55 protein-coding genes and 1 tRNA gene (1 of these 56 cut by a window edge) are annotated in these 56173 nt (G+C 68.8%); 41 read left to right on the forward strand and 15 right to left on the reverse strand.

Annotation, left to right across the window (positions count from 1 at the left end):
- The 3 genes from LRA98_RS07110 to dnaA form a co-directional block, all read right to left on the reverse strand.
- Nucleotides 1-423 (reverse strand): AAA family ATPase (locus tag LRA98_RS07110; protein WP_238640828.1); only part of this gene is annotated, 423 nt, incomplete at its 3' end.
- Between the two features lie 5 nt (nt 424-428).
- Entirely contained in the window at nt 429-1529 is a 1101-nt protein-coding gene (dnaN, locus tag LRA98_RS07115) for a DNA polymerase III subunit beta (RefSeq protein WP_238633368.1), read from the reverse strand.
- Between the two features lie 220 nt (nt 1530-1749).
- A complete protein-coding gene (gene dnaA / locus LRA98_RS07120; protein ID WP_201170217.1) occupies nt 1750-3099 on the reverse strand; it encodes a chromosomal replication initiator protein DnaA in 1350 nt (449 codons plus the stop codon).
- Between the two features lie 226 nt (nt 3100-3325).
- Here dnaA and rpmH point away from each other — a divergent pair, with 226 nt between their 5' ends.
- The 23 genes from rpmH (at nt 3326) to uvrD (ending at nt 25819) form a co-directional block, all read left to right on the forward strand.
- A complete protein-coding gene (gene rpmH, locus LRA98_RS07125) occupies nt 3326-3466 on the forward strand; it encodes a 50S ribosomal protein L34 (RefSeq protein WP_011814026.1) in 141 nt (46 codons plus the stop codon).
- Between the two features lie 19 nt (nt 3467-3485).
- Nucleotides 3486-3854, forward strand: a complete 369-nt coding sequence (rnpA, locus tag LRA98_RS07130; protein WP_201170220.1) for a ribonuclease P protein component — start codon at nt 3486-3488, stop codon at nt 3852-3854.
- Nucleotides 3839-4072 carry a membrane protein insertion efficiency factor YidD gene (gene yidD / locus LRA98_RS07135; protein WP_238633370.1) on the forward strand — a complete coding sequence of 78 codons (234 nt, stop codon included), beginning with the start codon at nt 3839-3841 and terminating at the stop codon, nt 4070-4072. The genes rnpA and yidD overlap by 16 nt, the downstream gene beginning before the upstream one ends.
- Before the next feature lie 6 nt (nt 4073-4078).
- A complete protein-coding gene (yidC, locus tag LRA98_RS07140; RefSeq protein WP_201242134.1) occupies nt 4079-5731 on the forward strand; it encodes a membrane protein insertase YidC in 1653 nt (550 codons plus the stop codon).
- Nucleotides 5689-7098, forward strand: coding sequence for a tRNA uridine-5-carboxymethylaminomethyl(34) synthesis GTPase MnmE (gene mnmE, locus LRA98_RS07145; protein WP_274519888.1), 1410 nt, complete (start codon nt 5689-5691; stop codon nt 7096-7098). The genes yidC and mnmE overlap by 43 nt, the downstream gene beginning before the upstream one ends.
- 112 nt (nt 7099-7210) lie before the next feature.
- Nucleotides 7211-9112, forward strand: a complete 1902-nt coding sequence (gene mnmG / locus LRA98_RS07150) for a tRNA uridine-5-carboxymethylaminomethyl(34) synthesis enzyme MnmG (RefSeq protein ID WP_238633372.1) — start codon at nt 7211-7213, stop codon at nt 9110-9112.
- Complete coding sequence (gene rsmG, locus LRA98_RS07155; protein WP_201242131.1) at nt 9102-9731, forward strand: 16S rRNA (guanine(527)-N(7))-methyltransferase RsmG; 630 nt, start codon at nt 9102-9104, stop codon at nt 9729-9731. Before mnmG ends, rsmG begins: the two co-directional genes overlap by 11 nt.
- 38 nt (nt 9732-9769) lie before the next feature.
- On the forward strand, nt 9770-10564 hold the full coding sequence (locus LRA98_RS07160) for a ParA family protein (protein ID WP_201170236.1): 795 nt from the start codon (nt 9770-9772) through the stop codon (nt 10562-10564).
- 38 nt (nt 10565-10602) lie between these two features.
- On the forward strand, nt 10603-11496 hold the full coding sequence (locus LRA98_RS07165) for a ParB/RepB/Spo0J family partition protein (protein ID WP_201170239.1): 894 nt from the start codon (nt 10603-10605) through the stop codon (nt 11494-11496).
- Between the two features lie 76 nt (nt 11497-11572).
- Nucleotides 11573-11995: an ATP synthase subunit I gene (locus tag LRA98_RS07170; protein ID WP_201170242.1), complete on the forward strand. Its 423-nt coding sequence runs from the start codon at nt 11573-11575 to the stop codon at nt 11993-11995.
- Between the two features lie 39 nt (nt 11996-12034).
- Nucleotides 12035-12835 carry a F0F1 ATP synthase subunit A gene (gene atpB, locus LRA98_RS07175; RefSeq protein ID WP_201170245.1) on the forward strand — a complete coding sequence of 267 codons (801 nt, stop codon included), beginning with the start codon at nt 12035-12037 and terminating at the stop codon, nt 12833-12835.
- 40 nt (nt 12836-12875) lie between these two features.
- Entirely contained in the window at nt 12876-13163 is a 288-nt protein-coding gene (atpE, locus tag LRA98_RS07180; RefSeq protein WP_011815220.1) for a F0F1 ATP synthase subunit C, read from the forward strand.
- Nucleotides 13164-13210: 47 nt separating this feature from the next.
- Nucleotides 13211-13681 carry a F0F1 ATP synthase subunit B gene (locus LRA98_RS07185; protein ID WP_201170247.1) on the forward strand — a complete coding sequence of 157 codons (471 nt, stop codon included), beginning with the start codon at nt 13211-13213 and terminating at the stop codon, nt 13679-13681.
- A 9-nt stretch (nt 13682-13690) separates the two neighbouring features.
- Nucleotides 13691-14227 (forward strand): F0F1 ATP synthase subunit delta, encoded by a 537-nt coding sequence (locus LRA98_RS07190; protein ID WP_201170249.1) that lies wholly within the window; start codon nt 13691-13693, stop codon nt 14225-14227.
- A 12-nt stretch (nt 14228-14239) separates the two neighbouring features.
- The gene (atpA, locus tag LRA98_RS07195) at nt 14240-15781 is read left to right on the forward strand and encodes a F0F1 ATP synthase subunit alpha (RefSeq protein WP_238633373.1); all 1542 of its coding nucleotides are present in this window, start codon (nt 14240-14242) and stop codon (nt 15779-15781) included.
- Nucleotides 15782-15844: 63 nt separating this feature from the next.
- The gene (gene atpG / locus LRA98_RS07200) at nt 15845-16714 is read left to right on the forward strand and encodes a F0F1 ATP synthase subunit gamma (protein WP_011815216.1); all 870 of its coding nucleotides are present in this window, start codon (nt 15845-15847) and stop codon (nt 16712-16714) included.
- Between the two features lie 64 nt (nt 16715-16778).
- Nucleotides 16779-18155: a F0F1 ATP synthase subunit beta gene (gene atpD / locus LRA98_RS07205; protein ID WP_238633374.1), complete on the forward strand. Its 1377-nt coding sequence runs from the start codon at nt 16779-16781 to the stop codon at nt 18153-18155.
- A 12-nt stretch (nt 18156-18167) separates the two neighbouring features.
- Complete coding sequence (locus LRA98_RS07210; protein ID WP_238633375.1) at nt 18168-18593, forward strand: F0F1 ATP synthase subunit epsilon; 426 nt, start codon at nt 18168-18170, stop codon at nt 18591-18593.
- Nucleotides 18594-18613: 20 nt separating this feature from the next.
- Complete coding sequence (glmU, locus tag LRA98_RS07215; protein WP_238633376.1) at nt 18614-20035, forward strand: bifunctional UDP-N-acetylglucosamine diphosphorylase/glucosamine-1-phosphate N-acetyltransferase GlmU; 1422 nt, start codon at nt 18614-18616, stop codon at nt 20033-20035.
- Nucleotides 20036-20044: 9 nt separating this feature from the next.
- Nucleotides 20045-20872, forward strand: coding sequence for a universal stress protein (locus tag LRA98_RS07220; RefSeq protein WP_238633377.1), 828 nt, complete (start codon nt 20045-20047; stop codon nt 20870-20872).
- A 1-nt stretch (nt 20873) separates the two neighbouring features.
- A complete protein-coding gene (glmS, locus tag LRA98_RS07225) occupies nt 20874-22706 on the forward strand; it encodes a glutamine--fructose-6-phosphate transaminase (isomerizing) (protein WP_238633378.1) in 1833 nt (610 codons plus the stop codon).
- 13 nt (nt 22707-22719) lie between these two features.
- Entirely contained in the window at nt 22720-23646 is a 927-nt protein-coding gene (locus tag LRA98_RS07230) for a LysR substrate-binding domain-containing protein (RefSeq protein ID WP_201170264.1), read from the forward strand.
- Between the two features lies 1 nt (nt 23647).
- Nucleotides 23648-25819, forward strand: coding sequence for a DNA helicase II (uvrD, locus tag LRA98_RS07235; protein WP_238633379.1), 2172 nt, complete (start codon nt 23648-23650; stop codon nt 25817-25819).
- Here uvrD and LRA98_RS07240 read toward each other — a convergent pair.
- Nucleotides 25809-26174, reverse strand: coding sequence for a DUF2782 domain-containing protein (locus LRA98_RS07240; protein ID WP_238633380.1), 366 nt, complete (start codon nt 26172-26174; stop codon nt 25809-25811). The genes uvrD and LRA98_RS07240 overlap by 11 nt on opposite strands.
- A 13-nt stretch (nt 26175-26187) precedes the next feature.
- Nucleotides 26188-26913 (reverse strand): TIGR00730 family Rossman fold protein, encoded by a 726-nt coding sequence (locus LRA98_RS07245; protein ID WP_201170269.1) that lies wholly within the window; start codon nt 26911-26913, stop codon nt 26188-26190.
- Nucleotides 26914-27003: 90 nt separating this feature from the next.
- Here LRA98_RS07245 and polA point away from each other — a divergent pair, with 90 nt between their 5' ends.
- The 8 genes from polA to LRA98_RS07285 all read left to right on the forward strand — a co-directional run bounded on the left by polA (nt 27004) and on the right by LRA98_RS07285 (nt 38628).
- Nucleotides 27004-29718, forward strand: a complete 2715-nt coding sequence (gene polA, locus LRA98_RS07250) for a DNA polymerase I (RefSeq protein WP_238633381.1) — start codon at nt 27004-27006, stop codon at nt 29716-29718.
- A 150-nt stretch (nt 29719-29868) separates the two neighbouring features.
- Nucleotides 29869-31281, forward strand: a complete 1413-nt coding sequence (locus tag LRA98_RS07255; protein ID WP_238633382.1) for a cytochrome ubiquinol oxidase subunit I — start codon at nt 29869-29871, stop codon at nt 31279-31281.
- Between the two features lie 9 nt (nt 31282-31290).
- Complete coding sequence (locus tag LRA98_RS07260) at nt 31291-32286, forward strand: cytochrome d ubiquinol oxidase subunit II (protein WP_238633383.1); 996 nt, start codon at nt 31291-31293, stop codon at nt 32284-32286.
- A 3-nt stretch (nt 32287-32289) separates the two neighbouring features.
- Nucleotides 32290-34035 carry a thiol reductant ABC exporter subunit CydD gene (gene cydD / locus LRA98_RS07265; RefSeq protein ID WP_238633384.1) on the forward strand — a complete coding sequence of 582 codons (1746 nt, stop codon included), beginning with the start codon at nt 32290-32292 and terminating at the stop codon, nt 34033-34035.
- On the forward strand, nt 34028-35695 hold the full coding sequence (gene cydC / locus LRA98_RS07270) for a thiol reductant ABC exporter subunit CydC (protein WP_238633385.1): 1668 nt from the start codon (nt 34028-34030) through the stop codon (nt 35693-35695). The genes cydD and cydC overlap by 8 nt, the downstream gene beginning before the upstream one ends.
- A gap of 78 nt (nt 35696-35773) precedes the next feature.
- A complete protein-coding gene (gene argS, locus LRA98_RS07275; protein ID WP_238633386.1) occupies nt 35774-37528 on the forward strand; it encodes an arginine--tRNA ligase in 1755 nt (584 codons plus the stop codon).
- 117 nt (nt 37529-37645) lie between these two features.
- Entirely contained in the window at nt 37646-38179 is a 534-nt protein-coding gene (locus LRA98_RS07280; RefSeq protein WP_238633387.1) for an SPOR domain-containing protein, read from the forward strand.
- Nucleotides 38180-38280: 101 nt separating this feature from the next.
- The gene (locus LRA98_RS07285; RefSeq protein WP_201170283.1) at nt 38281-38628 is read left to right on the forward strand and encodes a hypothetical protein; all 348 of its coding nucleotides are present in this window, start codon (nt 38281-38283) and stop codon (nt 38626-38628) included.
- Between the two features lie 47 nt (nt 38629-38675).
- Here the strand turns inward: LRA98_RS07285 and LRA98_RS07290 are convergent, their stop codons facing one another.
- Complete coding sequence (locus tag LRA98_RS07290; protein ID WP_238633388.1) at nt 38676-39545, reverse strand: NAD(P)-dependent oxidoreductase; 870 nt, start codon at nt 39543-39545, stop codon at nt 38676-38678.
- Nucleotides 39546-39583: 38 nt separating this feature from the next.
- Nucleotides 39584-41464: a biosynthetic arginine decarboxylase gene (gene speA, locus LRA98_RS07295; RefSeq protein ID WP_238633389.1), complete on the reverse strand. Its 1881-nt coding sequence runs from the start codon at nt 41462-41464 to the stop codon at nt 39584-39586.
- A 121-nt stretch (nt 41465-41585) separates the two neighbouring features.
- Here speA and speE point away from each other — a divergent pair, with 121 nt between their 5' ends.
- Entirely contained in the window at nt 41586-42422 is an 837-nt protein-coding gene (gene speE / locus LRA98_RS07300) for a polyamine aminopropyltransferase (RefSeq protein ID WP_238633390.1), read from the forward strand.
- A gap of 38 nt (nt 42423-42460) precedes the next feature.
- On the opposite strand, the gene LRA98_RS07305 is transcribed toward speE, so the two are convergent.
- The 5 genes from LRA98_RS07305 to LRA98_RS07325 all read right to left on the reverse strand — a co-directional run bounded on the left by LRA98_RS07305 (nt 42461) and on the right by LRA98_RS07325 (nt 46406).
- Nucleotides 42461-43258 carry an ABC transporter permease gene (locus LRA98_RS07305; protein WP_201170290.1) on the reverse strand — a complete coding sequence of 266 codons (798 nt, stop codon included), beginning with the start codon at nt 43256-43258 and terminating at the stop codon, nt 42461-42463.
- Nucleotides 43255-43860, reverse strand: coding sequence for an ABC transporter ATP-binding protein (locus LRA98_RS07310; RefSeq protein ID WP_274519889.1), 606 nt, complete (start codon nt 43858-43860; stop codon nt 43255-43257). Before LRA98_RS07310 ends, LRA98_RS07305 begins: the two co-directional genes overlap by 4 nt.
- Nucleotides 43861-43869: 9 nt before the next feature.
- Complete coding sequence (locus tag LRA98_RS07315) at nt 43870-44643, reverse strand: hypothetical protein (RefSeq protein ID WP_238633391.1); 774 nt, start codon at nt 44641-44643, stop codon at nt 43870-43872.
- A 143-nt stretch (nt 44644-44786) separates the two neighbouring features.
- Entirely contained in the window at nt 44787-46031 is a 1245-nt protein-coding gene (locus tag LRA98_RS07320) for an ammonium transporter (RefSeq protein WP_201170296.1), read from the reverse strand.
- Nucleotides 46032-46067: 36 nt separating this feature from the next.
- Entirely contained in the window at nt 46068-46406 is a 339-nt protein-coding gene (locus LRA98_RS07325) for a P-II family nitrogen regulator (protein WP_201170298.1), read from the reverse strand.
- 224 nt (nt 46407-46630) lie between these two features.
- On the opposite strand from LRA98_RS07325, the gene ubiK reads away from it, so the two are divergent.
- Both ubiK and LRA98_RS07335 read left to right on the forward strand, forming a co-directional pair.
- On the forward strand, nt 46631-46912 hold the full coding sequence (ubiK, locus tag LRA98_RS07330) for a ubiquinone biosynthesis accessory factor UbiK (protein ID WP_201170300.1): 282 nt from the start codon (nt 46631-46633) through the stop codon (nt 46910-46912).
- A gap of 60 nt (nt 46913-46972) precedes the next feature.
- Nucleotides 46973-48484, forward strand: a complete 1512-nt coding sequence (locus tag LRA98_RS07335) for a YifB family Mg chelatase-like AAA ATPase (protein ID WP_238633392.1) — start codon at nt 46973-46975, stop codon at nt 48482-48484.
- Nucleotides 48485-48531: 47 nt separating this feature from the next.
- Here LRA98_RS07335 and LRA98_RS07340 read toward each other — a convergent pair whose 3' ends face one another.
- Nucleotides 48532-49233, reverse strand: a complete 702-nt coding sequence (locus LRA98_RS07340) for a TorF family putative porin (RefSeq protein ID WP_201173571.1) — start codon at nt 49231-49233, stop codon at nt 48532-48534.
- Nucleotides 49234-49512: 279 nt separating this feature from the next.
- On the opposite strand from LRA98_RS07340, the gene LRA98_RS07345 reads away from it, so the two are divergent.
- On the forward strand, nt 49513-49899 hold the full coding sequence (locus tag LRA98_RS07345; RefSeq protein ID WP_201173568.1) for a SirB2 family protein: 387 nt from the start codon (nt 49513-49515) through the stop codon (nt 49897-49899).
- Between the two features lie 55 nt (nt 49900-49954).
- Nucleotides 49955-50413 (forward strand): RrF2 family transcriptional regulator, encoded by a 459-nt coding sequence (locus LRA98_RS07350; RefSeq protein ID WP_201173565.1) that lies wholly within the window; start codon nt 49955-49957, stop codon nt 50411-50413.
- A 40-nt stretch (nt 50414-50453) separates the two neighbouring features.
- Here the strand turns inward: LRA98_RS07350 and LRA98_RS07355 are convergent.
- A tRNA-Gly gene (locus tag LRA98_RS07355) sits at nt 50454-50527 on the reverse strand.
- A gap of 100 nt (nt 50528-50627) precedes the next feature.
- On the opposite strand from LRA98_RS07355, the gene thiS reads away from it, so the two are divergent.
- The 3 genes from thiS to trmB are packed head-to-tail and all read left to right on the forward strand — an operon-like array spanning nt 50628 to nt 52348.
- The gene (thiS, locus tag LRA98_RS07360; protein WP_238633424.1) at nt 50628-50831 is read left to right on the forward strand and encodes a sulfur carrier protein ThiS; all 204 of its coding nucleotides are present in this window, start codon (nt 50628-50630) and stop codon (nt 50829-50831) included.
- A gap of 36 nt (nt 50832-50867) precedes the next feature.
- Nucleotides 50868-51656: a thiazole synthase gene (locus tag LRA98_RS07365; protein ID WP_238633393.1), complete on the forward strand. Its 789-nt coding sequence runs from the start codon at nt 50868-50870 to the stop codon at nt 51654-51656.
- Nucleotides 51653-52348, forward strand: coding sequence for a tRNA (guanosine(46)-N7)-methyltransferase TrmB (gene trmB, locus LRA98_RS07370; RefSeq protein ID WP_238633394.1), 696 nt, complete (start codon nt 51653-51655; stop codon nt 52346-52348). Before LRA98_RS07365 ends, trmB begins: the two co-directional genes overlap by 4 nt.
- Before the next feature lie 18 nt (nt 52349-52366).
- On the opposite strand, the gene LRA98_RS07375 is transcribed toward trmB, so the two are convergent.
- A complete protein-coding gene (locus tag LRA98_RS07375; protein WP_238633395.1) occupies nt 52367-54427 on the reverse strand; it encodes a M3 family metallopeptidase in 2061 nt (686 codons plus the stop codon).
- Between the two features lie 114 nt (nt 54428-54541).
- Here LRA98_RS07375 and gorA point away from each other — a divergent pair, with 114 nt between their 5' ends.
- Together gorA and LRA98_RS07385 are read left to right on the forward strand one after the other, a co-directional pair.
- A complete protein-coding gene (gene gorA / locus LRA98_RS07380; protein WP_238633396.1) occupies nt 54542-55906 on the forward strand; it encodes a glutathione-disulfide reductase in 1365 nt (454 codons plus the stop codon).
- Between the two features lie 16 nt (nt 55907-55922).
- Nucleotides 55923-56173, forward strand: the 5' portion of a protein-coding gene (locus LRA98_RS07385) for a gamma carbonic anhydrase family protein (protein ID WP_201242679.1). 280 nt of this gene lie beyond the right edge of the window; only the first 251 of its 531 coding nucleotides appear in the window; it begins with the start codon at nt 55923-55925; its stop codon lies beyond the right edge, outside the window.

Here is a 56173-nt window from a genome sequence, read left to right on the forward strand (position 1 = left end):
GCGGTAGCCGGGCTCCAGGTGGAAGGTGCCCCAGTCGAGGAACTGGCGGCGGACCCGGGGTCCATCGAGCAGCAGGCGCTGGTGCTCGGTGTTGATCAGCTGCACCGGTAGGCGGGCTGCCAGCGCCGACCGGGTGCTGGCGTCGGCGCCGTTGAGACGCAGCCGGGTATGGCCGGGGGAGCGGGCCACCCCCAGGCGATCCTGGCCGCGGCCGGCGATGACCCGCGCCTCGTCCGCCCCCCAGCGGATCAACCGATCGCTCTGCCGGGTGCGGAAGGAACGAACCCGCGAGAGGAAGTAGATGGCCTCAAGCAGGCTGGTCTTTCCCGCGCCGTTGGGCCCGGTCACCACGTTGACGTGAGGGTGGGGCCGCAGCTGGGTCTCATCCAGATTGCGGAAGCCGTGGACCTCCAGGCGTTCCATTCAGCTCAGAGCCGCATCGGCATCACGACGTAGCGGGCGTTGTCCAGGCCCTCCCCGCGGATCAAGCCGCTGCTGCTGGCATCGGTCAGGGTGACCTGCACGCGTTCGGTGTCCAGGGCGCCGAGGGCGTCGAGGAGGTAGTTCGCGTTGAAACCGAGCTCCACGGCGTCACCGCCATAGTCGACGCTGACTTCCTCCTCGGCCTCTTCCTGTTCGGGATTGTGCGAACCGATGCGAAGGGTGTCGCCCTCCACCGCAAAGCGGATGCCCCGGTATTTCTCGTTGGAGAGGATGGCGACGCGGGTCAGGGCCTGACGCAGGTATTGGCGGTCGATCAGCACGTGCTTGTCGCCGTCCTGGGGGATCACCCGATTGTAGTCGGGGAAGACACCATCGATGAGCTTGGAGGTGAAGCGCACCGATTGGAGGGTGACGCGAACGTGGTTGGTGCCGAATTCCAGGGTGGCGGATTCATCAGCGTCATCGAGCAGGCGCAAGAGCTCCTGGACACCTTTGCGCGGCACGATGACCTGCCGAGGTTGGGAGACGCTCACCGGGCTGTCGCTCTCGGCCAGGGCGAGGCGGTGACCGTCGGTGGCCACCGCACGCGCGCCGCTGCCGGTGAGCTCGAGGAGCAGACCGTTGAGGTAGTAGCGGACGTCGTGCTGCGCCATGGAGAAATGGGTGCGCTCGATCAGTTTGCGCAGCTCCGTGCGTGGTATATCGACGGACTCGGTTTGGCCGATGGACTCTACCTCGGGGAATTCGTCGGCCGGCAGGGTGGCGAGGGAAAAACGGCTGCTGGCGGCACGAAGCGTAGCGCGATCCTGGTTCGTTTCGATGCTGATCGAGGCACCTTCCGGAAGATTACGGCATATATCCAGCCATTTCCGCGCAGGAAGAGTAATGACACCCTCGTCTTGGGTATGAGCCTCGAGGTAGGCGACGAGTTCCACCTCGAGGTCGGTGGCGGTCAGCTGGACCTGTTCCGGGCGTGCTTCGACCCGGATATTGCCGAGAACGGGCAGGGTCTGGCGGCGCTCGACGACCCCGACGATGGACTGGAGAGCGGCGAGCAGGGGTTCGCGTTGGACCTCGAAGCGCATGTTCGTCCTCGTTGGCTGTAATGACTGCTTAGGAAAAGAGAAAGCTTGTTGTTGTTATTGGCCCCGCGTCAACCTGTGGAAAGCGTTGATAAGGCACTGTCTGGGAAGGAACAAAGAGTTCACAACAAGTACCGGTGCCAGTGGTGTGCCACGTGTGGAAAACCTGGGGAGGAAAATGAGGCGGGAAAGCCTCCACGGGTTTTCCACAGCTTGCGCCCGGTTAAGTGCTCAGGGTTCTCAACAGGTTGTCGTAGTCCTCGGCGAGGCGTGCATCGTCCTCGATCAGCGATTTGATGTTGCGGCAGGCGTGGAGGACGGTGCTGTGGTCGCGACCGCCGAAGGCGTCGCCGATCTCGGGCAGTGAGTGGGAAGTCAGTTCCTTAGCCAGGACCATGGCCATGTGGCGGGGCCGCGTGATGGACCGGCTGCGACGCTTGGAGAGCAGATCGCCGACGCGGATCTTGTAGTAGGCCGCCACGGTCTTCTGGATGTTGTCGATGGTTACTAGCTTGTCCTGGAGCGCGAGGAGGTCGCGCAGGGCCTCCTTGGCGAAGTCGACATCGATGGCGCGGCCGGTGAACTGCGCATTGGCGGTGATGCGGCGCAGGGCGCCCTCAAGCTCGCGGACGTTCGAGCGCAGGCGTTTGGCAACAAAGAAGGCGACCTCATCGGGGAGGTCGACGCCGTCGCGGATGGCCTTGCTTTTGAGAATAGCGACGCGGGTTTCGAGTTCGGGTGGCTCAATGGCCACCGTGAGCCCCCAACCGAAACGGGACTTCAGACGCTCTTCGAGGCCGTTGACCTCCTTCGGGTAGCGATCGCAGGTCATGATCACCTGCTGCTCACTTTCGAGCAGGGCGTTGAAGGTGTGGAAGAACTCCTCCTGTGAGCGCTCCTTGCCTGCGAAAAACTGGATGTCGTCGATGAGCAGGGCATCCAGGTTGCGATAATGGCGCTTGAACTCGTTGATCGCATTGTGCTGGAGCGCCTTGACCATCTCGGCGACGAAGCGTTCCGAGTGCAGGTAGAGGACGCGGGCCTCGGGGCGGGCCGTGCGGATGGCGTTGCCGACGGCGTGCATTAGGTGGGTCTTGCCGAGACCGACCCCGCCGTAGAGGAAGAGGGGGTTGTAGGCGCCGCCCGGGTTGTCGGCGACCTGCATGCTGGCGGCACGGGCAAGCTGGTTCGACTTGCCCTCGACGAAGGAATCGAAGGTGAAGCCGGGGTTGAGATTGGAGTCGACGGGTCGCTGTCGCGGTTCGGAGCTGCGCTGCGTGGACGCCTGCGCCGTACCGCCGGTGCTGCCCTGGCGCTGTTCTGGCGTGGGCGGGGAGCCGATCTCAAGCTCCACGCGCAGCGCTTCACCGGGACGGATCTCGGCGAGGAGTTCGCCGATGCGCGCGGAGAAGTTGTCGCGCACCCAATCGAGGACGAAGCGGTTCGGCGCATAGAGGCGCAGGGCGTCGCCCTCGAGCTGCGCCTGCAGGGGTCGAATCCAGGTGTTGAGCTGCTGCTCGGGGATCTCGCGCTCTAGCTGCTGAAGGCACGCGCTCCAGACCGAGTCGTCCATCGTGACGGCTACCTCGTTGTTCCGGGTGGTGGGCCGGGAAGGCCGGGGGTTGTGGACGACACAGTCTAAATGGGGGTCCGGAGGTTATCCACAGGTTTCCCCGGTTTTCCACAGCAACGCGGTGCGTCGCTGTAGCAATTGACAGGCCCTTGATGGCGAAGTAGATTCGCGGCTCACTGGCCGGAGGACGGCCTCCCGATCCCTTTCTATGAACGAGTCGTGAACCATGAAACGCACGTATCAGCCGAGTAATATCAAGCGTAAGCGGACCCACGGGTTCCGCGCCCGCATGGCCACCCGGGGCGGTCGCCTCGTGCTCAAGCGCCGCCGCGCCAAGGGGCGCAAGCGTCTGACCCCGACGGCCTGATCCGGGTCCCTGCTTCCTCTTGTCGGTCGACGAGAGGTTCCCGCGGGCCGCACGGCTGCTCCAGCGTGCGGAGTTCGAGGGAGTGCTCCGAACCCCGGAGTGGCGGGCGTCGAACCGCTACTTCCGCATCAGCGCGCGGCAAAATGGGTGCGGGCGCCCGCGGCTGGGGCTGGCCGTGCCCAAACGGGTACTGCGCCGGGCCACACAACGGCACCGAGTCAAGCGGATCATCCGCGAAAGTTTCCGGGTCCGGCAGGCGGCTCTGCCGGACCGCGATTTTGTGGTTGGGGTGCGCGGTGCCGTCGCCGAGGCGGACAACGCGACCCTTTTCAGCGCGCTGGAGGAACTCTGGGCGCACGCGCGGGGGCGGCCATGCGATGGCTCCTGATCGGGGTGATTCGAACCTATCAGTATGTGGTGAGCCCGTTTCTGGGGCCGCGCTGCCGTTTCCTCCCGACCTGTTCTGAATACGCCGCAGAGGCGATCTCCCGTCACGGTCCGTGGCGCGGAGGTTGGCTGGCGGCGAAGCGTCTGGGCAAATGTCACCCGTGGCATCCGGGCGGGCTCGACCCCGTACCGGAGCGCACCGACCGTACGCGAGAGTAGATCCCCATGGAGAATCAACGCCTCATCCTCCTGATCGCCCTGGCCGGGATCAGCCTGCTGTTGTACTTCGCCTGGGAGCGGGAGCAGATGGAACCCGCGGAAACAGTGGTGGAGGAACAGGAGGTCGAAGTCGACGACGAGGCACCGGATGCACCGTCCCGGGCCGAGGAGCCCGACGCCGGGGACCCGATGGCGGAAGGGGTCGTGGATCCGGACGAGGAGGATGCCAAGCGGGTGCGGGTGAGGACCGATCTGGTTGAGGCGGAGATCAGCACCCGGGGCGGTGACATTCGGCAACTGGATCTGCTCAAGCACCAGAAGGCTTCGGACGACCCGACGCCGTACCGGCTGTTGCGCGATGAGGGTGAACCGTTGTTCGTCGCTCAGGCGGGGCTCGGCGGCGATGGACCTGTACCAGGCCGAGACGCCCGCTACGAGGTGGAGCAGGAGGCGTTCGAGCTCGGCGAGGGCGAGGACACCGTCGAGGTTCCGTTGGTCTGGGAGCAAGACGGCGTCAAGGTGCGCAAGGTCTACACCTTCCGGCGGGACAGCTACCTGGTGGATGTCCGCCACGAGGTCGAGAACAACGCCGAGGCGGACTGGAGCGGGTTCCAGTTCATCCAGCTGCGTCGGCGGCCGGATCCGCCGGGCACCACGCCGTGGTACATCCACAGCTTCACCGGGGGGTCGCTGTATACGCAGGAGGATCGCTTTAGCCGGATCTCCTTCAGCGACATGGAGGACTCGGACCTGTCGCGGGACGTGCGTGACGGGTGGGCGGCCATGCTCCAGCACTACTTCCTCGGGGTGATGATCCCGGAGCGTGGCGAGACGTACCGTTACTACACGCGGGCACTCCCGCAGGAGACGTACCTGCTCGGCATGTCTTCGCCGTGGCTGCAGCTCGAGGCGGGGGAAAGCGGTCAGAAGACGAACCGGCTGTTCATCGGCCCTAAGGAGCAGGACCGGCTTACGGCGGTGGGGTCGGCGCTGGAGGTCGACGACCTGCGTCTGACCGTGGATTACGGGTTCCTGACCATCCTCGCCAACCCGCTGTTCTGGGCGTTGGATCAGATCGAAAACCTGGTCAAGAACTGGGGCGTGGCGATCCTGATCCTGACGCTGTTGATTAAGATCGCCTTCTATAAGCTCTCTGCGATCAGCTATCGCTCGATGGCGAAGATGCGCAAGGTTCAGCCGAAGATGCAACAGATCCGGGAGCGTTACTCGGATGATCGGCAGCAGATGAACCAAGCGCTGATGGAGCTCTACAAGAAGGAGAAGATCAACCCGCTGGGCGGCTGCCTGCCGATCCTGGTGCAGATCCCGGTGTTTATCGCCCTGTACTGGGTCCTGGTCGAGAGTGTCGAGCTGCGGCACGCGCCGTTCATGCTCTGGATCCAGGATCTGTCCAGCCGCGATCCCTACTTCATCCTGCCGTTGCTGATGGGCGCGAGCATGCTGGTGCAGATGAAGCTGAACCCGCCGCCGATGGATCCGATCCAGAAGCGGGTGATGCAGGTCCTGCCCTTCGTGTTCACCGGCTTCTTCATGCTGTTCCCGGCGGGACTGGTACTCTACTGGCTGACCAACAACATCCTGTCGATCGCACAGCAATGGTACATACTGCGTCAGGTGGAGAAATCCGACACAGCGTAGACGACGGCCGGCAGGCCGACACGATCTGTGCGATGGCGACCCCGCCCGGGCAGGGCGGGGTCGCTGTCGTTCGGGTATCCGGTCGGCGGGCACTGGCGGTCGCGGAAGCGGTGGCCGGTCCGCTGCCGGCGGCGCGGGAGGCGGCACTGCGGCGCTTTCGGGATGCGGCCGGGGAAGTGCTCGATCAAGGGCTGGTTCTGGTTTTCAAGGCGCCGGCGTCGTATACCGGGGAGGACGTGGTGGAGCTGCAGGGCCACGGGAGCCCTGCGGCGGTGGGAGCGATCCTCGGGGCGCTCTGCGCGGCGGGAGCGCGTCCGGCTGGGCCCGGGGAGTTCTCGGAGCGCGCCTTCCTCAATGGTCGGCTGGATCTGACGCAGGCCGAGGCGGTGGCGTCTTTGGTCGAGGCGGAGACGGACAGCGCTCGTCGGGCGGCGCTGCGCGCTCTTTCCGGCGCTTTCGGGCAGCGGGTGGATCGGCTTGGGGAGCGCATGCTCGAGCTGCGGGCGCATGTGGAAGCCTTCCTGGATTTCCCGGACGACGAGGACGTGCCGGCCGATCCGCCGGAGCTCGGCAGAGAGGTTCGGGGTTTGCTGGGGGAGCTTGAGGAGATTCGGCGGCGTGCATCGGCAGGGGTCCGACTCGGCGATGGAATGCGGGTGGTGCTCATTGGGCCGCCGAACGCTGGGAAATCGAGCTTGCTGAACGGGCTGAGCGGGGAGGAGGCGGCGATTGTCTCGGGTCGCGCGGGCACCACGCGGGATGTGGTGCGGCAGCGGGCGGTGATCGGGGCGAGGCGGGCGGAGCTGCTGGATACGGCCGGATTACGGCGTGCCGAGGAGCAGGACGAAATCGAGGCTGAAGGCGCCCGGCGTGCACGGGCGGCTGCAGCGGAGGCGGATCTGCTTTTAGTGGTTGTGGAGGCCGGTGGGGCGCTCGACGGGGAGCTGCGAGAGCGGCTGGAGGCGCAGGCGCCCGGGCCGGCGGTTGTGGTCTGGAACAAGATCGACGAGACCGGGGAGGCACCCGGGTGGGAAGAGGGTGGCGCACTCGGTGGGCACGTGTCGGTGGCGCGGGTCAGTGCGCGGACCGGGGCTGGCATGGAGGCGTTTCGCGACGGTCTGGAGTCGCTGGTGGCCGGCGAGGCTGGGGACGACGCCTGGGCGGCGCGGCAGCGTCATTTGGATGCGCTGGATCGGGCCGCCGGAGAACTCGAAGAGGCGCTGGGGGCAGCGACGCGGGGCGGTGAGGAAGAGCTGGTCGCGGAGGCCTTGCGTCGGGCGCAGAGCTCGCTGGGCGAGATTACAGGCTGCGTCAGCCACGAAGCACTACTGGATCGGATCTTCTCCGGGTTCTGCATCGGCAAGTAGTTCCACGTGGAACACTCCGGTTTTGGGGAGGGGAGCCCAGTCGGGGGGTGTGCACTGTTCCACGTGGAACATCCCCCTTGAGGGTTCTGCCCCGGCGGCCCAAAATCCCCGCATGAACACCAACCGCTACGATGTCATCGTTATAGGCGGCGGCCATGCCGGCACCGAGGCCGCCGCTGCGGCCGCCCGTCTGGGGCGTTCGACCCTGCTGATCACGCACAATCTTGAGACTATTGGTGCGCTCTCCTGCAACCCCGCCATCGGCGGGATCGGTAAGGGGCACCTGGTGCGTGAGATTGATGCCCTTGGCGGCGTCATGGGGCGCCTTGCCGACGCCTCGGCTATCCACGCGCGCGTGCTGAACCAGCGCAAGGGCCCAGCGGTTCGTGCGACCCGCATCCAAGCGGACCGACCGACGTACGCCCGTGCCGCTCGACAGGCACTCGACGTCCTTCCCAGCCTCGCGCTCTTTCAGGATGCTGCCGACGAGCTGCTGATCGAGGGTGATCGCTGTTGCGGCGTACGGACCGAAAGCGGTGCCCGCTTCCATGCCCCAGCAGTGGTCATCACGGCCGGAACCTTCCTGGCCGGACGGATCCACATCGGGGCCTCCCGCCACAGCGCGGGGCGTGCCGGCGATCCGGCGGCCGATCAGTTGGCGGCATCGTTGCGCGATCTCGGTCTGCCGGTTCAGCGGCTGAAGACCGGCACCCCGCCGCGCATCGACCGCCGCAGCGTCGCGGTTGACCGTTTAGACGCCCAACACGGGGACAACCCGCGCCCACTGTTCTCGCCGTTCTGTCCGCCGGAGCGCCCGCTCCCCGAGGCGGCTTGCCTGATCAGCTGGACGACCCCCGAGACCCACCGCATCATCCGTGATGCGCTCGACGAGTCGCCGATGTACAGCGGTGCCATCCAGTCCTCTGGGCCGCGCTACTGTCCGTCCATCGAGGACAAGGTGGTACGTTTCGCCGATCGCGATCACCATCAGGTGTTCCTCGAGCCCGAGGGGCTCCACGCCACTGAGCTCTACCCCAATGGCGTCTCCACCGGGCTGCCATTTGCCGTTCAGGAGGCCCTGATCCGCAGCATGCCGGGCCTCGAGCAGGCACAAATCACCCGCCCCGGCTACGCCATCGAGTACGACTATCTCGACCCCCGCGGACTGACCCCTTGGCTGGAAAGTGCCACCGTCGGCGGGCTCTATCTGGCTGGGCAGATCAACGGCACCACCGGCTACGAGGAGGCCGCCGCCCAGGGACTGATCGCCGGACTCAACGCAGCCCGTGTACCCGCCGGCGAGGATCCTTGGTTCCCGACGCGGGATGAGGCTTATATCGGCGTGCTGATCGACGATCTGGTCACCACCGGCGTCACCGAGCCGTACCGAATGTTCACCAGCCGTGCCGAGCACCGACTGCGTCTGCGTGATGACAACGCCGAGGACCGCTTGACGGAGATCGGCCGCGGCCTGGGCTCGGTCGGAGAGGCGCAGTGGGCCGGCTTCGCGCGCTACCGGGATGCGCTGGAGAGCGAGCGCCAGCGCCTGCAGGCGACGCGTGTTCAGCCGGGGGGGCTCTCCGCTGCGCAGGAGGAGCGTCTGGGCGCACGTCTTCGGCGCGATCAGAGCCTCTACGACCTTCTGCGCCGCCCCGAACTCTCGTACGACGATGTCCGCTTCATCGGCGCCCTGGAGACCGACCGGCCAACAGAGCGTGCCGTGCGGCAGCTGGAGATCGAGGCGCGCTACGACGGCTACGTGGAACGGCAGGACCTGGAAAACCAGCGCCACCAGCGCTATTCGAGCGTCCGTATCCCGGACGCCCTGGACTATGGGGCCATCGATGGCCTCTCGACCGAGGTGCGCGAGCGGCTGACCCGTATGCGCCCAACAACGGTGGGGCAGGCCGCACGCCTGCCCGGCGTGACCCCTGCTGCCATCTCGCTGCTGCTCATTCATCTACGCCGCCGCGGGTGGCTGCGGGCTGTCAGTGAGGATGAAGATGCCGCGTAACCACCTGAATGCGCGCCTTGAGGAGCTCGATATCGACCTCGATGGCCCTGCCCGGCAGCGCCTCGAGGCGTACCTGTCCCTGCTCATGCGCTGGAATCGCGCGTACAATCTCACCGCTGCGCGGGATACCGGGACGCTCATCGATCGCCACCTGCTCGACAGCCTGGTGGTGCGGCACCATCTCCCGCCCGGCGCCCTGGCGGATGTCGGCAGTGGCGCAGGGTTCCCCGGTCTCGCTCTGGCCCTGGTGGAGCCCGAACGGCCGGTCACCCTGATCGACAGCAACGGCAAGAAGACGCGCTTCCTCCGTCAATGCGCCACCGAACTGGGTCTGAGCCACGTCCAGGTCCGTCAGGCGCGCATGGAATCGTTCGACCAGCGCACCTTTGCGGTCGTCACCGCACGTGCCGTTGCCCCACTGGTCAGACTGATCGAGGGAACACGGTGCCTGCTCGCGCCGGGCGGGGCGTTGCTCGCCCTCAAGGGCGAGCGCATCGAGGAAGAGTTGGCCGAGCTTCCCGGCGAGGTTGCCGCGGAGCTCGAGGTTCACGAGTTGCCGGCCATCGCCGGTCAGGGGCGCGCCCGACTCGTCATCCGCCGCGCGCCCGTTCAACCCTGACCCCGGCCTGGCCGGGAGCCGAAACGCAGGAGAGTGTCATGGGTCGGATCATCGCAATCACCAATCAGAAGGGCGGCGTCGGCAAGACCACCACCTGCGTCAACCTGGCCGCCTCGCTGGCCGCCAACCGCAAGCGCGTCCTGCTCATCGACCTGGATCCGCAGGGCAACGCCACCGTCGGCTCGGGGCTGGATCGCCGCGCGATTGCCCCGACCGCCTACGAGGTCCTGGCCGAGCAGGCGGCTGTCTCCGAGGCGATCCATGCCATCGAGGGCGCCGGCTTTGACGTCCTGCCCGCGAACGGAGACCTGACCGCCGCCGAGGTCGAGTTGCTGGAGGCGGACCGGCGTGAACAGCGACTCAGTCGTCAGCTCCGCGCCGTCACCGAGGACTACGACTACATCCTCATCGACTGTCCGCCCTCGCTGAATATCCTCACCCTGAACGCCCTGGTGGCCGCTCACGGGGTTCTGATCCCGATCCAGTGCGAGTACTTCGCCCTCGAGGGATTGACTGCGCTGCTCGATACCGTCCGCGGAGTCCAGGCCAGCGCCAACCCGAGCCTCGCCATCGACGGGCTGCTGCGTACCATGTATGACGCCCGCAATAACCTGGCCAATCAGGTCGGTGAGCAGCTCGCCGCCCACTTCGAGGCGCAGCTCTATCGCACCATGATCCCGCGCAACGTGCGCCTCGCCGAAGCGCCCAGCCACGGATTACCGGCCCTTGCTTACGATCGCGCCTCGCGCGGCGCCCTGGCGTATATGGCCCTGGCCACCGAGATGGAACGCCGCCACCGCAGCGGCCAGGCGGCCACGGCCGCCTCCGCCTGATCGACTCACCGCACGCAACCCGAGGAGAGAGCAGACGTATGTCGAACAAGAAGCGTGGTCTCGGCCGCGGCCTGGATGCCCTGCTCGGTGCCGAGCCCGGTGCCGTCGCCGCCGGCCAGCCGGTGGATGGCGGCGAGCTTCATGACCTGCCCGTGGATCTGCTGGAGCGTGGCCCCCATCAGCCGCGGCGCCACTTTGACGATCAGGCCCTGCAGGAGCTGGCCGATTCCATCCGCGCCCAGGGCGTCGTCCAGCCGCTGGTGGTGCGCCCCACCGAGGCCGGCCGCTATCAGATCGTCGCAGGTGAGCGCCGCTGGCGCGCCGCTCAACGCGCCGGTATCGACCACGTGCCGGCGCTGGTCCGCGACATCCCCGACGAGGCCGCCATTGCCGTCGGTCTGATCGAGAACCTCCAGCGCGAAGACCTCAACCCGCTGGAGGCCGCCGGTGCCCTGCAGCGGCTGATCCACGAGTTCGGCCTCTCCCATCAGAAGACCGCCGAGGCGGTGGGGCGCTCCCGTACCGCGGTAACGAACCTGCTGCGGCTGCTCGAACTGAATGAGGATGTACAGCGATTGGTCAGCGAGGGCCGCCTCGAAGCCGGGCACGCCAAGGCCCTGGCCGGACTGACGGGCACCGCGCAGAGCGAGGCGGCCGCCCGCGTAGCCCGCGATCAGCTGACCGTGCGCCAGACGGAATCCCTGGTCCGCCGCTACCAGAAGGCCGCCGCGGCGCCCTCGGAGAGCGAACAGGAGCAGGGCGGTGATGCCCGGCGCCTCGACCCGGATGTCGAGCGACTGCGCGATACGCTCGCCGATCGGTTGGGGGCGCCGGTGGACATCCAGCACAGCCGCCGCCAGGGCAAGGGCCGGCTGGTCATCCGTTACAGCAGCCTCGAGGAACTCGACGGCATCCTCGGACGTATCCGTTGAGTAAGGGAGCCTGATTTGACCCCCCTGATGCCGCCGTTTAGACTCCGCCACTTATCGATGCCGTAGGGCGTAAAGCGTGGAAGTGAGCGAAGCCCTCAATCAGGATTACGAGCCACAGGGCATGTGGCGCAGCCGCCGCCCGGCGTTACGGGTGGTTATCGCTGTCCTGCTGACCCAAGCCGGCGTTGGCACCATAGCCACTGGCCTCTGGCTCCTGGACGGTGGTTGGTCGGCCATCGCCGCGGCCTGCGGTGCCGCGATCGCCATCGTCCCCTCGGCCTACTACGCGGCCCACGTCTTTTCCAAGGCGCCGGGGACGGCGCCCCGGCAAGTGCTCAGGGCTTTTTACATCGGAGAAGTCGTGAAGTTGATTCTCACGGCGGTGCTCTTTATTATCGCGCTCCGATGGTTAAGCGGGCACTTTCTGCCGCTGATAACAACGTACGCAGCCGCCCTAGGCACCTACTGGTTCTTCTTCTTGGGGGCCCTCCGTACCTAGCGCATCCGCGCGGTACCAAACCGGGGAGCAACGTTTGCCATGAGCGCCGACAGCGAGTTCGACGCGACGGACTACATCCAGCACCACCTCACCAACCTTCGCCTGGACCTGACCGAGGGTACGATCGACTCCGGGGCCACCGGCTTCTGGACGCTCCATATCGATACCCTGATCATGTCGTTCGGTCTCGGCGCGTTGTTCTGCTACGTCTTCTGGCTGGCCGCCCGCCAGGCCACGCCGGGCGTACCGGGTGGGCTGCAGAACTTCGTCGAAGCCATGATCGAGTTCATCGACAAGACGGTGAAGGAGACCTTCCACGCGAAGAGCAAGGTCATCGCGCCGCTGGCGCTGACCATCTTTTGCTGGGTCTTCCTCTCCAACCTGATGGACCTCGTGCCGATCGACATGGTGCCGAGCATCATGATGGCCGTGGGGGTGGACTACTGGAAGATCCTTCCCAGTGTCGACCTGAATTTCACCTTCGGCCTGTCCCTGAGCGTGCTGGCGCTGATCATCATCTACGGCGTGATGGGCCAGGGTGTCGGTGGCTGGCTCAAGAGCTGGGTCACCCATCCCCTGGGCCCGTGGCTGGCTCCGGCCAACCTGATCCTCAACGTCGTGGAGTTCATCGCCAAGCCGGTGTCGCTCTCCCTGCGACTGTTCGGCAACCTCTACGCCGCAGAGCTGGTCTTCATCCTGATCTCTCTGCTCCCGTGGTGGATCCAGTGGGCGCTCGGCACGCCCTGGGCGATCTTCCACATCCTGGTCGTGCCGCTGCAGGCCTTCATCTTCATGATGCTCACCGTGGTCTATCTGGCCATGGCGTATGAAGAACATTAAACTGCCCCACTTTCGATACTGAGAATCCGGGAGGAATCACATGGAACTCGCAGAGCTCATTGCTAACGTCCAGGGGCTGACCGCCCTGACCGTGGGCATCCTGATCGCCGGCGGCGCCATCGGCACCGGTATCGGCTTCGGCCTCCTCGGCGGCAAGTTCCTCGAGGGCGTCGCCCGTCAGCCCGAGATGGCCCCGATGCTGCAGGTTCGCATGTTCCTGGTCGCCGGCCTGCTCGACGCCGTCGCCATGATCGGCGTTGGTATCGCGCTGTTCTTCACCTTCGCCAACCCGTTCCTGGGTGCTGTCGAGGCCGCCGCCGGCGCGTAAACACACGCCGGCGCTTTTAAGCCGCCAGCTCGATCGGAGGTGAAACCGTGAACTTTGGTGCCACGTTCTGGGGGCCGATGATCAGCTTCGCGCTGTTCGTCTGGTTCACCATGAAATTCGTCTGGCCGCCGATCCAACAGGCGCTTGCCGACCGGCAGAAGCAGATTGCCGACGGCCTCGCCGCCGGTGAACGCGGCAAGGAGGAGCTGGAGAAGGCTCAGGCCGAGGTCGACGCCATGCTGCGGGACGCCCGCGAGCAGGCCAGCCAGATCATCAACCAGGCCAACAAGCGTCAGGCCGAGATGATCGAAGAGGCGCGGGCCGAGGCCCGCACCGAGGCCGACCGGATCCTGGCCTCCGCCCGTGAGGAGATCGATCAGGAGATCCAGCGGGCCCGCGAGGACCTGCGCAAGCAGGTCTCAACCATCGCCGTGCAGGCGAGCAGCCAGATCCTGAAGCGCGAGGTGGACGCCAAGGCGCACAAGGATCTGATCGACGATCTGGCGACGCAAATCTAGGGAGGCGCCATGGCCGAGCGCAGCACACTGGCCCGACCTTACGCGCGCGCCGTCTTCGAGCTTGCCGGTGACGACGCGACCGAGCGCGAGGCTTGGTCGCGTCGGCTTGCGGCGGTGGCCGAGGTGGTGCAGGTGCCCCAGCTCGCCTCGCTGCTCACCCACCCGCGGATCAGTGCCGAGGAACTCGCCGGCACAGTCTGCGAGGCGGCAGGCGACATCGGGCAGGCCGGGAAGAATTTCGTCCGGCTGCTGGCGAGCAACCGGCGCCTGCAGTACGCGCCGGAGGTCGCCCGGGTCTACGAGCAGCTGCGTGCCGAGGCCGAGGGCATCGTCGATGTCGAGGTGCTTTCGGCGACCCAGCTCGAGGACGCGCAGCAAGAACGCCTGGCCGAAGCGCTCCGCAAGCGCCTCGGCCGAGAGGTGCGGCTGCAGACGCGGATCGACGAGTCCCTCATCGGGGGGGCGATTATCCGCGCTGGCGACACCACCATAGACGGCTCGGTGAAGGGCAAACTGGCCCGCCTCTCGAGTGCACTGGTTCATTGACGAGGTAGGACGATGCAAGTCAATCCATCGGAGATCAGCGAGCTCATCAAGCGTCGCATTGAGAACTTCGACGCGGCGGCTGAGGCCCGCAACGAAGGCACCGTCGTCAGTGTCGGCGACGGCATCTGCCGCATCCACGGCCTCGCCGACGTCATGTTCGGCGAGATGCTGGAGTTCCCTGACGACACCTTCGGCATGGCTCTGAACCTCGAGCGGGACTCCGTCGGTGCCGTCCTCCTCGGTGACTATCAGCACATCAAGGAGGGGGCCACCGTCAAGTGCACGGGCCGCATCCTCGAGGTGCCGGTCGGTGAGGCTATGCTCGGCCGCGTGGTCGACGCCCTGGGCCGCCCCTGCGACGGCAAGGGCCCGATCAAGACCGAGACCAGCGAGCCCATCGAGAAGGTCGCTCCCGGCGTTATCACCCGTGAGGGCGTCGATCAGCCGGTGCAAACCGGCCTCAAGGCGATCGACTCCATGGTCCCGATCGGCCGGGGTCAGCGTGAGCTGATCATCGGCGACCGCCAGACCGGCAAGACCGCGGTGGCCGTCGACGCGATCATCAACCAGAAGGACAGCGGCATTAAGTGCATCTACGTCGCGGTCGGGCAGAAGAACTCGACGGTGGCCAACGTGGTGCGCAAGCTCGAGGAGCATGGCGCGATGGACAACACCATCGTCGTCAACGCCGGCGCCTCCGAGTCGGCCGCCATGCAGTACATCGCCCCCTACGCCGGCTGCGCCATGGGCGAGTACTTCCGTGACCGCGGCGAAGATGCGCTGATCATCTACGACGACCTGACTAAGCAGGCCTGGGCCTACCGCCAGGTCTCCCTGCTGCTGCGCCGGCCGCCGGGTCGTGAGGCGTACCCGGGTGACGTCTTCTACCTCCACTCCCGGCTACTCGAGCGCGCCTCGCGCATCAACGCCGAGGAAGTCGAGCGTCGCACCAATGGCGAGGTCAAGGGCCAGACGGGGTCGCTGACCGCGCTGCCCATCATCGAGACCCAAGCCGGCGACGTGTCCGCCTTCGTGCCGACGAACGTGATCTCGATCACCGACGGGCAGATCTACCTCGAGACGGACCTCTTCAACTCGGGCGTGCGGCCCGCGGTGAACGCCGGTCTGTCGGTCTCCCGCGTGGGTGGCTCGGCGCAGACGAAGATCATCAAGAAGCTCGGCGGCGGTGTCCGCCTGGCGCTGGCCCAGTACCGCGAGCTGGCGGCGTTCTCCCAGTTCGCCTCCGATCTGGACGAGACCACGCGCCAGCAGCTCGAGCGCGGCAAGCGCACCATGGAGCTGATGAAGCAGGGGCAGTACGAGCCGCAGTCGGTCGGTGAGATGGCCTTCGTGCTCTTCGCCGCCAACGAGGGTTATGTCGACGACGTCGAGAACGACCAGGTGGTTCGTTTCGAGAAGGCGCTGCTCGACTACCTGCGTGCCGAGCACGCCGAGCTGCTCCAGCGCATCACGGAGACCGGCGATTACAACGACGAGATCCACGCCGAGATGCAGAAGGCGATGGACGCGTTCAAGAAAAATCGCACGTGGTGAGCACGCGCTGCCGGGGAGCTACACGCTCCCCGGCCGGCCCCTTAACGACACATAGGTGACGGCATGGCCGGGGCGAAAGAAGTAAAGACCAAGATCAAGAGCGTTCAGAACACGCAGAAGATCACAAGCGCGATGGAGATGGTCGCCGCATCGAAGATGCGGCGTGCCCAGGAGCGTATGGAGGCGACGCGGCCGTACGCCGAAAAAATCCGGCAGGTCATCGGCCACCTCGGCCACGCCAATCCGGATTACCGCCATCCGTTTCTGGTCGAGCGCGACGAGGTCAAGCGCGTCGGCTACATCGTCGTCTCCACCGACCGCGGTCTGTGCGGGGGTCTGAACGTCAACCTGTTCAAGGCGGCGATCAACGACCTCAAGGGCTGGCAGGAGCAGGGCGTCGGCGCCCAGGTCGTGCCCATCGGCGCCAAGGGCATCGGCTTCTTCGAGCGCACCGGGGTCGAGATCCCCGCCGAGGTCCGCGACATCGGCGACCGCCCGAAGCTCGAGCAGATGATCGGGCCGATCAAGGTCCTGCTCGACGCCTACGTGGACGGCACCATCGACCGGGTGAACCTGGTGAGCAACCAGTTCGTGAACACCATGACCCAGCGGCCGCAGGTCCAGCGGCTGATCCCGGTCGAGCCGGTTCGCGAGGAGGAAATGCTCGAGAACTGGGACTACATCTATGAGCCGGACGCTGCCTCGCTGCTGGATGATGTGCTGCGCCGCTACGTCGAGTCCCAGGTCTATCAGGGCGTGGTCGAGAACATCGCCTGCGAGATGGCAGCGCGAATGATCGCGATGAAGAGCGCCTCCGACAACGCCGCGGAGATCATCGACGACCTGCAGATCACGTACAACAAGGCCCGCCAGGCGGCGATCACGCAGGAGCTGACCGAGATCGTCTCGGGCGCCGAGGCCGTTTCGGGCTAATACCGATTTCCAATATCAACGGCGGGCCTGCGCGGCCCGCGAGAAGCTATCTGAGGGGATCCGAATGAGCGCTGGAAAGATCGTTCAGGTGATTGGTGCAGTGGTCGACGTGGAATTTCCGCGTGACCAGGTGCCGCAGATCTACGACGCCCTCGTGGTCGACGAGCGGGGCCTGACCCTCGAGGTCCAGCAGCAGCTGGGCGACGGCGTCGTCCGCACGATCGCCATGGGGTCCTCCGACGGCCTGACGCGCTCGGAGAAAGTCTCGAACACCGGCGGCCCGATCTCGGTGCCGGTCGGCCAGGGGACCCTGGGGCGCATCATGGACGTCCTCGGCGAGCCGGTGGACGAGGCCGGCGACGTGAAGACCGAGGAGCGCTGGCCGATCCACCGCAACGCGCCGACCTACGAGGACCAGTCCGGCGGCCAGGAGCTGCTTGAGACCGGGATCAAGGTCATCGACCTGCTGTGCCCGTTCGCCAAGGGTGGCAAGGTCGGCCTGTTTGGCGGCGCCGGCGTCGGCAAGACGGTCAACATGATGGAGCTGATCCGCAACATCGCGGTGGAGCACTCCGGTTACTCCGTCTTTGCTGGTGTCGGCGAGCGCACCCGCGAGGGCAACGACTTCTACCACGAGATGAAGGACTCCAACGTCCTCGACAAGGTCTCGCTGGTCTACGGCCAGATGAACGAGCCGCCGGGTAACCGCCTGCGCGTCGCGCTGACCGGCCTGACCATGGCCGAGTACTTCCGCGACGAGGGGCGTGACGTGCTGATGTTCATCGACAACATCTACCGTTACACCTTGGCCGGCCAGGAGGTCTCCGCGCTGCTCGGCCGCATGCCGTCGGCAGTCGGCTACCAGCCGACGCTGGCCGAGGAGATGGGCAAGCTCCAGGAGCGCATCACCTCCACCAAGACCGGTTCCATCACATCGGTGCAGGCGGTCTATGTTCCGGCCGACGACCTCACCGACCCGGCGCCGGCGACGACCTTTGCTCACCTGGACGCGACCATCGTGCTCTCGCGCCAGATCGCCGAGCTCGGTATCTACCCGGCGGTCGATCCGCTGGACTCCACCTCGCGCCAGCTCGACCCGCTGGTCATCGGCCAGGAGCACTACGACGTCGCCCGCGGGGTCCAGGGTGTCCTGCAGCGCTACAAGGAGCTTAAGGACATCATCGCGATCCTGGGCATGGACGAGCTTTCCGAGGAGGACAAGCTCACCGTCTCCCGGGCGCGGAAGATCCAGCGCTTCCTGTCCCAGCCGTTCTTCGTCGCGGAGGTGTTTACCGGGATGCCCGGCAAGTACGTCCCGCTGAAGGACACCGTCGCGTCCTTCAAGGCGATCATCGACGGCGAGTACGACCACCTGCCCGAGCAGGCGTTCTACATGGTCGGTACCGTCGAAGAGGCCGCCGAGAAGGCCAAGAACCTGTAATCCGGGGGTGCCATGAGCACGCTCCAAGTTGACATCGTAAGTGCCGAAGAGCAGCTGTACGCCGGCCGGGCCACCATGGTCATCGCGCCGGCGGCCGAGGGTGACGTGGGTATCGCCCCGCGTCACGCCCCGCTGCTGACCCGGCTGCGTCCGGGTGAGCTGCGCATCACCCCGGAGGGCGACGAAGAGGAATTCTTCTTCTACGCTTCCGGGGGCCTGCTCGAGGTCCAGCCGCACAAGGTGACGGTACTCGCCGATACCGCAGTGCGTGCACGTGACATCGACGAGGCCGCGGCCCTGGAGGCCAAGCGGCGGGCCGAGGAGAAGCTCCGCGAGCAGAAGGACGAGGTGGATTACAGCTCCGTCCAGGCGGAGCTTGCCGAAGCCATGGCGCAGCTGAGAACCCTCGAGAGCCTGCGCAAGCGGGCCAAGCGCTGACGCGAACGGAGGAACCGACCATGCGGGCACCTGTTGCCGTGGTCATACTGGCTGCGGGCAAGGGGACCCGCATGCGTTCGGCCCAGCCTAAGGTGCTGCAGCCGCTGGCTGGGCGCTCCCTGCTCTCCCACGTGCTCGATACGGCCCTCGCCTTGGGGCCGGAGCAGGTGCACGTGGTCTATGGTCACGGCGGCCAGGAGGTCGCCGCGGCGCACGCCGACTATCCGGTGCACTGGGTCGAGCAGCCCGAGCAGCTTGGCACCGGCCACGCGGTCGCCTGCGCCCTACCGCAGATCCCCGATGATCATCGGGTCTTGGTCCTCTACGGCGATGTCCCGCTGGTTACCCCGGCCACCCTCGAGCCGCTGGTCGACGGACACGGCTTGGAGCTGCTGGCCGCCCGGGTGCCCGATCCCACCGGCTACGGGCGCGTGATCCGCGATGCAGCCGGGGGCGTGGTGGCGATCGTCGAGGAGAAGGACGCCGACCCGGGGCAGCGGGGCGTAGATGAAATCAATACCGGGCTTATGGCGGCTCCGGCCGCCGACCTGCGCCGCTGGATGGCGGCCCTGTCGGCGGACAACGCCCAGGGGGAGTACTACCTGACCGACGCGGTGGCCGCTGCTGTCGCGGACGGCGTCCCGGTGCTCGCCCGGTTCACTGCGGACCCCGGCGAGGCCAGCGGCATCAACGACCTTGTCCAGCTCGCGGAAGTCGAGCAGGCGTACCAGCGCCGCGAGGCCCGGCGGCTGCTGCGCGGAGGCCTGCGTCTGGTGGCCCCCGAGCGTTTCACTCTGCGCGGTCAAGTGCGTTTCGGCACCGACTGCGCCATCGAGCCCGACTGTACCCTGGAAGGCGAGGTGGCGCTCGGCGACAACGTGCACATCGCCCAGGGCACCGTGCTCCGGGACTGCGTTGTCGAGGACGGGGCGCGCCTCGGACCCTATACTGTCATCGAGCAGGCCCGGATCGGCCCCGGGTGCCGGATCGGCCCCTTCGCCCATCTCCGTCCCGGGACCGTGCTCGAGGAGGGCGCCCGGGTGGGGAATTTCGTCGAGACCAAGGCGGCTCGTCTGGGCCCCGGGGCCAAGGCCAATCACCTCACCTACGTCGGCGATGCTGAGGTCGGGGCCCGGGCCAATCTCGGCGCGGGGACCATCACGTGCAACTACGACGGTGCCCGCAAACACCGCACGCAGATTGGCGAGGACGCCTTCATCGGCTCGGGAAGCCAGCTGGTCGCCCCGGTCCAGGTGGGTGACCGGGCCACCATCGGTGCCGGAACAACGTTGACCAGCGACGCGCCGGCCGACGCCCTGACCGTCGCGCGCAGCCGCGCCCGGACCATCCCCGGCTGGCAGCATCCCGGCTTGACGGGCCGTCGCGGACCTCCCGATGATAGCGATGCCACGCCGGCGTCCGACGGTGCCAAGGAAGAGTAAGGAGCGAGCATGTTCGACCACACAGTCGTTGCGGTGCACTTCGAGTCCCCCTACCAGCCCCTGCTCGATGCCATCGGTGAGCTGCACAAGTTCGGGGCGAAGCAGTTTACGCTGGTCGATGTCCTGCGCATCGATGACCCGGACGATCTCAGCGAGAGCCATCGCGCCGAGGCCCGTCGGCGTCTGGCCCAGAAGCAGTCGGACCTCCAGGCGGCCGGCTACCAGGTCGACATCCAGCAGCCGATCGGCTTCCCCGCCCCGGAGCTCGCCAAGATCGGCCGCGGCTACGGCGCGCAGCTGATCCTGCTCGGCTCGCGCGGCGAGGGGCTGCTGCGCGAGTTCTATCACGGCTCTACGGTCCTCGAACTCGCCCGGCAGACCGCGCTGCCGGTGCTCATGGAGCGCATCGCCCCGGACCCGAATACCTTCGGCCACGGCGAGACGTTCCAGCGGCCCATGCTGGCCACCGACTTCTCCAAAAAGGCTGCCGCGGCCCAGTCCCTGGCGCTGGATATCGGCGAGCATACCGGTGCGCTCACCGTGCTGCACGTCACCGACGAGGACACCCGGACCGAGGGCCAGGAGCGCCTGCAGCACTTTGCCGAGCAGGCCGAGGCGCGGGGCATCGAGGTCACGACCCGGCTGGAGACCGGGACCCCGTCGCGGGTGATCCGCAACGTCGCCGAGAAGGAGCGCAGCAGCATGGTCGTGGTGGGCAAGCGCGGTGACGGCCCCGGGCGTGACCTCGCCCTGGGCAGCACGGCGCAGCAGGTCTGCCGCAATTGCCCCTGTTCGGTGCTGCTCGTGCCCAACGAGCAGGGCATCTGGATTCGCTGATATGTGCGGAATCGTCGGTGCCTGCGCGCAGCGAGACGTGGCCCCGGTCCTGCTGGAAGGCCTGAGGCGTCTGGAGTACCGGGGGTACGACTCCGCCGGAATGGCTGTTATCGATCCCGACGGCCGTCTGTCGCGGACCCGGGTCGCCGGCCGGGTCGATGACCTGGCCAGCGCACTCGAGCCCCGGCTGCCGGCCGGCGGCACCGGCATCGCCCACACGCGCTGGGCCACCCACGGGGTCCCCAACGACATCAACGCCCACCCGCACACCGCCGCCGGCGAGGTGGCCCTGGTCCACAACGGCATCATCGAGAATCACGAGCGGCTGCGCGAACAGCTGCTCGCCGCTGGTTACGAGTTTCAGTCGGAGACCGATACCGAGGTCGCGGTCACCCTTTTCGCCGACCGCCACACCCGCGGCGGCGTCGATCTGCTCGAGGCGGTACGGGGCGGGCTGCCGGAGCTCGAGGGCGCCTACGCCTTCGCTGTGGTCTCCGCCCGCGAGCCGGGACGGATGATCGCCTGCCGGCGCGGTAGCCCCCTGGTGATTGGTGTGGGTATCGGCGAGCACTTCGTCGCCTCGGACGTGGCGGCGCTGCTGCCGGTAACCCGTCAGTTCATCTTCCTCGAGGACGGCGATCTCGCCGACCTCTCGCGGGACGGTGTCACCATCTACGACGCCGAGGGGCGACCGGCCGAGCGACCGGTGCGCACCTCCGAGCTCAGTGCCGAGTCGGTGGAGCGGGGCGGCTACCGTCACTTCATGCTCAAGGAGATCCACGAGCAGCCGGCGGCGGTGGCCGAGACCCTGGAAGGCCGCCACGCGGACGGCCGCGTCCTCGAGGCGGCGTTCGGCCCCGGCGCCGAACAGCTCCTCGACCAGGCCGAGCGTCTGCAGATCGTCGCCTGCGGCACCTCGTACCACGCCGGGCTGATCGCCCGGTTCTGGGCCGAGACCTACGCTGGGCTGCCCTGCGATGTCGAGGTGGCCAGCGAATTCCGATATCGGGCCCACGCCGTCCCGCCGGGCACGTTGGTGGTGGTGATCTCTCAGTCCGGCGAGACCGCCGACGTACTCGCCGCGCTGCGCGAGTCGCGCCGGCTGGGTTACGGCGGGGTGATGGCCATCTGCAACGTCCCCGAGAGCTCGCTGGTGCGCGAGGCCGACCTGACCCTGCTGACCCGGGCCGGGCCCGAGATCGGCGTCGCCTCGACCAAGGCCTTCACCACCCAGCTGACCGCCCTGTTGCTGCTGGTCGGCGCCTTTGCCCGCCGCCGCGGCCGCCCGCAGGCCGAGCAGGAGCTGGTCCGGGCCGCGGTGCAGCTGCCCGGCGCCCTGGAGCGCGCCGTGGCCATCGAGCCCCAGGTGGCCGAGCTGGCCGAGCAGTTCGTCGACCGTGCCCACGCCCTCTTCCTGGGCCGTGGCGCCCACTACCCGGTGGCGCTGGAGGGCTCGCTCAAGCTTAAGGAGATCTCCTATATCCACGCCGAGGCGTACCCCGCCGGCGAACTCAAGCACGGCCCCCTGGCCCTGGTCGACGACGGCATGCCCGTGGTGGCGGTCGCCCCTCGGGACGACCTGCTCGACAAACTGCACTCGAACCTCCAGGAGGTTCGCGCCCGTGGCGGGCGTCTGTTCGTCTTCGCCGACGACGCCGCCGCCCTGCGCTCCGCGCGTGGTTTCCACGTCCTCCCAGTGCCTGCCGGCCCAGAGGCCATCTCGCCGGTGATCCACACTGTCCCGCTGCAGTTGCTCGCCTACCACGTGGCGGTCCTGCGGGGCACCGACGTGGACAAGCCGCGCAACCTGGCCAAGTCGGTCACCGTCGAATGACAGGACCCGTTGTATGAACCTGCGCGACCTCCGCTATCTGGTCGCCGTGGCCGAGCACCGGCATTTTGGGCGAGCGGCGCGTGCCTGCTACGTCAGCCAGCCGACGCTCTCCACGCAGCTCAAGAAGCTCGAGGAGTACCTGGAAGTCCAGCTGGTCGAGCGCAATCGCCGGCGGGTGCTGCTCACGCCGCTGGGTGAGCGGCTGGCGGAGCGGGCCCGCGGGATCCTCAGCGCCGTCGACGACATGGTCGAGGTGGCCCGTGCCCAGGCCGAGCCGATGACCGGTGATGTCCGCCTGGGGGTGATCCCCACCGTCGGACCGTACCTGCTGCCCCACGTCATCCCGGATCTGGCGCAGACCTTTCCCCGCCTGCGCCTGCACCTGCGCGAGGACCTGACGCAGCGGCTGCTCGATCAGCTGCGTGCCGGCAGCCTCGACGGTGCCATCCTTGCATCGCCGATCGGCGGTGACGACCTGGTCTCGGCGCCACTGTGTCACGAGCCGTTCTACCTAGCCGTTCCCCGTGGCCACGCGCTGGACCATCCGGAACCGGTCCACACCAGCGATCTGCAGCAGACCGAGCTGATGCTCCTGGAGGAGGGGCACTGCCTGCGCGAACAGGCCCTGGAGCTGTGCCGGCGCAACGACGTCGGTGAGGCGGCGGCTTTCCGTGCCACCAGCCTCGAGACCCTGCGCCAGATGGTGGCCGCCGGGGTCGGGGTCACCCTGCTGCCGGCCCTGGCGGCGGGCGCCTCCCGCCACGGGCCGGACCGCGGCGCCATTAGCCTCCGGCCATTCGCTGAGCCTGTACCCAGCCGCGACCTGGCTCTCTACTGGCGGGCCGGGACCGCCCGAGAACCCACTTTCCGGGAGCTGGTCGAACGCATGTGCACCGCCCCTGTCCTTCAGGATCCTACCGAGACCCTGCCTGCTGCCTGATATGCCGATCGATGGCCTGACCACAGACCTCAATGACGCCCAGCGCGAGGCCGTCTGCCTGCCCCCGGGACGAGCCCTGGTGCTCGCCGGCGCCGGCAGCGGCAAGACACGCGTGCTCACCCGGCGCGCCGCCTACCTCGTGCAGGCCGAGGGCGCCTCGCCGTTCTCGATCCTGGCGGTCACGTTCACCAACAAGGCCGCCGGCGAGATGCGCGGCCGCATCGGCGAGCTGCTGGGTATCGCCACCGCCGGCATGTGGGTGGGCACCTTTCACGGCATCGCTCACCGGCTGCTGCGCCAGCACACCCAGCGTGCGGGGTTGCCCGAGGGCTTCCAGATCCTCGACGCCGACGATCAGCTACGGGTGGTCAAACGGGTCCTGCGCGCCCGCGGCACCGACGACTCCCGTTTTCCGCCCCGCCAGGTGCGGGGCTTTATCAGCGGCCGCAAGGAGGAGGGCGAGCGTCCCGCCGACGTGACCGAGGCCGCCGGCGACTATCAGCAAGAGCTGCTGGCGATCTATCACGACTACGAGCAAGCGTGCCGGCGGGGCGGGTTGGTGGACTTCTCCGAGCTGCTACTGCGCGCCTACGAACTGTTGCGCGACGACCCCGAACTGCTCGGTCACTACCAACGTCGTTTCGAGCATATCCTCGTCGATGAGTTCCAGGACACCAACGCCCTGCAATACCGGTGGCTGAAGCTGCTCGCCGGCGCCCGGGCCGAGCTGTTCGTCGTCGGCGATGACGACCAGTCCATCTACGGCTGGCGGGGCGCGCGGGTGGAAAACATCGAGCACTTCCGGCGCGAGATGGGGGATGTTCGGGTCGTGCGCCTGGAGCAGAACTACCGCTCCACCGGCACCATTCTGGACGCGGCCAACCGCCTGATCGAGCACAATGCCGGCCGGCTCGGCAAGCAGTTGTGGACCGACGGGGGCAGCGGCGAGCCCATCACCCTGTACGCCGCCTTCAACGAGATCGACGAGGCGCGTTGGGTGGTGGACCGGATCCGCCAGCTTATCGAAGAGGGCGGTCACGGCCACGCCGACTTCGCCATCCTCTACCGCTCCAACGCCCAGTCCCGCGCCCTGGAGCACGAGCTGCACGCCGCTCGTCTGCCGTTTCGCGTCTACGGTGGGTTGCGCTTTTTCGAGCGCGCTGAGGTCAAGGACGCCCTGGCCTATCTGCGTCTGGTGGCCAATCGCCACGATGACGCCAGCTTCGAGCGTGTGGTGAACACCCCACCCCGGGGCATCGGTGCCAAGACCGTCGACGCTGTCCGCTATGCCGCCCGGGAGGGCGATGTCTCGATGTGGCGCGCCGCCCGCGAGCTGGCGGGCGGGCGGGCCCTGGCGGCCCGGGCGCGCAACGCCCTGTCCGAGTTCCTGGCGTTCATCGATACCCTGGATCAGGAACTCGCCCACCGGCCGGTGCACGAGCAGGTGGAGCAGGCCATCACTCGCGCCGAGCTGCGCCGCTACCACGAACGCGACGAGGCCCGCCTGGAGAACCTCGACGAGCTGGTGACCGCGGCGCGCACCTTCGCCCAGCGCGATGACCAAGAGGAGGACCAGGACCCGCTGGCGGCCTTCCTGAGCCACGCCGCCCTGGAGGCGGGCGAGGGGCAGGCCGACGACTGGGAGCACTCCGTGCAGCTGATGACCCTGCACTCGGCCAAGGGGCTGGAGTTCCCCGTGGTCTTCCTGGTGGGCCTGGAGGAAGGGCTGTTCCCGCACCGCATGTCCGTCGAGGAGCCCGGCCGGCTTGAGGAGGAGCGCCGGCTGTGCTATGTGGGCATGACCCGGGCCCGCCAGCGGTTGATCCTGACCCACGCCGAGAAGCGTCGCCTGCACGGGGTTGACCAGCTGGCCCGGCCGTCGCGCTTTCTCACTGAGCTGCCCGGAGAGGGTCTGGAGGAGGTGCGCCCGCGCATGTCGGTGCGCCGGGGGCCGCCGCCGGCCACCGCCCCAAGCGGGCCCTCGCTCCCGGGGGACGAACCGCCGGCGGGGTTGAGCTTGGGCAGCCGGGTGCGTCACCCGCGCTTTGGCGACGGCATCCTGCTCCAGTGCGAGGGCAGTGGCCCGAATGCCCGCCTGCAGGTCCGTTTCGACGAGGCCGGCACCAAGTGGTTGATCGCCGACCGGGCCGGCCTGGAGCCGGCTACCAGCTGAACAGCCGCCACAGCGGCGTGCGCGGTGGCTCGAGCGGGTCGTGCTCACCGCCGCTGCCGTCAAGTACGCCGTCTCCGGTGGTGTCGTAGAGCAGGTAAGGTGGGCCGACCGCCGGTTGGATGCGTACCGCGTAAATCTGCCCCGCGATGCGGTACTCCTCGATGACCGCCCAGTCGCGCTCGACGATGGTCACCGTCGGCTCGAGATCCGGTTCGTCGCGGATCAGCCCCTCGGGTGGGGGAGGCGGGGTCACCGTGATCCGTTCATCGGCCTCGAAGCCGCCGGCGGTGGCGGCCACCAGCATCCCCGCCAGGACCAGCCCCCCGGCACCCCGCGCACCCCGACTGCTGCTCATGGCCACCCTTCCTCTAGAGATCGAGCAGAATCTCCCGCTCCTCGCGGGAGGGCTGGAAGCCGCGGTCTTCGTAGTGGTCGAAGATGGCCGTGACCACCTCCTCCGGTGTATCCACGACCTTGAACAGGTGCATGTCCTCGGCGTCGATGGCCTCCTCGGCCACCAGTCGCTCCTGGAACCACTCCACCAGCTTCTCCCAGAAGGGGCTGTGCACCAGGATGATGGGGATGCGCGGCGTCTTCCCGGTCTGCACCAGGGTCAGGATCTCGGCCAGCTCGTCCAGCGTCCCGAACCCGCCGGGCAACACCACGTAGGCCGAGGCGTACTTGACGAACATCACCTTGCGCGAGAAGAAGTGCCGGAAGTGCAGGGCGATGTCCTGGTAGGCGTTGGCCTCTTGTTCCTTGGGCAGCTGGATGTTGAGCCCCACACTCGGCGACTTGCCGGCCTGGGCGCCCTTATTGGCCGCCTCCATGATGCCCCCGCCACCGCCGCTGACCACCGAAAAGCCGGCGTCGGAGACCTCGCGGGCAACGCGCTCGGCCAACTGGTAGTAAGGGTGGTCCGGGGCGACGCGGGCCGAGCCGAAGATGCTCACCGAGGGCTTGATCGACGAAAGCCGCTCGAAGCCCTCCACGAACTCGGCCATGATCTGGAAGATCTTCCAGGACTCGCGGGTCAGCGTGGCGCCGTTGAGCGGGATCCGCTCCTGGTGCGCGAAGGGGTTCTTGGGGTCCATAAGGCTCCGTGGCTGGGCTGTTGATCGTCTCCGGGACTGCAACGTTTATCATAGCCGCGTAGTCTGCCAACAGTCACAGAGAGCGATTGCATGACACAACCGGACGACCGCCTGGTCCTGGTGGACGGTTCCTCCTACCTCTACCGCGCCTTCCACGCCCTGCCGGCGCTGACCAACGCCGACGGCGAGCCCACCGGGGCGCTCTACGGCGTGGTCAACATGCTCCACAAGCTGCTTGCCGACGAGCCCGAGGCGCGCTTCGCCGTGGTCTTCGATGCCCCGGGGCGGACCTTCCGCGACGAGCTTTTCGAGCAGTACAAGGCGCACCGTCCGCCCATGCCCGACGAGCTGCGCGCCCAGCGCGAGCCGCTCAAGCAGATCATTGCCGCGCTCGGCGTGCCGGTGCTCGAGGTCGACGGGGTGGAGGCGGATGATGTCATCGGCACCCTGGCCGCTCGGGCCCCGGGGCCGGTGATCATCTCCACCACCGACAAGGACATGGCGCAACTGGTGGATGAGCGCGTCACTCTGCTCAACACCATGAGTGGTACCCGGCTCGATCCGCAGGGTGTGCGCGAAAAGTTCGGCGTGCCGCCGGAGGCGATCCGCGACTACCTCGCCCTGGTCGGCGATACCTCCGACAACATCCCCGGCGTCCCCAAGGTCGGACCGAAGACAGCGGCCAAGTGGCTCAACGCCTACGGCAACTTGCAGGCGCTGCGCGAGAACGCCGACGAGATCCGCGGCAAGGTCGGGGAAAGCCTGCGCGCCCACCTGGAGACGCTGCCCCTGTCCGTGGATCTGGCCACCATCCGCTGTGACCTGAACCTCGACGTCGCCCCCGAGGACCTGACGCGACGCCCCCCGGATCGCGAGACCCTTGCCGCGCTTTACCAGCGTTACGGGATGCGCCGCTTCCTCGCCGAGCTGAAGGCCGGCGATGCCGCCGCCGCGGCCGATGGCAATGGCGCCAGCCTCCCCCCGGACGCCCCGGAGACGGACTACCAGATCATCCTCGACGAGGACGGTCTCAACGCCTGGCTCGAGTGCCTGCGCGGGGCCGAGGCCTTCTCCCTCGACCTGGAGACGGACAGCCTGAACTACATGGACGCGGCGATCGTCGGTGTCTCGGTGGCCGTCGAGCCGGGTCAGGCCGCCTACCTGCCCGTCGCCCACTGTGGCCCCGGCGCCCCCGAGCAGCTCGACCGCCAACGGGTCCTGGAGGCCCTGCGGCCCCTGCTCGAGGCCGAAGAGCCGCGGAAGATCGGTCAGAACCTTAAGTACGACATGAGCGTCCTGGCACGCTACAGCATCGAGCTGCGCGGTGTGGCCTACGACAGCATGCTCGAGTCGTACGTCCTCGACTCCACCGCCACCCGCCACGACATGGACTCGCTGGCCAGCAAGTACCTGGGTGTTGAGGTCACCAGCTACGAACAGCTCTGCGGCAAAGGGGCCCGGCAGGTGCCGTTTGCCGAGATCGACGTCGAGCGCGCCGGCCACTACGCCGCCGAGGACGCCGACATCGCCCTGCGTCTGCACCGGCTGCTCTATCCCCGCCTGCAGGCGGAAACGGGTCTGCTCAGCGTGTTCAGCGAGCTGGAGATGCCCCTGCTGCCGGTGCTCTCGCGCATGGAACGCCACGGCGTGCGCGTTGACCGCGGGCTGCTCGAGCGCCAGAGCGAGGAGCTGGCCGCGCGCATGGCCGAGGTGGAGCAGCGTGCCCACGAGGAGGCCGGCGAGGCCTTCAACCTCGGCTCGCCGAAGCAGATCCAGGAGATCTTCTTCGAGCGCATGGGGCTGCCGGTGATCCAGCGCACGCCCAAGGGGCAGCCGTCCACCGCGGAATCGGTGCTCGAGGAGCTGAGCTTGCAGGGCCATGAGCTGCCGCGGCTGATCCTCGAACACCGCGGGCTGTCCAAGCTCAAGTCCACCTACACCGACAAGCTCCCCCAGCTCATCCACCCGCAGACCGGCCGGGTGCACACCTCTTACCACCAGGCCGTGGCCGCCACCGGGCGGCTCTCCTCCTCGGACCCCAATCTGCAGAACATCCCCGTGCGCACGCCCGAGGGGCGGCGCATCCGCAAGGCCTTTGTGGCCAGCCCGGGGCACCGGCTGATCACCGCCGACTACTCCCAGGTGGAGTTGCGCATCATGGCCCACCTCTCCGCCGATACCGGGCTGCGGGGGGCCTTCGAGCAGGGCGAGGACATCCACCGGGCCACCGCTGCCGAGGTCTTCGCCACCGCCGAGGCCAACGACGAGCAGCGCCGCGCCGCCAAGGCGATCAACTTCGGGCTGATCTACGGTATGTCCGCTTGGGGGCTGGGCCGTCAGCTGGGCATCCCCCGCGATGAGGCGCAGACCTACATCGACCGCTATTTCGAGCGTTACCCGGGGGTGCGCACCTTCATGGACCGCGCCCGTGAGCAGGCGCGCGAGCAGGGCTTCGTCGAGACCGTCTTCGGTCGCCGCCTGCACGTGCCTGAGATTCACAGCCGGAACCGACAGCGCCGCGAGTACGCCGAGCGCACCGCTATCAACGCTCCCATGCAGGGCACCGCCGCGGACGTCATCAAGCGGGCCATGATCGATGTCGATGCCCTGCTCGCCGAACGCTTCCCCGAGGCCCGGCTGGTCATGCAGGTGCACGACGAGCTGGTGCTGGAGGTGCCGGCTGGGCAGGAGACGACCATCGGCGACGAGGTGCGCCGGCTGATGACGGCGGCCGATGGCGGCATGCTGTCCGTGCCCTTGGAAGTCGAGGTCGGTGTTGGCGATGATTGGGAGCAGGCGCATTGAGGGCCGACCGGCGCCGCTGCATCGGCCCAAGGACGGGTGGTTATTTAGAAATCTTTTAGTTAAGGTTCCGTTGATTCAAGCGCCCAATCGGCGCTGCCGGCACCGCGCGGCGGTGTCGGATACAGCTGTCAGGCAGGAGGTGCCGCAACGATGGAAGCCCTCGACCCGCTGCTCTTATCGCGGATGCAATTCGCCTTCGTGGTTTCGTTCCACGCCCTGTTCCCGGTGTTCACCATCGGCCTCGCGGCCTACATCGCCGTCCTCGAGGCGCTGTGGTATCGCACCGACAGCCCGGTCTACCGACGGCTGTCCGAGTTCTGGATCAAGATCTTTGCCGTGGTCTTCGGCATGGGCGTGGTCTCCGGCGTGGTCATGTCCTTCCAGTTCGGCACCAACTGGAGCGAGTTCTCCTTTGCCACGGCCAACTTCCTCGGGCCGATCCTCTCCTACGAGGTGCTGACCGCCTTCTTCCTCGAGGCCGTGTTCCTCGGCATCCTGCTCTTCGGCCGGGATCGGGTCCCGCGGGGGACGCACCTGTTCGCGGCCTGCATGGTGGCTATCGGTACATTCATCTCCTCGTTCTGGATCCTCTCGGCGAACTCCTGGATGCACACCCCGCAGGGCTTCGAGTTCCGGGATGGCATTGTCCACGTCACCTCCTGGATCGAGGCCATCTTCAACCCGTCGCTTTGGTACCGCTTCGGGCACGTGGCCCTGGCCTCCCTGCTGACCGGCGGCTTCGTGGTCGCCGGCGTCAGCGCCTACTTCCTGCTGCGCAAACGCGCCGTGGAGATGAACCGCAAGGCGCTGAGCATGACGCTGTGGCTGCTCCTGCTGGTGGCCCCGGCACAAGTCTTCATGGGCGACCTGCACGGGTTGAACTCCTTCGAGCATCAGCCCACCAAGGTCGCCGCCATGGAAGGCGCCTGGGAGACGCAGCAGGGCGCGCCGCTCTATCTCTTCGCGATCCCCGACTCCACCGCCGAGACCAACCACCTGGCGGTGGGGATCCCGAACCTGGCCAGCTTCATCCTCACCCACCAGTGGGACGGCGAGGTGCCGGGGCTCAAGGAGGTCAGTGCCGAGGAGCGCCCCCCGGTGGGGACGGTCTTCTGGTCGTTCCGGGTCATGGTGGGTATCGGTGTGCTGATGCTGCTCGTGGTCCTGTGGGGCGCCTGGCTTCGCATGCGCGGCCGGCTCTTCGAGAGCCGACCCTTCCTGCGTACCCTGCAACTGATGATCCCGCTGCCCTTTGTCGCCGTGCTTACGGGGTGGTTCGTCACCGAGATCGGCCGTCAGCCCTGGCTGATCTACGGTCAGATGACCTTGGCCGAGGGCGTAACGCCGTCGCTGACCGGGTGGATGGCGCTGTTGACGTTGGTCGGCTACGTGGTCGTCTATGCCGTCATCTTCACCGCCGGCCTTTACTACATCACGCGCATCGTCCGCAGCGGCCCGGAAGGGGTCGGGTCCGTGGAGGAGCCGGCTCACGCCAAGCGCCCCTTCTCGGCGGCGGATATCCCGTTCGACGACGACCCGGATTTCTCCACCAGCTCGAGGTGAGGTAGCAACATGGATCTAATCGACATCACCATTATCTGGATGGGGATCATCGGCCTTGCGGTGTTCATGTACGTCCTGCTCGACGGCTTCGACCTGGGCATCGGCATCCTCTACCCGATCACACCCAGCGAGCAGATGCGCGATGAGCTGATGAACACCGTGGCTCCGGTCTGGGACGGCAACGAGACGTGGCTGATCCTCGGCGGCGCCGGCTTGCTGGCCGCCTTCCCGGCGGTCTATACCATCTATCTGCCGGCGCTCTACCTGGGCGTGTTCTTGATGCTCGCCGGGCTGATCTTCCGCGGCGTGGCCTTCGAGTTCCGCTTCAAATCCACGAGCACGCGCTGGTTCTGGAATATCGCCTTCGCCGGCGGTTCCATCGTCGCCGCTGCGGCCCAGGGCTTCGTGGTCGGGACCTACATCCAGGGCTTCGAGGTGGACGGCTTCACCTACGTCGGCGGTCCCTTCGACTGGTTGACGCCGTTCACCGTCTTCACCGCCTTGTCGTTGGTAGTGGGCTACGCCCTGCTCGGGGCGGCATGGGGCATCCTTAAGACCGAGGGCGCCACGCAGCAGTGGCTCTATCGGGTAGCGCCATGGCTGCTGGTGCTGCTCTTCCTCTGCCTGCTGGGGATCTCGGCCTGGACCCCGCTGACCTCGGAGCGCGTCCTGGAGCGCTGGCAGGAGGCGTGGACCGTCCTGTGGCCGCTGCCGCTGCTGGGCCTGGTGGCGATGGGGCTTTGCTGGCACGGCATTCGTCAGCGCCGCGAGATGCTGCCCTTTTCCGCCGGGCTGGGGCTGTTCGTGACCATCTACCTGGGCCTGGTGACCAGCAATTGGCCGTACATGGTCCCGCCGGAGATCACCTTCCGTGACGCCGCATCGGCGCCGGAAGCGCAGCTCTTCCTGTTGCTCGGCATCCTGTTCCTGCTGCCGGTGATCGTCGGCTACACCGCATGGACCTACTGGGTCTTCCGCGGCAAGGTCGGCGCTGGCTACCACTAAGTTGTGACCGAGCCGGCTCCTGACCGCGCAGCCAGTACCCGCCAGGCCGGGGGCTGGCTGCTTGCCCAGGCCCGCCTGGCCCGCGGTGCCATGGCGGCGACCGTGGCCGCGGGGCTGGCCGATACGGTGCTGGTGATCCTCCAGGCGGTGCTTATCGCCTGGGTCATCGATCAGGCTGTCATCCATGGCACGCCCCTGGCCGGGTTGTGGCCGGCGCTCGTGGCCCTGGCTGTGGTCTTTGTCCTGCGGGCCGGGGCCACCTGGGCCCGGGCCGCAGCCGGGGCCCGGGCGGCCTGGGGCATTACCGCGGCGGTGCGCCGCCGGCTCTACCGGCATGTGGCGGCCCTCGGGCCGGTGCGCCTCCAGGGCCACCACAGCGGCGCCGTGGCCAGCGCCCTGGTGGAGCAGGTCGAGGCGCTAGAGGGCTACTACGCCCATTACCTGCCGCAGATGGTTCTGGCAGTGGCGGTCCCGGTGGTCCTGATCGCCATCGTCGCCGGCGTGGATCCGCTCGCCGGCCTGCTGCTGCTCATCGCCGCGCCGCTGGTCCCGCTGTTCATGGCCCTGGTGGGGATGGGGGCTGCGCGGCTTTCCCGGCGCCAGCAGCAGAGCCTGGCGCGTATCAGCGCTCACTTCCTCGACCGTCTTCGCGGCCTGGCCACGCTGCGCATCTTCCGCGCCACCGACGCCGCCGCCGAGGCGGTGGAGGCCGCCGCAGATGAGTACCGGCGGCGCAGCATGTCGGTCCTGCGCGTGGCCTTTCTATCCTCGGCGGCGCTGGAGCTGATCGCGGCGATCTCCATCGCCCTGGTGGCCATCTACGTCGGTTTCTCCCTGCTCGGCTACCTGCACTTCGGCCCCGGCCCGGAGCTGGGGCTGTTCGCCGGGCTGTTCATCCTGCTCCTCGCCCCCGAGGTTTTCTTCCCGCTGCGCCGGCTGGCCCAGCACTACCACGACCGGGCCGCCGCCGTGGGGGCGGGGGCGGAGATCCTGCAGCTGCTCGATGAGCCGCTGCCGGCCACAGCGGCGAGCGCGGCCGGGCCGGCGACGGCGCCGGCGCGCCGCGATCCGGATACCGGCCTGCCGGTCCCGCAGCCGCTGCCGGTCGCCTTCCAGCGGGTCACGGTGACCTTCCCGGGCGGGGAGGCCGCGGCCCTCGACCGGCTCGATTTGACCGTCTCCGCGGGCGAGCGAGTGGTCATCTCCGGACCCAGCGGGGCCGGCAAGTCGACCCTGCTGAACCTGGCCGCCGGTTTCCTCCAGCCCGATAGCGGCGTGGTGACCGTCGGTGAGACGGTTCCCGCGGCCGGGGCGGTGGCCTGGGTGGGCCAGCGGCCCTGGTTGTTCCACGGCAGTGTGCGCGAGAACCTGCAGCTGGCCGATCCGGAAGCGGACGACCGGCGGCTGTGGGCCGCGCTGCGTCACGCCGACCTCGAAGGCGTCATTGCCGCCCTCCCGGAGGGGCTCGACACGCCGCTGGGCGAGGACGCCTACGGGCTCTCCGGGGGCCAGGCCAGCCGGTTGGCCCTGGCCCGGGCGCTGCTCTCCGGGGCACCGTTGCTACTCCTCGACGAACCCACCGCCGGGCTCGACCCGGACAGCCGCGAGCGGGTGCTGGCGGCGGTCGCCCGCCTGGCCGATGGCCGGCGTACGGTGCTGATGGTGGCCCACGACCGCGATACCCACGACTGGGGCGACCGACACCTGGTCATCGAGGCTGGTCGCTGCGTGGAGGATCGCCGTGCGTGAACTCAAGCCCTTCCTGCGCGACCTGCGCCGGGAGCGCGGGCGGCTGGTCCTCGGGACGCTGCTGCTGATCGTAAGCCTCGCGGCTAGCATCGGCCTGATGGGCCTGTCCGGTTGGTTCATCACCGCCACCGCCGTGGCCGGCCTGACCGGCGCCTACCTGGATATCTACCGGCCGAGTGCCGGTATCCGCTTCTTTGCCCTGGCCCGCTCCATCTCGCGCTACTTCGAGCGCCTGGTCCACCACGATGCGGTGCTGCGCACCCTGGCGCGGCTGCGTGGCTGGCTGTTCCGCACCCTGGCGCCGCTACCCCTGGCCCAAGTCGGGCGCCTGCGCCGCAGCGACCTGCTCAACCGCATGACCGCGGACGTCGAGGCCCTGGACAACCTCTACCTGCGCATTGTCGGCCCGAGCCTGGCCGCAGTGGTCACCCTCGCCGCCACGGTTACCGTGCTGGTGCTCCTGGCCGGTCCGGCCGGGTTAGCGGTGGGCGCGGTACTGCTCGCCGGCGGTCTCGTCCTGCCGTTGTGGGCCTGGCGGCGCGGCTCGCCTCACGGTGAGGCGGTGGATCGGCACCTGCCGGCCCTGCGCGGGGCCGGGGTCGACGCGGTCCAGGGTCTGGCCGAGCTGCGCGCCTGCGGTGCGGTGGCACGCCACGAGCAGCGACTGATGGCCGCCGCCGATGGCCTGGCCGCCGCCCGGTCCCGGGCGGCGCGTCTGACCGGTGCCGGCGAGGGCGCGGTGGGGCTGCTGGCCCACGGCGCGCTCCTTGCCGCGCTGGTCGCCGGCATCCCTCTCTATCACGCCGGGACCATCAGTGGTCCGCTGCTGGCGCTGGTGGCGCTGGCCGCGCTCGCGGCTGGAGAAGCGCTCACCACGCTGCCCGGAGCGTGGCAGCACCTGGGGCGGACGCGGGCTGCGGCACGGCGCCTGCTCGAGCACGCCGATGCTGCCCCCGACACGGCGGCGCCGCCGTCAGAGGGTCCGCCGCGCCAGGCCCTGGGGCTGGCGCTGGAGGGGGTTACGTTCCGCCACGAAGCGCACCTGCCGCCGGTCCTGCGGGACTGCTCGCTGGCGCTGGCACCCGGAGAGACCGTGGTGATCCACGGCCCGTCCGGTTGCGGCAAGTCGACGCTGCTCGATCTGGCGGCGGGCCTGACCCGTCCCGAGAGCGGCACGGTCACCCTCGGCGGGGTCCCGGTTGCGCAGCTGCCTGAGGCGGAGCGTTTCGCCCGCATCACCTACCTGACCCAACGCACCGAGCTGTTCGCCGACAGCGTTGCGGGCAACCTGCGCATCGCCGATCCGCACGCCGACGAGGCGCGCATGTGGCGGGCGCTGCACACCGCGGGCCTCGAGGAACGGGTGCGCGCCGCGCCGCGGGGGCTGGACGAGTGGATTGGCGAGGGCGGCGGGCGGCTCTCCGGCGGCGAGGCGCGGCGGCTGGCTCTGGCCCGTTTGGTGCTGGTAGACGCCCCGGTGGTCCTGCTCGACGAACCCTTCCGCGGCCTCGACGATGCCACCGCGACCCAGGTCGCCCGGCGTCTGGCCCCGTGGCTGGCCGAGCGGACGGCGCTGATTATCAGCCACGACCCGGAGAGCGTGCCGGCCCACGACCGCCGCGTGCCATTTCTCGAACTGGTCACACCCGGCGGTGAATAATCCGCTCCGTCGGCTTGGCATTCTGCCCGGCGCGGCGGGATAATACCGGGCTTTTCCTGACCCGAGCGGAGACCCTCCATGAAGCGACACGTGGCCAGTCTCCTGGCGCAGGCCCTGGAGGCCATGCGCGAGGCCGGCGAGCTGCCGGCGGACCTCGAGCTGCCCGAGGTGCAGGTGGAGCGCGCCCGCGACCGCGCCCACGGTGATTATGCCGCCAACACCGCCATGGTGCTGGCCAAGGCCGCGCGGCAGAAGCCGCGGGATCTGGCCGAGACCATCCGCAGCCGCCTGCCGGCCTCTCCGTCGATCGCCGGCGTGGAGGTCGCCGGCCCCGGCTTCCTGAATTTCACGCTCACGGCCGCAGCGCGCCAGGAGAGCGTCCGCGAGGTCCTGCGCCAGGGGGCCGGGTACGGCCGCACCGACGTGGGGGCGGGGCACCGGGTGCACATCGAGTTCGTCTCGGCCAACCCAACCGGCCCGCTGCACGTCGGCCACGGGCGCGGTGCCGCCTTCGGCGACGCCCTGGCCAGCGTCCTCGAGGCTGCTGGCTACGACGTCCACCGCGAGTACTACGTTAACGACGCCGGCCGACAGATGGACATCCTGGCCGCCTCGCTGTGGCTGCGCTACCTGGAGGCCGCCGGCGAGCCCGTACCCTTCCCGGCCAAGGGCTACCAGGGGGCGTACATCGTCGCCCACGCCGGCGAGCTGCTCGAGGCCGACGGTCGCGTGCACGTTCGCGGCGCCGACGAGCTGACAGCCGGGTTGCCGGCGGAGGCCGACGACCCGGAGGGCTACCTGGACGCCCTGGTCGCCCGGGCCCGCGAGCTGCTCGGCGAGACCGCGTACCGGCGCGTCCTCGACTTCGCCCTGGGGGCCATTCTGGGGGATATCCGTGCCGATCTGGACGCCTTCGGCGTTCGCTACCACCGCTACTTCTCCGAGCGCGAGCTGGTCGAGCAGGGCCGCATCGAGCACGCGCTGGCGCGGCTCGACGCCGCCGGCTTCACGTACCACGCCGACGGCGCCTTATGGTTTCAGGCCTCGGCGTTTGGCGACGACAAGGACCGGGTCCTGCGCCGGGACAACGGCCTGACCACCTACTTCGCCGCCGATGTCGCCTACCACCTGGATAAGATCGAGCGCGGTTTCGATACCCTGGTCAACGTCTGGGGGGCCGATCACCACGGCTACGTGCCCCGCGTCCAGGCCGCCCTGAAGGCCCTGGGGGTGGATGCCGAGCGCCTCGACGTGCGCCTGGTGCAGTTCGCCATCCTCTATCGCGGCGGCGAGAAGCTGCCCATGTCCACCCGCTCGGGGGAGTTCGTCACCCTGCGCGAGCTGCGTGATGAGGTGGGCAAGGATGCGGCGCGCTTCTTCTACGTTATGCGCCGCTCGGAGCAGCACATGGACTTCGACCTGGATCTGGCCAAGTCGGAGTCGGCGGACAACCCGGTCTACTACTGCCAGTACGCCCATGCACGCATCTGCAGCGTCTTCCGCCAGCTCGAGGAGCGCGGTCTGGCCTGCCGCGTCGCGCCCGAGCAGGCCGAGCTGGAGCGGCTTGAAGCCGAACACGAAGCCATCCTCCTCGATCTCCTCGGGCGCTACCCGGAGGTGATCGAGTCGGCGGCCCTCTCCCGTGAGCCGCACCAAGTGGCGCAGTACCTGCGGGAGCTCGCCGCCGCCTTCCACACCTACTACAACGCGGTGCCGTTCATCATCGACGACGAAGCGCTGCGCGATGCACGCCTGACCCTGGTGAAGGCCACTCGGCAGATCCTGGCCAATGGACTGGGGCTGCTTGGCGTCGACGCCCCGCAGAGCATGTAGCGACGGATTATGACCCAGCGGAGTACGAAGTCCCGGAGCCCCTCGCGCAGCAAGTCACGCGCTTCCGCCCGCAGCCGCGGCGGTGGGGCCCAGGCGCGGCGGACCGAGCGGCGCGCCGTGCCCGGCTTCGTTTGGCTGCTGCTCGGGGGAGTGCTTGGGGCGGTCGCGCTGCTGTTCGTGCAGTACCAGCAAGGTCGGGAGGACGCCGCCCCGGTGGACCCGGCTGCCGAGGTCGAGCCCGAGCCGGAGGAGGCGCCCACGGCGGACGAGGACGAGCGCAGCTACGACTTCTACGAGCTGCTGATGCAGGACGAGGTCACCGTCCCCGAGGAGGATCTGGGCCGGGCCGACGAACGTCGCACCGAAGGTGAAGAGGAGGAGGCGATCTCCCGGGCCGCGACCTTCGAGGAGGGGCGCAGCTACCTCCTGCAGGCCGGCTCCTTCCGGCGCCACGACGACGCCGAGAGCATGCGTGCCACCCTGGCCCTGGTGGGCCTGCCGGCGCAGATCCACACCGTTGAGCTGGATGAAGGCGAGGAGTGGCATCGGGTCCGGGTCGGCCCGTTCGACGACAGCGACCGGCTTGAAGAGGCGCGCACGCGCATGGAGGACAACGACATCCAGCCGCTGATGCTGCGGCAGGATGGTTAGTTTTCAGGGTTCAGAGTCCAGATTTCAGGGTTGAGCGGTCTGATGCCGGGGCTCTCGGCGGCGGGTCGGGTGCCCCGTTCTTTTTCCGGAGGAGGGATTTCATGATTGTGTTGCGCAGCATCCTGTTGCTCGCCACCGTTGCGTGCCTGGGCTTTCTCGGCTACACGCTCTACACCGCCGATGTGCTCGCCGACCCGGCCGCGGTGGTCACGGAGCTGGAGGCCCTGATCCTCAGCCCCTGGGTGCAGGTGGTGCTGGCCGCCTACTACCTGGGCGTGCTGTGCTTCCTCGCCGCCATCGTGGTCATCGAGAAGCGGGCGGTTCCGCGCATCGCCTGGGCCGTGGTTGGCCTCCTGCTGACCTATCCGGCGCTGGTCTTCTGGCTGCTGCTGCGCGGCCTGCCGGAGATGGGCGAGCGCAGCAGCCGTCGCCTGCGCACGCTCGGCTGAACGCCGGGGTTGTGGCCCCCGGGGGTAAGCCGCCCGGGGGCCGGCGCTCAGTCGGTGCCCAGGTCGCCCCTGCGCAGCCGATAGAGCGCCGAGATGTCCTCGTCCCCGTGCCCCTGCTCGATCAGGCGGTCGTAGTCGGCCAGGGTCCGCTCGATCAGATCCAGCTCGATGCCCTGGGCGGCCAGCACGTCGCGGACGATGCCCAGATCCTTGCGGTGCAGGGCCAGCCGGAACCCCGGCGGGAAACGGTCCTCGACCATGTTCGGCCCGCGCTGCAGCAGCTGCCAGTTGCTGGCCGCCCCGGCGCCGAGCACCTCGATCACCTGCTGCAGATCGAGCCCCTGTCCCTTGCCGTAGGCCAGGGCCGAGGCCACCCCCTGCATGATGCCGGCGACCATGATCTGATTCACCGCCTTGGTCGCCTGCCCGGCCCCGACCGGTCCCATGGCGTGGGCGGCGCCGCAGATCGGCTCGAGCACCGGGTGGATGCGCTCGAGCACCGCCGTGTCGCCGCCGACCATCATCACCATGGTCCCCTGGCGGGCGCCCTCCGGCCCGCCGGAGACCGGGGCGTCGAGGAACACCGCACCGCTCGGAGCGATGCGCTCGGCGGCGAGTCGTGCCGTATCCGGTGCCACGGTGGAGGTGTCGACCACTACCTTGCCCGGTTCCAGGGCGTCCACCAAAGCGTCCAGGACCTCCAGCAGGTCGGCGTCGGCGTCGACGCTGATAAAGGTCACGTCCGCCGCGGTGGCCACCGTGGCCGGCTCGTCGGCCAGGGCCACGCCGTGCTCGCCGGCGAAGGCCTCGGCCTTCTCGCGGGTACGGTTCCACACCGCCGCCAGCTGTCCGCTTCGGGCCAGATTGGCCGCCAAGCCGCTGCCCATCGCGCCCAGACCGATGACCCCTGCCTTCATGCCGTTGCCTCCTTGTCCGTGCCCCTGCGCCGCGGCGCTCAGGGGCCTTCCAGATAGGTACCGCCGAGCAGCCCGGCCTCCAGATCGGCCAGGCAGGCGCGGCGGGCCGCGTCATCCAGGTCAGCGGCGGCGATGCGGCGCCGGTAGGCGCCGCTGAGCTCGCGCTCATCAAAGCCCACCGAGCGCAGCACGCCGCCGATGCTGTCGCCGCGGCTGGCCGTCACGAACCGGTGGCCATGCTCGTCCACCTCCACGTTCACGGAGTCGGTGGCGCCGAAGAGGTTGTGCCGGTCGCCGAGGATCTCCTGGTAGGCGCCGACCAGGAAGATGCCCAGCCAGAGGGGCTCGCCGGGCTCCGGCTCGGGCAGCGGGAGGGTGCCCTCTACCCCATCGCCATCCACGTAGAGCGAGACCGTGCCGTCGGAGTCGCAGGTCAGATCCTGGACCACACCGCGCCGGCTGGTTGGCCGGTCCAGCCCGGACAGCGGCACGATGGGAAAGATCTGGTCGATGGCCCAGACGTCGGGGATCGACTGGAATACCGAGAAATTGGCGAACAGCTTGTCGGCGAGCCCCTCGTTGAGGGCGTCGAGCACCTCCCGCTGATGCGGGCGGCCCGGGTTGAGTCGGCCGCGCAGGCGCATGCCGATGGCCTGGTAGCAGCGCTCGGCGTACGCCCGCTGGGGCAGGTCGAGGACGCCGTGGAGGTAAAGCCCCCGTGCCTCCTGCAGGTAGTGGCAGGCGTCGTGGTACGCCTCGGTGGCCGGCCGCTGGGCGTGTTCCTCCAGGGTGCGGTAGAGCTCGCGCAGCACCTTGGGGGCGTCCGCCGGGGGTGGCTCCGGGGGGTCGGCCTCGCGGCTGTCGGTATCGATCACCGGCGTGACCAGCACCGCGTGGTGGGCGGTCATGGCGCGGCCGCTCTCGGTGATCAGGGTCGGGTGGGGCAGCCCGGCCTCGTCGCAGGCCGCTTTGAGGGCGGCCACCACGTTGTGGGCGTACTCGGTGATGCTGTAGTTCATCGAGCAGAACGCGCGTGAGCGGGTGCCCTCGTAGTCCACCCCCAGGCCGCCGCCGACATCCACCTTGTTTACCGGTGCCCCCAGGCGGCGCAACTCGGTGTAGAAGCGCGCCCCCTCGGAGAGGCCGGCGCGGATGTCGTGGACATTGGCGATCTGTGAGCCCAGGTGAAAGTGGAGCAACTCCAGGTGCTCAAGGAGCGCGGCCTCGTGCAGCTCCTCCACCACGGCCAGGGCGTCGGCGGCGGTCAGGCCGAACTTGGAGCGCTCGCCGCCGGTGTTCTGCCACTTGCCGGCCCCCATGGAGGCCAAGCGCACGCGCAGACCGAGCCGCGGCGCGACGCCGAGCCGGCGCGCCTCGCGGATGATCAGCCGCGCCTCGGAGCGCTTCTCCAGGACCAGGTGGACCTGCAGGCCCAGCTGCAGTCCGCGCAGCGCCAGGCGGACGTACTCCGGATCCTTGTAGCCGTTGCAGATCACCGTGCCTCCGGCGGGCGCCAGTGCCAGTACCGCCATCAGCTCCGGTTTACTGCCGGCCTCCAGCCCGACGCGCTCGCCGTCGCCGACAATCTCCTCGATCACCGAGCGTTGCTGATTGACCTTGACCGGGTAGACGGGCCGGTACGCGCCCCGGTAGCCGGCCTCGGCCATCGCCTCGCCAAAGGCGGCGCAGAGGGCGTCAACGCGGTCGCGCAGGATCGCCGGGAAGCGGATCAGCACCGGCGGTGATACGCCCTGATCGGGCAGGTCGGCGACGATCCGGCGCAGATCAACGGCCGGACCACGCCCGCGGTGGGGGCGGACCTGCAGCCGCCCCGCCGCCGAGATGTCGAAGTACCCCTCGCTCCAGCGCGGGACGTTGTAGACCTCGCGGCCGGGTCGGTTGCTCCAGTCGTCGCTCATCGGCCCGTCTGCGGCTGTGGCGGAGAGACTGCGGCGCAACGCGCCACACTGCCCCGGGATGGTAACATTCGCGCATCCGCAGCGAGCGGAGCCGAACAACAACCCCACTGGCGGAGGCGCGATGCGCGAGGGATGGTTTACTGAAGCGGTCGAGGACGAGGGCGTGGCCTTCTCCCTGGCCATCGATGACAGGGTCCACGAGGAGCAGAGCGAGTATCAGCACATCGAGGTCTACCGGACCCGGCGTTGGGGGCGGCTGCTGGTCCTCGACGGCTGCGTCATGCTCACCGAGCGCGACGAGTTCCTGTACCACGAGATGATGGCCCACCCGGCGCTCTTCGCCCACCGCGAGCCGCGGCGCGTGGCCATTGTCGGCGGCGGTGACTGCGGCATCCTGCGCGAGGTGCTGCGCCACCCCGGGGTCGAGCACGCCCTGCAGGTGGAGCTCGACGAGCGGGTGACCCGGGTCGCCGAGACCCACTTCCCGGACCTGTGCGTCGCCAACGACGACGAGCGCGCCGAGTTGCGCTTCACCGACGGCCTGCGCTGGATCCGCGAGGCCGAGCCCGAGTCGTTGGATGTGGTCATCGTCGACAGTACCGATCCGGTCGGTCCGGCGGCGGGCCTGTTCACGCGGGAGTTCCTCAGCGACGTGCGCAGCGCCCTGGGGCCCGGGGGGATCGTGGTGCAGCAGAGCGAGTCACCGCTGCTCCACCGCGATTCGGTCATCGCCCCGTTGCACCGCGCCGCCGGCGAGGCCGGCTTCGACGGCGTGCACACGCTGACCTTCCCGGTGCCCAGTTACCCCTCGGGCTGGTGGTCCGCCACGCTGATGGTCAACGGCGGTGACCCGCGCAACTTCCGCGAGGCCGACTCGGAGGAGAAGCCCTTCGAGACTCGCTACTACAATGCCGACATCCACCGGGCCGCCCTGGCGGTGCCGGAACTGCTCAAGTAGGCCCGCCGCCCCTGCGGTAGGCGCCCGGCGGCGGGCGCCTACCGCAGGCGGTCCAGGCGCAAGCGTTCGCGCTCGTCGAACAGCCGCCGGGCGGCGAACCAGACTGCTGCCAGGGTGCCGAAGCCGGTCCCGACGGTGATCAGGAACATGATCAGGATCTGGTACTTCACCGCCTCCATCGGTGGTGCCCCGGCCAGGATCTGACCGGTCATCATGCCGGGCAGGCTGACGATCCCCGCCGCCGCCATGGCGTTGATCATCGGGATCATCCCCGAGCGCATGGCGTCGCGGCGGATCTGTTCCACTGCCACGCCCCACGGCTCCCCGAGCGCGAGCCGGGCCTCGATGACGTCGCGCTGCTGCCAGGCGCCGTCGGTCAGCCGGTCCACCGACAGGGCGATGCCGTTCATGGTGTTGCCCAGCAGCATGCCCAGCAGCGGGATAGCGTACTGCGGCTGATACCAGGGCTGCGGCTGCACCAGGGCGATCAGCGCCAGCACCGCCACGCTGAACGAAGACAGGAACATCGCCGCCGTGCCCAAGCCGAAACCCCAGAAACCGGCGAAGCGCCGCTTCTGCCGGGCCATCACCTCATAGCCGGCGACCAGCAGCATGACCACGCCCATCAGCGCCACCCAGTAGAGCGTGGCGTGGGCGAAGAGCGTCTCCAGGACCAGGCCGACGAGCAGTAGCTGAATCACCGTGCGTGCTGCGGCGATCAGCAGTGAGCGCTCCACCCCCAGGCGCCCGGCCCACGAGAACCCGGCCAGGGCCACCACCAGGACGCCGGCGATGACCAGATCCAGCGGTTCGAGGCGGATCAGTTCCTGGGTCACGGCGCCCCCTCCTCGGCGATCCCGTCGCGGATGGTAAAGCGGTGGGCGTCCAGGCGGCGGACCTGCTCCGGGTCGTGGGTGACCCAGACGATGGCCAGCCCGCGCCGGCGCTGCTCACCGATCACCCGCTCCACGGCCTCGGTGGTGGCCGTATCCAGGTTGGCGGTGGGCTCATCGAGGAGCAGCACCCGTGGCTGCAGGGCCACCGCCCGGGCCAGGCCCAGGCGGCTGCGCTCGCCGGTGGACAGCCGCCGCACCGACCACCGCGCCACGTCGGCATCGAAGCCGAGCTCGGCCAGGGTCTCCGCCTCGACCGTGACCAGATGCTCGCCCACCGTCTCGGCCCACCAGGCGCAGTCGGCGGCCAGGTAGATGACCTGTCGACGCCACTGATGCCCGGTGTAGGCCTCCCGCGGGGTGCCGTCCAGGTGCACCGCCCCCTGGTTGGGGTCGAGGTCGGCGATGGCGCGCAGCAGCCGGCTCTTGCCCGAGCCGGACAGGCCGGCGAGGGCGGCGCAGCCCCCGGCCGGCACCGCCAGCCGGGGCCAGGCCGCCACCGCACAACGCAGGTCGTGGATGCTCAGCCGGGGCTCGATGGCCAAGCCGACGCCTTAAAGCGGCAGGCTGGCGCCGATGCCAAAGGAGACATCGGGGCTGGCGTCGTAGAGCCCCAGACCGACGTAGGGGCGCAGGTGGATCTGCTCGACCTGCAGCCCGGCGCCGACAATCAGGTCCATGTGGTTCGAACCGGTGGGGTTCTCGTCGCCGCGCAGCTCGAAGTTGAGGTTGGTGCCGGTATCCAGGGGGTGGGCGTAGCCAATGCCCCAGCTGGCGTAGGTGCCGCCGACGTCCTCATCCTGGATGGTGTAGCCCAACTCGCCGTAGACCAGCCCCGGACCCAGGTCGCGCTGCATGGGCAGGTTCACGTAGAAGTCCAGGCCGTCGTTGGGGTAGGGGGCCACGTCGTCGGCCCCGCCGGCGCGGGCGCCGAGTTCCAGGGCGAAGTGCCGGTTGAGCTGGAGCTTGGCGAAGCCGGTGATCCCCTCCAGGCCGGAGTCGTCCGGGGCATTGTCGTCGTCGTCGGAGTTGCTGACGAAGCTGAAGTAGGCGCCGTACTCGAAGTCGTCGGTGAGCCCGTAGCGGAAGCCCAACGGGCCCAGGCGCAGGTTGTCGTAGTCGCCGGTGCCGATCTCGGCGTTCTGGGCAGGTTCGTCGGAAGCCTCGCGCCCGAACTCATAGGCCGCGTGGCCGAAGAGCTCGGTGTTGTCGGTGCCGATTACCGGGACGCTGGAGAGGGTGATCGGCCGGTGGTCGGCGGCGCTGGCGACCGAGGCGCCGGCCACGGCGGCGACGGCGCAGGTCCACGGGATCCACTTGGAATGCATGGTTTTCTCCTCGGAACGGGGACTTGGATGCTGGCACGCAGCGTACAGGATAGCGGTTCCGTCTACCCCCGTAGCAAAGAAAAGCGGGCGCCGAAGCGCCCGCAAGGTCTCCCGTTCGGGAGAGGAGGAGAGGATCGGTTGCCCTATTTGCGACCGGCGGTGAAGTCCGGGTAGGCCTCCATCCCGCACTCGGTCACGTCCATGCCCTTCTGCTCGTCTTCCTCTTTGGCACGGATGCCCAGGGTGAAGCGCAGGATCAGCCAGACCACCAGGCTGGCCAGGAAGACGAAGGTGAAGATGGACAGGATCCCGGCGATCTGGGCGCCGAAGGTGGCGTCCGGGTTGGAGAGCAGCACCGCCAGGATGCCCCAGATGCCGGCCGTGCCGTGGGCCGAGATCGCGCCCACCGGGTCGTCGATCTTCAGCTTGTCGAGGGCGACGATGGAGAAGACCACCAGGACGCCGCCGACCCCGCCGATGATCGCGGCGAGCAGGGGCGAGGGAGTGTCCGGCCCGGCGGTGATCGAGACCAGACCGGCGATGGCGCCGTTGAGGGCCATGGTCAGGTCGGCCTTGCCAAACAGGGCGCGGGCCAGGAGCAGGGCGGCGACGACACCGCCGGCGGCGGCCAGGTTGGTGTTCATGAAGATCGTCGCCACCGCGTTGGCCGCACCCGCCGACGAGACCGACAGCTCCGAGCCGCCGTTGAACCCGAACCAGCCAAGCCAGAGGATGAAGGTGCCCAGGGTAGCCAGGGGCAGGTTGGCGCCGGGGATGGCCCGCACCTCGCCGCGGGGGCCGTACTTGCCCTTACGCGCACCCAGGACCAGGACACCGGCCAGGGCTGCCGAGGCACCCGCCATGTGGACGATGGCTGAGCCGGCGAAGTCCGAGAACCCCATCTGGTCGAGGAAGCCGCCGCCCCAGCTCCACAGCCCCTGGATCGGGTAGATGAAGCCAGTGAGCACCACGGCGAAGATCAGGAAGGACCAGAGCTTCATCCGCTCGGCCACGGCACCCGAGACGATGGACATGGCCGTGGCCACGAAGACCACCTGGAAGAAGAAGTCCGAGAAGTAGGACTCCGTCGCCTCGCCGCTGCGCGCCATCTCGGCGGTGACCGGCTCGCTGGCAGGCAGCAGGAAGCTGAAGGTGGGCAGCAGACTGCCCGAACTCTCGTACATCAGGTTCCAGCCGATGAGCATGTACATGATCACGGCGATGGAGTAGAGCCCTATGTTCTTGGTCAGGATCTCCGTGGTGTTCTTGGCGCGCACCATCCCGGCCTCGAGCATGGTGAACCCGGCGGCCATCCACATGACCAGTGCGCCCGAGAGCAGGAAGTAGAAAGTATCGAGGGCGTAGGCAAGTTCGACTACGTCTTCCATGGTTCAGGTCCTCTGCGTTGAGTGGGGGCGGGCCGGTTACAGCGCGTCCGTGCCGGTATCGCCGGTGCGGATGCGGATGGCCTGCTCGACGTCGAAGACGAAGATCTTGCCGTCGCCGATCTTGCCGCTGTTCGCGGCCTGGCGGATGGCGTCACAGGCGCGGTCCACTAGACTGTCGTCGATGGCGATTTCCAGCTTCATCTTGGGCAGGAAGTCGACCACGTACTCGGCACCGCGGTAGAGCTCGGTGTGTCCCTTCTGACGCCCGAAGCCCTTCACCTCGGTGACCGTGATACCTTGGACCCCGATGGCGGAGAGCGCTTCGCGGACGTCATCGAGCTTGAAAGGCTTGATGATTGCCGTTACCAATTTCATGAGCGTCGTCCTCGTTGTACGCGTTGTACGGAGCCGCAGCGGCGAGTGGATGCGGCTGCGGTCATCAGGGGTGTTGCAGGAGGCGTGCCAGGGCCCCGGGGCGACGGCGAAACCGCGCCACACCGGGGGGAACAGGCCGGCGGCCCGGTGACCCCTGCACCAGTCGGGGGCGAGAACGGCGCCGCTGCACGGTTTCGGTGCGTGACCACAGGGTTGGAAAGGCGATGATCGATCAGAAAACCATCGACGAACTGGCGCAGAAGCTCACGGCAAGCCTGCCGGCCGGCGTGCGCGAGTTCCACGACGAGGTGGAGAAGAACGTCCGCGCCTCGCTGCAGGCCGGCTTCTCGCGGCTGGATCTGGTGACCCGCGAGGAGTTCGACGCCCAGGCCAAGGTTCTGGCACGGACCCGGGCCCAGCTCGAGGAACTCAACCGCCGCGTTGCCGAGCTGGAGAAGGCCCAGGGCGGCGGCCCGGGCGGTCCTGCCGGCGGCAGCGACGGCTAACCGGCGGGGCGGTATGCCCCGCTGACCATCGCGTGTGCCCCACGAACCAGGGAGGGTTCCATGGCACTGGCTGTAACCCGGGCGCGGGCGGCGCTCGGCGTGTCGGCCCCCGAGGTCCGGGTGGAGGTCCACTTGGCGCCGGGGCTGCCTGCGTTCTCACTTGTCGGCCTGCCGCGGGCCGAGGTGCGCGAGGCCCGGGACCGGGTCCGCAGCGCCATCATCAACAGCGGCCTGACGTTTCCGGTCGGCCGCGTCACCGTCAATCTCGCCCCCGCGGACCTGCCCAAGGGCGGGGGCCGGTTCGATCTGGCCATCGCTATCGGCGTCCTGGCCGCCTCGGGGCAGGTCCACGGCGACCTCGATTCGCTGGAGTTCATCGGCGAGCTGGCCCTCGGCGGCGAGCTCCGTGAGGTGGGTGCGACCCTGCCGGCGGCCCGCGCCGCCCGCGACGCCGGCCGGCGGCTGATCATCCCCGCCGGCGACGGCGCCGAGGCCGCCCTGGTCCATCCGCAGGGGGCAATAGCCGCGCAGCGGCTGCTGGCGGTCCTCGACCACCTGGACGGCCGTGATCCACTGCCCCCGGTAGGGCCGGCAGCGGCGGCCGAGCAGCGGCCCCGGGGTCCGGATCTGGCCGAGGTCCGCGGTCAGGCCGGACCGCGCCGGGCGCTGGAGGTGGCCGCCGCCGGCGGCCACAACCTGCTGCTCAGCGGGCCGCCGGGCACCGGCAAGAGCATGCTCGCCGAGCGGTTGCCGGGTTTGCTGCCGCCGCTGCCGGAGGCCGAGGCACTGGAAGCGGCGGCGGTGCGCTCGGTCAGCGGCGCGGGGGTGGATCCGGCCACCTGGCGGGTGCCGGCCTTTCGCGCTCCGCACCACACCGTCTCCGCCGCCGCCCTGATCGGTGGCGGGCAGCCGCCGCGTCCCGGCGAGGTCTCCCTGGCTCACCGCGGTGTGCTCTTCCTCGACGAATTCCCGGAGCTGCCGCGCAACGCCCTGGAGGCGCTGCGCGAGCCCCTACAGGCCCGCCAGGTGAGCATCGCCCGCAGCAACGCCCGGGTGACCTACCCGGCGGCGTTCCAGCTGGTCGCGGCGATGAACCCCTGCCCCTGCGGCTACCACGGCGATCCCCGCGGGGTGTGTCGCTGTACGCCGGAACAGGTGGCGCGTTATCGCGACCGGATGACCGGCCCCCTGCTGGATCGCTTCGACATCGCCGTGGAGGTGCCGCGGCTCAGTGCCCGGGAACTGACCGCCGCGCCGGCGGCCGAGCCGAGCGGTGTGGTGGCCGAACGGGTGGCTCGGGCCCGTGAGCGGCGGCGGCAGCGCTCCGGGGTGATCGCCGCCGAACTGGCCGGAGAGGCCCTAGAATCGGCCTGCGCACTGGCGCCAGAAGCCGAGGCGACGCTGGAGCGGGCCACCGAGGTTATCGGCCTGTCGCCGCGCGGGCACCACCGCCTGCTGCGGGTGGCGCGGACGCTGGCCGATCTCGACGAGGTCGACCCCATCGAGGGGCGCCACGTGGCCGAGGCGGTCGGGCTGCGGCGGGGGCTGGAGGAGCGTGGCGGGGCGGGGTAACCCGACCGGAGGCGCCGGCCGGCGCCCCCGGGTGCAGGGGGGTGCGGCTAGAAGGAGCGGGACACGGTGAAGGCCACCTGGGTCTCGTCGTCGTCTTCATCCGCCGCGTCGGAGCTGTTGTAGGTGCCCACTAGGCTGAGATCGAGCGTGCCGTACTCGTAACCGACGCCCAGGGCGGCATCGGCGCCGTCCAGGTTGGTGTCGGAGTCGATCACCAGGTAGCCGAGGTGGGCCATGGCGTAGAAGCCGGCGGCCAGCGGCGTCATCCAGTTGGTCTCCAGATAGACGGAGCTCTCGTCTTCGTCAAAATAATCGTCGGAGACGTGGACGTAGAAGTCCGCCTCCACCTCGCCGAAGGCAGTGCCGGCGCCGGCGTAGGCTTCTACCGTGTTGGAGTCGGAGTCGTCCGGATAGGTGTAGAAGGTCAGCCCCACATCACCCCAGATATCCGGGGTCAGGTCGAAGCCGAAGCCGCCGTAGAAATCCAGCTCCAGTGGGCCCCTGGCGTCCTGTGGCTGCAGGCTCGACGCCCAGGTGCCGACGTACGCCCCGGAGGCGTGGTCTAGGTCGAAGCCACCCTGGACGGCCGGCTCCTCGTCGCTCTCGGAGAAGCCGCGGAAGAGGTAGTTGGAGGTGATCGCCACGTTGGAGGAGAGGCTCCAGCCGGCGCCGATCTCCTCGGCCTGGGCGTTGGCGGAGAGGCCGAGGAGCAGGCCGCCGGCGGCGACTAGCGGGAAAGGCTTTTTCATGGTCGGGCACCTTATGCTGTATCCGTGGGTCAGGGGCGGCCACCGCCACGGGCGGCGCGCAGGGTGCTCATGCAGGGGGTGTGCCAGGTCCGGCCGTGCTAGGTGGAACAAGGGGTTAAGCGGGAGGTTGGGTGCCGCGCCCGCGCGCGGCGGCGTGCCTGCACCAGGAGCGCACGGCGCGCGCACCGAAGGGGTGCGCGCGTTGTGCGTGGTTGCAGCCGGGCCCGACCGGCAGGAAGAATAGCCTCTTTTCGAAACGGACGACGCGAGGGGGTAGGAATGCACCAGGTGTTGCTGTCGACGCACGCGCTGGCCGCCGTGGTCAGTCTCGGTCTGTTTATCGCCCGGGGGATCCTGATGTTCCGTGGCTCTGCAGCGCTCGAGAACAAGGTCCTGCGGGTGGCGCCGCAGGTCGCCGACACCGTGCTGCTGCTGACGGCAGTGGTGCTGATGGTGATGATCGCCCAGTACCCCTTCGTCGACGGCTGGCTCACCGTCAAGCTGCTCGGACTGATCGCCTACATCGTCCTCGGGGTGATCGCCCTGCGCCGAGGCCGCACCCGGCAGATCCGCATGGCCGCGTTCATCGGCGGCATCGCCGTCTTCGGCTACCTCTACCTCTACAGCATCACCCGCGAGCCGCTGCTGATCGTCGGCCTAGGCTGATCCGGATGGCCCCGGGCGCTGCTATAGTGTCCGGGGCAGCGAACGGAGCCGGATCATGCGTCTAACCCGACACAGCGACTACGCCCTGCGGGTCCTGCTCGCCCTTGGGGCGGCACAGGGCGAGCTGGTCACCATTGGCGCGATCGCGGAGCGCTTTGACATCTCGCGCAACCACCTGATGAAGGTGGTCAACCGGCTGGCTGCCCACGGCTTCGTGGAGACCGTCCGCGGCAAGCGTGGGGGGATCCGGTTGGCCCGCCCGCCGGAGGCGATCGCCCTGGGTGAGCTGCTGCGGCGCACCGAGGAGGACTTCACCCTGGTGGAGTGCTTCCGGGACGAGGATCAGCGCTGCCGGATCGAGGGCAACTGCGCCGTGCGCGCCGTACTCGACGAGGCGCTGCACGCCTTCCTGGCGGTGCTGGATCGCTACACCCTGGCCGATCTGCTGCACAACCGCGGCGCCCTGGCCGTGGACCTCGATCTGATCGACCGCCGTGCGGCGGAGACCGGCTGAACGCAGCCCGGGGCTGTCGGGTCAAAGACAGGGAAGGGATTGGAGCGGGTGATGGGAATCGAACCCACATCGCCAGCGTGGGAAGCTGGAGCTCTACCATTGAGCTACACCCGCTGCAGACAGGTAAAATCATAGCGCTGCACGGCGCCGAGGACAACCGGTGCCGCAGTGCCGCAACCGCGTTAGACTATCCGCGATGAGTACAGCAACCAGCATACAGATCCAGGTCAACGGCGAGGGCATGACCCTCCCCGCCGGCGCCAGCTGCGCCGATGTTCTGCAGCGGCTCGGCATCAGCGAGCAGCAGCGTCTGGCGGTGGAGGTTAACGAGACCATCGTCCCCCGCAGCCAGCTCGGTGATCACCAGCTGGCTGATGGCGACCGCATGGAGGTCATCCAGGCCATCGGCGGCGGCTGACCCGGTTCCCCTCAAAGCACGGAGTTCAAGACAAAGATGGCGGATCGCGATCCCCTGGTCATCGCCGGGCGCGAGTATCACTCGCGCCTGCTGGTCGGTACCGGCAAGTACCGCGACATGGAGCAGGCCCGTGCGGCCATCGAGGCAAGTGGCGCCGAGATCGTCACCATCGCCCTGCGCCGCAGCAACATCGGCCAGAACCCGGACGAGCCCAACCTGCTCGAGGCCGTGCCGCCGGATCGCTACACCATCCTGCCCAACACCGCCGGCTGCTATACGGTGAAGGACGCGGTGCGCACCTGCCGCCTGGCCCGCGAGCTGCTCGACGGTCACAACCTGGTCAAGCTGGAGGTGATCGGCGACGAGCGCACCCTCTACCCGGACGTCCCCGGAACCCTCGAGGCCGCGGAGCAGCTGGTGGCCGAAGGCTTCGAGGTGATGGCCTACACCAGCGACGATCCGATCGCCGCCAAGCGGCTCGAGGAGATCGGCTGCGTCGCCGTGATGCCGCTGGCCGCCCCGATCGGCTCCGGGCTCGGCATCCAGAACCGCTACAACATCCTGGAGATCGTCGACCGCCTGCAGGTCCCCGTGCTGGTCGATGCCGGGGTCGGCACCGCCTCCGACGTGGCCGTGGCCATGGAGCTCGGCTGCGACGCGGTGCTGCTCAACACCGCCATCGCCGGGGCGCGGGACCCGGTGCTCATGGCCTCGGCCATGCGCAAGGGCGTGGAGGCCGGGCGCGAGGCGTACCGCGCCGGCCGCATCCCGAAGCGGCGCTACGCCAGCGCGTCGTCCCCCGAGGAAGGGACCTTCTTCGAGTGAGCCAGCTGCGACGGACCCGCACCTTCGTCCGCCGCGAGGGCCGCCTGACCCAGGGGCAGCAGCGCGCGCTGGAGGCGCTCTGGCCGCATTACGGCCTCGACGTCCCGGAGCAGGGTGCCGTGGACCTCGATGCGCTCTTCGGCCGCACGGCGCCACGCGTCCTGGATATCGGCTTCGGCGACGGCGAGGCCCTGGTGGAGATGGCTGCCGCCGATCCCGGGCGCGACTATCTGGGCGTCGAGGTCCACCGCCCGGGGGTGGGCCACTGCCTGCTTTGCGCCGAGCAAGCGCAAGTGGAGAACCTGCGCGTGGCCACCGTGGACGCCGTGGAGCTGGTCCGCCACCACCTCCCGCCGCGGAGTCTGGCGGCGGTGCACATCTTCTTCCCCGACCCTTGGCCGAAGAAGCGCCACCACAAGCGGCGGATCGTCCAGCCGGCCTTCCTCGATCTGCTGGCCGAGCGGCTGGTACCCGGCGGTACCCTGCATCTGGCCACTGACTGGGCCGACTACGCCGAGTGGATGCTCGATACCGTCGAGCCCGACGAGCGCTTCGTGAACACCTGCGGCCCGCGGGCCTTCATCCCGCCCCCGCCGCCTCGCCCGCAGACCAAGTTCGAGCGGCGCGGTCTGCGCAAGGGGCACCAGGTCCACGACCTGATCTATCGCCTCCGGCCCGCCGACGCCGGATAGGCGGGGGCGGGCGGCGGATTACCCGCGGGAGGGGGCCGGGTCGTCGCTGAGTCCGCTCTGGCGTAGCAGCGGTTCGATGCTCGGCGGCCGGCCGCGGAAGCCCTGGAACAGCTCCCGGGCCGGGGCCGCACCGCCCATCTCCAGGATGTTCTCGGCCAGCGACTGGCCCACGCTGCGCTCGAGCAGCCCCTCCTCGCGGAAGCGCTCGAAGGCGTCCGCGGAGAGCACCTCCGCCCACTTGTAGCTGTAGTAGCCGGCGGCGTACCCGCCGGCGAAGATGTGCGCGAAGCTGTGCGGGAAGCGCTGCCAGGCCGGCGGGTGGACCACCGCCACGCGCCGGCGGACATCCTCTAGGGTGCTCAGGATGCCGGCCGCCTCCGGGGCGTCCCGGCGCTGGTGGAGTTCCAGATCGAACAGTGAGAACTCCAGTTGGCGGAGCATCTGCAGCCCGGCCTGGAAGTCGCGGGAGGCCCGCAGCCGTTCGAACAGTGGCTGCGGGAGTGGCTCGCCGGTCTGGTGGTGAGCGGCCAGCAGATCCAGCCCCTCGCGTTCCCAGCACCAGTTCTCGAGCAGCTGGCTGGGCAGCTCGACCGCATCCCACTCGACCCCGTGGATCCCCGCCACCGGGCGCCAGTCTTGGCGAGTGAGCAGGTGGTGCAGGGTGTGGCCGAACTCGTGGAACAGGGTGACCACCTCGTCGTGGGTCAGCAGCGCTGGCTCACCCTCGGCGGTGGGCATGAAGTTGCAGGTCAGGAAGGCCACCGGGGGCTGAACGCCGTCGCCGCGGCGGCGCCGGCTGCAGCACTCGCCCATCCAGGCGCCGCTGCGCTTGCCCGTGCGTGCGTAGAGGTCGGCGTAGAGCCCGCCGCGCGCGGCCCCGTCGGCATCGAGCAGCTCGTAATAGCGGACATCCGGGTGCCAGCTCTCGACGTCGTTGCGGAGCCGGAAGCGGACCCCGAACAACCGCTCGGCGATCGTGAACAGCCCCTCGACCACGTGCTCGGCCGGGAAGTACGGGCGCAGCGTCTCGTCGGAGAGCTGGAAGCGCTCCTCGCGGAGCCGCTCGCTGTAGTAGGGGACGTCCCAGACCTCCAGGTGATCGATCCCGTCGCGCTCGTAGGCGAAGCGCTGCAGCTCGTCGAACTCGTCCTGGGCGCGTGGGCGGGCGCGCTCGGCCAGATCGGTGAGGAAGCGGTGCACCTCCTCGGGGGAGTCGGCCATGCGCCGTGCCAGGGCCTGGTGGGCGTAGCTGGGGTAGCCAAGCAGATCGGCCTGCTCGGCGCGCAGGCGCAGGATCTCCTCCATCACCGGGGTGTTGTCGTAGTGCCCGGCGTGGGGGCCGGCGTCGGAGGCCCGTGTGGCGTGGGCGGTGTAGACCTCGCGGCGCAGTTCGCGGTCCTCGGCGTGCTGTAGCACGGCCAGCACGCTGGGCATCTGCAGGGTCAGGCGGTAGCCACTGACGCCGGCCTCGGTCGCCGCCTGGCGGGCCATGGAGCGGGCCGAGCCGGGTAATCCGGCCAGTGCCGCCTCGTCCACGTCCAGGTGCCAGGCCTGGGTGGCGTCGAGCACGTTCTCCTGAAAGCGGGCACCGAGCTCGGCCAGGCGCTGTGCGTTGGCCCGGAACCGGCTGCGTGCCGGCTCTTCGAGCCCCACACCGGCGAGTTCCAGATCGCGCAGGGTGTCGGCGATCACCTTGCGCTGCGCTGGATCCAGGCCCAGCGCAGCGGCGCGTTCCGAGAGATCGTGGATCGCCCGGTAGAGCCGCGGATCCTGGCCCTGCTCGGCGTAGTGCGCGCTGAGTGCCGGGAGGGCGGCGTTGTAGGCCTGGCGCAGCTCCGGCGAATCGGCCACGGCGTGCAGGTGGGCGACCGGTGCCCAGACCCGGGCCAGCCGGTCGTCGGCCTCCTCCAGGGGCAGCATCAGGCCCTCCCAAGTGTAGGGCGGGCCGGCTGCTAGGGCCGTCTCGAGGGCGTCGCGGCTGCCCTCGATGAGGGTCTCCACAGCGGGTTCGACATGCTCGGCGCGGATGCGTGGAAACGGCGGCAGCAAGTGATCGTCAAGCAGCGGGTTTTGCGACATATCACCACCTCAGCAGCGGACGCGTTACACTCTAGCACGCGTGCGGCGAACGATCCCTGCACCGGATCCGGGGGAGCGGGGGGTTCGCCCGATGCCGGTTTTCGAGGAGGGTCCATGACGGACGAGTACGATCTGATCGTCATCGGTGGCGGCAGCGGTGGCATGGCCACGGCGCGTCGCGCTGCGGCTCACGGGGCCCGCGTGGCCATGGTCGAGCGCGACCGGCTCGGTGGCACCTGCGTCAATGTCGGCTGCGTGCCCAAGAAGGTCATGTGGTACGCCAGCGAGACGGCCGCCGCGCTCGAGCGCGCCGCCGACTTCGGCTTCAGCCTGGGGCAGGCGGCCCCCGGCTTCGACTGGGCGGCCCTGTGCCGGGCCCGCGACGCCTATGTCGAGCGGCTCAACGGGATCTACGCCACCAACGTCGAGCGTGCCGGGATCGAGCTCTACCGGGGAACCGGGCAGCTGCGTGACGCCCACACCGTCGAGGTGGACGGCCGGGCCCTGCACGGGCGCTACATCCTCCTCGCCCCCGGCGGGCGGCCGAGCCGGCCGGAGATCCCCGGGGCCGAGCACGGCATCGACTCCGACGGTTTCTTTCAACTCCGTGAGCAGCCCCGTCGGGCCGTGGTCGTCGGGGCCGGCTACATCGCCGTGGAGCTGGCCGGCGTGCTGCACCACCTGGGCACCGAGACCACGCTGACCGTGCGCCGCGATGGCCCGCTGCGCGGCTTCGACCCGCTGCTGCGCGAGGCCCTGACCGAGAGCCTGGAGGTGGACGGCTTCGACCTGCGCACCCACTTCGTCCCCGCCGCCTGCGAGCGCCAGGCGGACGGCAGGTACACCCTGGTGGCCGAGGACGGCCGGCGCATCGAGGGCGTCGATACCGTCATCTGGGCCATCGGCCGCGAGGCCGCCACCGACGGGCTCGGTCTTGAGCGCGCCGGCATCACCCCACGGGCCGACGGCACCATCCCGGTAGACGACTATCAGCACACCGAGGTGGAATCGGTGCTCGCCGTGGGTGACGTCACCGGCAACGACTTCCCGCTCACCCCGGTGGCCATCGCCGCCGGACGGCGGCTTGCCGATCGGCTCTTTGGTGGCATGGCGGATCGCCGCCTGGAGTACCGCGACATCCCCTCGGTGGTCTTCACCCACCCGCCGCTGGGGACCGTGGGCATGACCGAGCCGGAGGCCGAGGCCGCCTACGGCGCCGACCAGGTCACCTGCCACCAGACCCGCTTCTTCCCCATGAACTACGCCCTGGCCCCGCAGGCGGTGAAGCGGCGTACGGCCATGAAGCTGGTGACCGTCGGTGCCGAGCAGCGGGTGGTCGGCGTGCACCTCTTCGGCGAGGGGGCCGACGAAATGCTCCAGGGCTTCGCCGTGGCGGTGCGCATGGGGGCCACCAAGGCCGATTTCGACAACACGGTGGCCATCCACCCCACCAGCGCCGAAGAGCTGGTGACCCTGTAATCAAACGGGAGCCGACATGATCCGCGAATTCGGAGGCATCCGCCCGCAGCTCGGTCCCGGGGCCTGGGTCGATGCCACGGCCCTGGTCATCGGCGACGTGACCCTCGAGGAGGAGGTCTCGGTCTGGCCCACGGCCGTCCTGCGCGGGGACGTCCACCGCATCGAGGTCGGTGCGCGCACCAACATCCAGGACGGCGCGGTGGTCCATGTGGCCCACGACGGTCCCTACTGCCCCGGCGGCTTCCCGGCGCTGATCGGGGCCGAGGT

This window comes from Halorhodospira sp. M38, assembly GCF_022227985.1.
In the GTDB taxonomy this organism is placed as follows: domain Bacteria; phylum Pseudomonadota; class Gammaproteobacteria; order Nitrococcales; family Halorhodospiraceae; genus Halorhodospira; species Halorhodospira halophila_A.

What these genes read in the sequence shown, in the direction of transcription:
- uvrD (WP_238633379.1), top strand. Translation starts at nt 23,648, where the DNA reads ATGCCGATCGATGGCCTGACCACAGACCTCAATGACGCCCAGCGCGAG.
- LRA98_RS07340 (WP_201173571.1), bottom strand. Translation starts at nt 49,233, where the DNA reads ATGAAAAAGCCTTTCCCGCTAGTCGCCGCCGGCGGCCTGCTCCTCGGC.
- glmU (WP_238633376.1), top strand. Translation starts at nt 18,614, where the DNA reads ATGCGGGCACCTGTTGCCGTGGTCATACTGGCTGCGGGCAAGGGGACC.
- dnaA (WP_201170217.1), bottom strand. Translation starts at nt 3,099, where the DNA reads ATGGACGACTCGGTCTGGAGCGCGTGCCTTCAGCAGCTAGAGCGCGAG.
- LRA98_RS07325 (WP_201170298.1), bottom strand. Translation starts at nt 46,406, where the DNA reads ATGAAATTGGTAACGGCAATCATCAAGCCTTTCAAGCTCGATGACGTC.
- rpmH (WP_011814026.1), top strand. Translation starts at nt 3,326, where the DNA reads ATGAAACGCACGTATCAGCCGAGTAATATCAAGCGTAAGCGGACCCAC.
- LRA98_RS07230 (WP_201170264.1), top strand. Translation starts at nt 22,720, where the DNA reads ATGAACCTGCGCGACCTCCGCTATCTGGTCGCCGTGGCCGAGCACCGG.
- LRA98_RS07320 (WP_201170296.1), bottom strand. Translation starts at nt 46,031, where the DNA reads ATGGAAGACGTAGTCGAACTTGCCTACGCCCTCGATACTTTCTACTTC.
- LRA98_RS07260 (WP_238633383.1), top strand. Translation starts at nt 31,291, where the DNA reads ATGGATCTAATCGACATCACCATTATCTGGATGGGGATCATCGGCCTT.
- gorA (WP_238633396.1), top strand. Translation starts at nt 54,542, where the DNA reads ATGACGGACGAGTACGATCTGATCGTCATCGGTGGCGGCAGCGGTGGC.
- mnmG (WP_238633372.1), top strand. Translation starts at nt 7,211, where the DNA reads ATGAACACCAACCGCTACGATGTCATCGTTATAGGCGGCGGCCATGCC.
- LRA98_RS07165 (WP_201170239.1), top strand. Translation starts at nt 10,603, where the DNA reads ATGTCGAACAAGAAGCGTGGTCTCGGCCGCGGCCTGGATGCCCTGCTC.
- LRA98_RS07315 (WP_238633391.1), bottom strand. Translation starts at nt 44,643, where the DNA reads ATGCATTCCAAGTGGATCCCGTGGACCTGCGCCGTCGCCGCCGTGGCC.
- LRA98_RS07240 (WP_238633380.1), bottom strand. Translation starts at nt 26,174, where the DNA reads ATGAGCAGCAGTCGGGGTGCGCGGGGTGCCGGGGGGCTGGTCCTGGCG.
- atpA (WP_238633373.1), top strand. Translation starts at nt 14,240, where the DNA reads ATGCAAGTCAATCCATCGGAGATCAGCGAGCTCATCAAGCGTCGCATT.
- ubiK (WP_201170300.1), top strand. Translation starts at nt 46,631, where the DNA reads ATGATCGATCAGAAAACCATCGACGAACTGGCGCAGAAGCTCACGGCA.
- speE (WP_238633390.1), top strand. Translation starts at nt 41,586, where the DNA reads ATGCGCGAGGGATGGTTTACTGAAGCGGTCGAGGACGAGGGCGTGGCC.
- LRA98_RS07285 (WP_201170283.1), top strand. Translation starts at nt 38,281, where the DNA reads ATGATTGTGTTGCGCAGCATCCTGTTGCTCGCCACCGTTGCGTGCCTG.
- atpB (WP_201170245.1), top strand. Translation starts at nt 12,035, where the DNA reads ATGAGCGCCGACAGCGAGTTCGACGCGACGGACTACATCCAGCACCAC.
- LRA98_RS07245 (WP_201170269.1), bottom strand. Translation starts at nt 26,913, where the DNA reads ATGGACCCCAAGAACCCCTTCGCGCACCAGGAGCGGATCCCGCTCAAC.
- LRA98_RS07255 (WP_238633382.1), top strand. Translation starts at nt 29,869, where the DNA reads ATGGAAGCCCTCGACCCGCTGCTCTTATCGCGGATGCAATTCGCCTTC.
- LRA98_RS07375 (WP_238633395.1), bottom strand. Translation starts at nt 54,427, where the DNA reads ATGTCGCAAAACCCGCTGCTTGACGATCACTTGCTGCCGCCGTTTCCA.
- LRA98_RS07290 (WP_238633388.1), bottom strand. Translation starts at nt 39,545, where the DNA reads ATGAAGGCAGGGGTCATCGGTCTGGGCGCGATGGGCAGCGGCTTGGCG.
- atpE (WP_011815220.1), top strand. Translation starts at nt 12,876, where the DNA reads ATGGAACTCGCAGAGCTCATTGCTAACGTCCAGGGGCTGACCGCCCTG.
- rsmG (WP_201242131.1), top strand. Translation starts at nt 9,102, where the DNA reads ATGCCGCGTAACCACCTGAATGCGCGCCTTGAGGAGCTCGATATCGAC.
- LRA98_RS07365 (WP_238633393.1), top strand. Translation starts at nt 50,868, where the DNA reads ATGGCGGATCGCGATCCCCTGGTCATCGCCGGGCGCGAGTATCACTCG.
- LRA98_RS07220 (WP_238633377.1), top strand. Translation starts at nt 20,045, where the DNA reads ATGTTCGACCACACAGTCGTTGCGGTGCACTTCGAGTCCCCCTACCAG.
- LRA98_RS07210 (WP_238633375.1), top strand. Translation starts at nt 18,168, where the DNA reads ATGAGCACGCTCCAAGTTGACATCGTAAGTGCCGAAGAGCAGCTGTAC.
- atpG (WP_011815216.1), top strand. Translation starts at nt 15,845, where the DNA reads ATGGCCGGGGCGAAAGAAGTAAAGACCAAGATCAAGAGCGTTCAGAAC.
- LRA98_RS07350 (WP_201173565.1), top strand. Translation starts at nt 49,955, where the DNA reads ATGCGTCTAACCCGACACAGCGACTACGCCCTGCGGGTCCTGCTCGCC.
- yidC (WP_201242134.1), top strand. Translation starts at nt 4,079, where the DNA reads ATGGAGAATCAACGCCTCATCCTCCTGATCGCCCTGGCCGGGATCAGC.
- LRA98_RS07335 (WP_238633392.1), top strand. Translation starts at nt 46,973, where the DNA reads ATGGCACTGGCTGTAACCCGGGCGCGGGCGGCGCTCGGCGTGTCGGCC.
- argS (WP_238633386.1), top strand. Translation starts at nt 35,774, where the DNA reads ATGAAGCGACACGTGGCCAGTCTCCTGGCGCAGGCCCTGGAGGCCATG.
- LRA98_RS07190 (WP_201170249.1), top strand. Translation starts at nt 13,691, where the DNA reads ATGGCCGAGCGCAGCACACTGGCCCGACCTTACGCGCGCGCCGTCTTC.
- dnaN (WP_238633368.1), bottom strand. Translation starts at nt 1,529, where the DNA reads ATGCGCTTCGAGGTCCAACGCGAACCCCTGCTCGCCGCTCTCCAGTCC.
- speA (WP_238633389.1), bottom strand. Translation starts at nt 41,464, where the DNA reads ATGAGCGACGACTGGAGCAACCGACCCGGCCGCGAGGTCTACAACGTC.
- yidD (WP_238633370.1), top strand. Translation starts at nt 3,839, where the DNA reads ATGCGATGGCTCCTGATCGGGGTGATTCGAACCTATCAGTATGTGGTG.
- LRA98_RS07345 (WP_201173568.1), top strand. Translation starts at nt 49,513, where the DNA reads ATGCACCAGGTGTTGCTGTCGACGCACGCGCTGGCCGCCGTGGTCAGT.
- polA (WP_238633381.1), top strand. Translation starts at nt 27,004, where the DNA reads ATGACACAACCGGACGACCGCCTGGTCCTGGTGGACGGTTCCTCCTAC.
- LRA98_RS07160 (WP_201170236.1), top strand. Translation starts at nt 9,770, where the DNA reads ATGGGTCGGATCATCGCAATCACCAATCAGAAGGGCGGCGTCGGCAAG.
- mnmE (WP_274519888.1), top strand. Translation starts at nt 5,689, where the DNA reads ATGGTACATACTGCGTCAGGTGGAGAAATCCGACACAGCGTAGACGAC.
- atpD (WP_238633374.1), top strand. Translation starts at nt 16,779, where the DNA reads ATGAGCGCTGGAAAGATCGTTCAGGTGATTGGTGCAGTGGTCGACGTG.
- glmS (WP_238633378.1), top strand. Translation starts at nt 20,874, where the DNA reads ATGTGCGGAATCGTCGGTGCCTGCGCGCAGCGAGACGTGGCCCCGGTC.